Source organism: Streptomyces sp. SAS_270 (assembly GCF_052543295.1).
In genome coordinates this window covers 56,760-114,062 of the sequence record NZ_JBMNDS010000006.1, presented here as the reverse complement: position 1 = coordinate 114,062, position 57,303 = coordinate 56,760, and the positions used below count along the sequence as shown (strand labels likewise).

General features: G+C 68.6%; 48 protein-coding genes, 1 tRNA gene and 2 pseudogenes (2 of these 51 running past the window's edge). 26 read left to right on the top strand and 25 right to left on the bottom strand.

Translation table 11 applies throughout. The features are described from left to right. From ACN6LB_RS06450 to ACN6LB_RS06440, 3 genes are all read right to left on the bottom strand, one after another. A protein-coding gene (locus ACN6LB_RS06450; RefSeq protein ID WP_445024928.1) for a DUF4232 domain-containing protein crosses the window boundary here: on the bottom strand, positions 1-602 show its 5' portion. It extends 142 nt beyond the left edge of the window; the window shows 602 of its 744 coding nt (coding positions 1-602); its start codon is at positions 600-602; the stop codon falls past the left edge of the window. 186 nt (positions 603-788) lie between these two features. Beyond that, positions 789-1,799, bottom strand: a complete 1,011-nt coding sequence (locus ACN6LB_RS06445; protein WP_445024927.1) for a zinc-dependent alcohol dehydrogenase — start codon at positions 1,797-1,799, stop codon at positions 789-791. Next, entirely contained in the window at positions 1,792-2,223 is a 432-nt protein-coding gene (locus ACN6LB_RS06440; protein WP_445024926.1) for a tautomerase family protein, read from the bottom strand. The genes ACN6LB_RS06445 and ACN6LB_RS06440 overlap by 8 nt, the downstream gene beginning before the upstream one ends. Before the next feature lie 107 nt (positions 2,224-2,330). On the opposite strand from ACN6LB_RS06440, the gene ACN6LB_RS06435 reads away from it, so the two are divergent. Further along, entirely contained in the window at positions 2,331-2,915 is a 585-nt protein-coding gene (locus ACN6LB_RS06435; RefSeq protein WP_445024925.1) for a TetR/AcrR family transcriptional regulator, read from the top strand. Between the two features lie 36 nt (positions 2,916-2,951). Here the strand turns inward: ACN6LB_RS06435 and ACN6LB_RS06430 are convergent, their stop codons facing one another. The 3 genes from ACN6LB_RS06430 to ACN6LB_RS06420 all read right to left on the bottom strand — a co-directional run bounded on the left by ACN6LB_RS06430 (position 2,952) and on the right by ACN6LB_RS06420 (position 5,110). Beyond that, on the bottom strand, positions 2,952-3,428 hold the full coding sequence (locus tag ACN6LB_RS06430) for a tautomerase family protein (RefSeq protein ID WP_445024924.1): 477 nt from the start codon (positions 3,426-3,428) through the stop codon (positions 2,952-2,954). Between the two features lie 108 nt (positions 3,429-3,536). Further along, entirely contained in the window at positions 3,537-4,163 is a 627-nt protein-coding gene (locus ACN6LB_RS06425) for an NAD(P)-dependent oxidoreductase (RefSeq protein ID WP_445024923.1), read from the bottom strand. A gap of 98 nt (positions 4,164-4,261) precedes the next feature. After that, the gene (locus ACN6LB_RS06420) at positions 4,262-5,110 is read right to left on the bottom strand and encodes an aldo/keto reductase (protein WP_445024922.1); all 849 of its coding nucleotides are present in this window, start codon (positions 5,108-5,110) and stop codon (positions 4,262-4,264) included. A 72-nt stretch (positions 5,111-5,182) separates the two neighbouring features. Between ACN6LB_RS06420 and ACN6LB_RS06415 the strand changes: the two genes are divergently transcribed. The 3 genes from ACN6LB_RS06415 to ACN6LB_RS06405 all read left to right on the top strand — a co-directional run bounded on the left by ACN6LB_RS06415 (position 5,183) and on the right by ACN6LB_RS06405 (position 9,021). Beyond that, entirely contained in the window at positions 5,183-5,851 is a 669-nt protein-coding gene (locus ACN6LB_RS06415; protein ID WP_356133341.1) for a DNA-binding response regulator, read from the top strand. 244 nt (positions 5,852-6,095) lie between these two features. Further along, complete coding sequence (locus ACN6LB_RS06410) at positions 6,096-7,424, top strand: phosphatase PAP2 family protein (protein ID WP_356133377.1); 1,329 nt, start codon at positions 6,096-6,098, stop codon at positions 7,422-7,424. Between the two features lie 172 nt (positions 7,425-7,596). After that, positions 7,597-9,021: a helix-turn-helix domain-containing protein gene (locus ACN6LB_RS06405; RefSeq protein ID WP_445024921.1), complete on the top strand. Its 1,425-nt coding sequence runs from the start codon at positions 7,597-7,599 to the stop codon at positions 9,019-9,021. 33 nt (positions 9,022-9,054) lie between these two features. Here the strand turns inward: ACN6LB_RS06405 and ACN6LB_RS06400 are convergent, their stop codons facing one another. Continuing rightward, on the bottom strand, positions 9,055-9,666 hold the full coding sequence (locus ACN6LB_RS06400; protein WP_445024920.1) for a DUF4232 domain-containing protein: 612 nt from the start codon (positions 9,664-9,666) through the stop codon (positions 9,055-9,057). Positions 9,667-10,454: 788 nt separating this feature from the next. On the opposite strand from ACN6LB_RS06400, the gene ACN6LB_RS06395 reads away from it, so the two are divergent. After that, entirely contained in the window at positions 10,455-14,117 is a 3,663-nt protein-coding gene (locus ACN6LB_RS06395) for a LamG-like jellyroll fold domain-containing protein (protein WP_445024919.1), read from the top strand. A gap of 430 nt (positions 14,118-14,547) precedes the next feature. On the opposite strand, the gene ACN6LB_RS06390 is transcribed toward ACN6LB_RS06395, so the two are convergent. Beyond that, positions 14,548-14,748, bottom strand: coding sequence for a dehydrogenase (locus ACN6LB_RS06390; RefSeq protein ID WP_445024918.1), 201 nt, complete (start codon positions 14,746-14,748; stop codon positions 14,548-14,550). Between the two features lie 1,122 nt (positions 14,749-15,870). On the opposite strand from ACN6LB_RS06390, the gene ACN6LB_RS06385 reads away from it, so the two are divergent. Together ACN6LB_RS06385 and ACN6LB_RS06380 are read left to right on the top strand one after the other, a co-directional pair. Further along, positions 15,871-16,125 carry a hypothetical protein gene (locus ACN6LB_RS06385; RefSeq protein ID WP_445024917.1) on the top strand — a complete coding sequence of 85 codons (255 nt, stop codon included), beginning with the start codon at positions 15,871-15,873 and terminating at the stop codon, positions 16,123-16,125. Positions 16,126-16,211: 86 nt separating this feature from the next. Then, a complete protein-coding gene (locus tag ACN6LB_RS06380) occupies positions 16,212-16,433 on the top strand; it encodes a hypothetical protein (RefSeq protein ID WP_445024916.1) in 222 nt (73 codons plus the stop codon). Between the two features lie 152 nt (positions 16,434-16,585). On the opposite strand, the gene ACN6LB_RS06375 is transcribed toward ACN6LB_RS06380, so the two are convergent. Continuing rightward, positions 16,586-16,972, bottom strand: a complete 387-nt coding sequence (locus tag ACN6LB_RS06375) for a hypothetical protein (RefSeq protein ID WP_445024915.1) — start codon at positions 16,970-16,972, stop codon at positions 16,586-16,588. 174 nt (positions 16,973-17,146) lie between these two features. Here ACN6LB_RS06375 and ACN6LB_RS06370 point away from each other — a divergent pair. After that, positions 17,147-17,427: pseudogene (locus tag ACN6LB_RS06370) on the top strand (tyrosine-type recombinase/integrase); the annotation flags it as partial. 609 nt (positions 17,428-18,036) lie between these two features. Here the strand turns inward: ACN6LB_RS06370 and ACN6LB_RS06365 are convergent. Beyond that, positions 18,037-19,227 (bottom strand): TIR domain-containing protein, encoded by a 1,191-nt coding sequence (locus ACN6LB_RS06365; RefSeq protein WP_445024914.1) that lies wholly within the window; start codon positions 19,225-19,227, stop codon positions 18,037-18,039. A gap of 1,248 nt (positions 19,228-20,475) precedes the next feature. On the opposite strand from ACN6LB_RS06365, the gene ACN6LB_RS06360 reads away from it, so the two are divergent. Further along, entirely contained in the window at positions 20,476-22,740 is a 2,265-nt protein-coding gene (locus ACN6LB_RS06360; RefSeq protein WP_445024913.1) for an NACHT domain-containing protein, read from the top strand. Between the two features lie 335 nt (positions 22,741-23,075). On the opposite strand, the gene ACN6LB_RS06355 is transcribed toward ACN6LB_RS06360, so the two are convergent. From ACN6LB_RS06355 to ACN6LB_RS06340, 4 genes are read right to left on the bottom strand one after another with little or no spacing between them, the layout of a single operon-like run. Then, positions 23,076-23,453: a hypothetical protein gene (locus ACN6LB_RS06355; protein ID WP_445024912.1), complete on the bottom strand. Its 378-nt coding sequence runs from the start codon at positions 23,451-23,453 to the stop codon at positions 23,076-23,078. Next, positions 23,450-23,797 (bottom strand): hypothetical protein, encoded by a 348-nt coding sequence (locus ACN6LB_RS06350; protein ID WP_445024911.1) that lies wholly within the window; start codon positions 23,795-23,797, stop codon positions 23,450-23,452. The genes ACN6LB_RS06355 and ACN6LB_RS06350 overlap by 4 nt, the downstream gene beginning before the upstream one ends. Then, entirely contained in the window at positions 23,791-24,219 is a 429-nt protein-coding gene (locus ACN6LB_RS06345; protein WP_445024910.1) for an ATP-binding protein, read from the bottom strand. The genes ACN6LB_RS06350 and ACN6LB_RS06345 overlap by 7 nt, the downstream gene beginning before the upstream one ends. 46 nt (positions 24,220-24,265) lie before the next feature. Further along, a complete protein-coding gene (locus ACN6LB_RS06340) occupies positions 24,266-24,673 on the bottom strand; it encodes an NUDIX hydrolase (RefSeq protein ID WP_445024978.1) in 408 nt (135 codons plus the stop codon). Between the two features lie 107 nt (positions 24,674-24,780). Here ACN6LB_RS06340 and ACN6LB_RS06335 point away from each other — a divergent pair, with 107 nt between their 5' ends. From ACN6LB_RS06335 to ACN6LB_RS06285, 11 genes are all read left to right on the top strand, one after another. Further along, positions 24,781-25,566, top strand: coding sequence for a GntR family transcriptional regulator (locus ACN6LB_RS06335; RefSeq protein ID WP_445024909.1), 786 nt, complete (start codon positions 24,781-24,783; stop codon positions 25,564-25,566). A 169-nt stretch (positions 25,567-25,735) separates the two neighbouring features. Then, the gene (locus ACN6LB_RS06330) at positions 25,736-26,092 is read left to right on the top strand and encodes an SCO3933 family regulatory protein (protein WP_445024908.1); all 357 of its coding nucleotides are present in this window, start codon (positions 25,736-25,738) and stop codon (positions 26,090-26,092) included. Further along, positions 26,092-27,468, top strand: a complete 1,377-nt coding sequence (locus ACN6LB_RS06325) for an FtsK/SpoIIIE domain-containing protein (RefSeq protein WP_445024907.1) — start codon at positions 26,092-26,094, stop codon at positions 27,466-27,468. Before ACN6LB_RS06330 ends, ACN6LB_RS06325 begins: the two co-directional genes overlap by 1 nt. Before the next feature lie 91 nt (positions 27,469-27,559). Then, complete coding sequence (locus tag ACN6LB_RS06320; RefSeq protein WP_445024906.1) at positions 27,560-28,201, top strand: DUF2637 domain-containing protein; 642 nt, start codon at positions 27,560-27,562, stop codon at positions 28,199-28,201. Positions 28,202-28,215: 14 nt separating this feature from the next. After that, positions 28,216-28,401 (top strand): hypothetical protein, encoded by a 186-nt coding sequence (locus ACN6LB_RS06315; protein ID WP_445024905.1) that lies wholly within the window; start codon positions 28,216-28,218, stop codon positions 28,399-28,401. Between the two features lie 2 nt (positions 28,402-28,403). Beyond that, on the top strand, positions 28,404-28,595 hold the full coding sequence (locus ACN6LB_RS06310; RefSeq protein WP_445024904.1) for a mobile element transfer protein: 192 nt from the start codon (positions 28,404-28,406) through the stop codon (positions 28,593-28,595). 16 nt (positions 28,596-28,611) lie between these two features. Further along, on the top strand, positions 28,612-28,806 hold the full coding sequence (locus ACN6LB_RS06305; RefSeq protein ID WP_445024903.1) for a hypothetical protein: 195 nt from the start codon (positions 28,612-28,614) through the stop codon (positions 28,804-28,806). A gap of 25 nt (positions 28,807-28,831) precedes the next feature. After that, positions 28,832-29,077 carry a SpdD protein gene (locus ACN6LB_RS06300; protein ID WP_445024977.1) on the top strand — a complete coding sequence of 82 codons (246 nt, stop codon included), beginning with the start codon at positions 28,832-28,834 and terminating at the stop codon, positions 29,075-29,077. A gap of 160 nt (positions 29,078-29,237) precedes the next feature. After that, positions 29,238-30,530: a replication initiator gene (locus tag ACN6LB_RS06295; protein ID WP_445024976.1), complete on the top strand. Its 1,293-nt coding sequence runs from the start codon at positions 29,238-29,240 to the stop codon at positions 30,528-30,530. Beyond that, the gene (locus ACN6LB_RS06290) at positions 30,523-30,705 is read left to right on the top strand and encodes a helix-turn-helix domain-containing protein (protein WP_445024902.1); all 183 of its coding nucleotides are present in this window, start codon (positions 30,523-30,525) and stop codon (positions 30,703-30,705) included. The genes ACN6LB_RS06295 and ACN6LB_RS06290 overlap by 8 nt, the downstream gene beginning before the upstream one ends. Continuing rightward, positions 30,705-31,859 (top strand): tyrosine-type recombinase/integrase, encoded by a 1,155-nt coding sequence (locus tag ACN6LB_RS06285; RefSeq protein ID WP_445024901.1) that lies wholly within the window; start codon positions 30,705-30,707, stop codon positions 31,857-31,859. Before ACN6LB_RS06290 ends, ACN6LB_RS06285 begins: the two co-directional genes overlap by 1 nt. Before the next feature lie 68 nt (positions 31,860-31,927). Here ACN6LB_RS06285 and ACN6LB_RS06280 read toward each other — a convergent pair. The 6 genes and pseudogenes from ACN6LB_RS06280 to ACN6LB_RS06255 form a co-directional block, all read right to left on the bottom strand. Next, positions 31,928-32,003 (bottom strand) — tRNA-Arg (locus ACN6LB_RS06280). 1,450 nt (positions 32,004-33,453) lie between these two features. Continuing rightward, positions 33,454-34,386: pseudogene (locus ACN6LB_RS06275) on the bottom strand (cation:dicarboxylate symporter family transporter); the annotation flags it as partial. Between the two features lie 602 nt (positions 34,387-34,988). Beyond that, positions 34,989-38,381, bottom strand: a complete 3,393-nt coding sequence (locus ACN6LB_RS06270; protein WP_445024900.1) for a S8 family serine peptidase — start codon at positions 38,379-38,381, stop codon at positions 34,989-34,991. Positions 38,382-38,676: 295 nt separating this feature from the next. Further along, positions 38,677-40,101, bottom strand: a complete 1,425-nt coding sequence (locus ACN6LB_RS06265) for a polysaccharide deacetylase family protein (RefSeq protein WP_445024899.1) — start codon at positions 40,099-40,101, stop codon at positions 38,677-38,679. 142 nt (positions 40,102-40,243) lie between these two features. Next, positions 40,244-43,963 (bottom strand): nSTAND1 domain-containing NTPase, encoded by a 3,720-nt coding sequence (locus tag ACN6LB_RS06260; protein ID WP_445024898.1) that lies wholly within the window; start codon positions 43,961-43,963, stop codon positions 40,244-40,246. Between the two features lie 165 nt (positions 43,964-44,128). After that, positions 44,129-44,860, bottom strand: coding sequence for a TetR/AcrR family transcriptional regulator C-terminal domain-containing protein (locus tag ACN6LB_RS06255; RefSeq protein ID WP_445024897.1), 732 nt, complete (start codon positions 44,858-44,860; stop codon positions 44,129-44,131). Positions 44,861-44,993: 133 nt separating this feature from the next. Here ACN6LB_RS06255 and ACN6LB_RS06250 point away from each other — a divergent pair, with 133 nt between their 5' ends. After that, positions 44,994-46,541: an MFS transporter gene (locus ACN6LB_RS06250; RefSeq protein ID WP_445024896.1), complete on the top strand. Its 1,548-nt coding sequence runs from the start codon at positions 44,994-44,996 to the stop codon at positions 46,539-46,541. 112 nt (positions 46,542-46,653) lie between these two features. On the opposite strand, the gene ACN6LB_RS06245 is transcribed toward ACN6LB_RS06250, so the two are convergent. Then, on the bottom strand, positions 46,654-48,387 hold the full coding sequence (locus ACN6LB_RS06245; RefSeq protein WP_445024895.1) for an IclR family transcriptional regulator domain-containing protein: 1,734 nt from the start codon (positions 48,385-48,387) through the stop codon (positions 46,654-46,656). Positions 48,388-48,484: 97 nt separating this feature from the next. Then, positions 48,485-49,780, bottom strand: coding sequence for a M6 family metalloprotease domain-containing protein (locus ACN6LB_RS06240; protein ID WP_445024894.1), 1,296 nt, complete (start codon positions 49,778-49,780; stop codon positions 48,485-48,487). Between the two features lie 272 nt (positions 49,781-50,052). On the opposite strand from ACN6LB_RS06240, the gene ACN6LB_RS06235 reads away from it, so the two are divergent. Together ACN6LB_RS06235 and ACN6LB_RS06230 are read left to right on the top strand one after the other, a co-directional pair. Then, entirely contained in the window at positions 50,053-50,703 is a 651-nt protein-coding gene (locus tag ACN6LB_RS06235; RefSeq protein ID WP_356133290.1) for a TetR/AcrR family transcriptional regulator, read from the top strand. Between the two features lie 198 nt (positions 50,704-50,901). After that, positions 50,902-52,449, top strand: a complete 1,548-nt coding sequence (locus ACN6LB_RS06230; RefSeq protein WP_356133288.1) for an MFS transporter — start codon at positions 50,902-50,904, stop codon at positions 52,447-52,449. Positions 52,450-52,624: 175 nt separating this feature from the next. On the opposite strand, the gene ACN6LB_RS06225 is transcribed toward ACN6LB_RS06230, so the two are convergent. Then, the gene (locus tag ACN6LB_RS06225; protein WP_445024893.1) at positions 52,625-53,140 is read right to left on the bottom strand and encodes a MarR family winged helix-turn-helix transcriptional regulator; all 516 of its coding nucleotides are present in this window, start codon (positions 53,138-53,140) and stop codon (positions 52,625-52,627) included. Between the two features lie 143 nt (positions 53,141-53,283). Here ACN6LB_RS06225 and ACN6LB_RS06220 point away from each other — a divergent pair, with 143 nt between their 5' ends. Further along, positions 53,284-54,069, top strand: coding sequence for a dioxygenase family protein (locus tag ACN6LB_RS06220; protein WP_445024892.1), 786 nt, complete (start codon positions 53,284-53,286; stop codon positions 54,067-54,069). Positions 54,070-54,098: 29 nt separating this feature from the next. On the opposite strand, the gene ACN6LB_RS06215 is transcribed toward ACN6LB_RS06220, so the two are convergent. Beyond that, entirely contained in the window at positions 54,099-54,614 is a 516-nt protein-coding gene (locus ACN6LB_RS06215) for a GNAT family N-acetyltransferase (RefSeq protein WP_445024890.1), read from the bottom strand. A 173-nt stretch (positions 54,615-54,787) separates the two neighbouring features. On the opposite strand from ACN6LB_RS06215, the gene ACN6LB_RS06210 reads away from it, so the two are divergent. Beyond that, positions 54,788-55,789, top strand: coding sequence for a sigma-70 family RNA polymerase sigma factor (locus tag ACN6LB_RS06210; RefSeq protein WP_356133279.1), 1,002 nt, complete (start codon positions 54,788-54,790; stop codon positions 55,787-55,789). Positions 55,790-56,184: 395 nt separating this feature from the next. Continuing rightward, complete coding sequence (locus tag ACN6LB_RS06205) at positions 56,185-56,889, top strand: TetR family transcriptional regulator (RefSeq protein ID WP_445024889.1); 705 nt, start codon at positions 56,185-56,187, stop codon at positions 56,887-56,889. A 43-nt stretch (positions 56,890-56,932) separates the two neighbouring features. On the opposite strand, the gene ACN6LB_RS06200 is transcribed toward ACN6LB_RS06205, so the two are convergent. Continuing rightward, positions 56,933-57,303: the 3' end of a helix-turn-helix transcriptional regulator gene (locus tag ACN6LB_RS06200; protein ID WP_445024888.1), read on the bottom strand. The gene runs 604 nt beyond the window's last position; the window shows 371 of its 975 coding nt (coding positions 605-975); its start codon lies off the right edge, out of view; its stop codon occupies positions 56,933-56,935.

Genomic DNA, 57,303 nt, shown 5'->3' with positions numbered 1-57,303 from the left:
CCGGACTCGCAGTAGCCGTCCGCCTCGCCCTGGACCTGGACGAAGGTCAGCTTCACCCAGGCCTTGCCGCCCGGGGCGACCCGGACGGGCGTCGCCGATCCGGTGGGCGTCACCGTCAACGGGGTGTTGTGGTCCGGGGATCCGTTGCCGGCCCCCGCCACCGTCGGGTGCCCGTTGAGGACGCACTCCGCGCCGGAGGTGTTCGTGAACTCGATGATCGCCGCGCCGGTTCCCGTCCCGTCCGGGCGGTCGGCGGCCTGGTAGGCGGTGAGGTCCAGGCTGGAGTCCGCACACGTCGCTCCGGAGGAGGAACCCGTGGACGGCGCGGTCGTCGGCGTCGAGGACGGCCCGTGCGTCGCGGGATCCGTGCCACCGGAACTCGGCGAAGCCGAACTCGTCGATCCGGAACTCGGCGTACCGGAGCCCGTGGAGCCGGAACTCGGGGAACCCGAGGGCGACTTCGAGACGCTCGGCGCGCTCGAGGACGACTCGTCCGTCCCCGATCCGTCGTCATCGGGCTGGCATCCGGTCATCACCAGGGCGGCCGACGCCGCGACCATCGCCATCATCACGCTTCTGCGCATGCCGTTCCTGTACTGCATGATCTCCCCCGACTGTGGCTCGCACCGGACACCGACCCTCGCCGACACCCACTGCTGCAGACAGGATCGGCGGCCGACGGGTTCTCGCCAACGCTCACCTGTGACGCAGCGGTGACGAGATATGGGCCGGACGGTCATCGTCCGGGTCCGCGTTCCCGTTCCCCGGCCGTCGGACCGGCCGTCGACTCAGCTGCCCGCCCGCACGAAGACGGGCTTGAGGTACTTCTCCGGCAGCGCGGTCGGCAGGTCCTCCCAGTCGATGACGTGGGAGACCACCTTCTCGGGGGCGACCTCGCCGGTGGCGGCGAGTGCGAGGGCGTCGGGGATGTGGGCGCGTACGTTGTCGCGGGCGACGCGCAGGGTGACGCCGGTGAGGTACATGTCGAGCAGGGGCAGCTCGCCGGGCCGGAAGTGGTTGCCCGCGCTCTCGCAGATCCCTTCCGGCGCCAGGGCTTTGACGGTCAGGGCGAGCTGGTCGACGCGGCCGGTGGCCTCCACCGCGATGTCGAAGCCCGGCGGGACCCCTTCCAGGGATACGGCGGTGGCGGCGCCGTACCCCTGAGCGAGCTCGCGGTGCTCGGCTGCGGGGTCGACGTAGAGCACCTCACCGGCGCCGAGCGCGCGGGCGATGTCGCACACGTACAGGCCGATGCTGCCACGGGCGACGACCAGCACCCGCGCGCCGGGGCGGGCTTTGAGATGCGGGGCGATCAGCCGCCAGGCCAGGGACCAGTTGTCGCTGGCCGAGGCCATGGCGACGGGGTCGAGAGCGGGCGGCAGGGGTACGAGCATGGCGTCGGCGTAGGGCACGCGGACCAGGTCGGAGAAGAGTCCGCCCCAACTGCCGCCGATCGGGGCGCCGTACATCGCCATGTAGGGCACGGCGGTGCAGTGCGCGGTCAGCCCGGCCCGGCAGCGGTCACAGGTACCGCAGTTGATGGACCAGGGGACCACGACGAGGTCGCCGGGGCCGACGGCGGTGACGGTGTCGCCGGTCTCCACCACGCGGGCGACGCACTCGTGGCCGAGGGCGAACGGCGGCTCGACGAAGCCGTGCCCGGCGAGGATGGCGGAGTCGACGTCGCAGGGGGTGGCGGCCACCGGCGCGACGATCGCCTCCCGCCCGGACCGGAGCCTCGGGTCGGGTGCCTCGCGCCACTCGACGGTGCGCTTGGCGACGTAGGTCAGTTCACGCATCGGCGCGCTGCCCCTTCGCCAGTGCCACCAGGTCGGCGTGGCGCAGAACCGAGCCGCCCGCTCCCCAGGTGCCGTCGGGCTGCTCGTGCACCAGCACCCACACCCGCAGGGCCTCGTCCGCGGCGAGACCGGCCGCGGACAGCACGGTCTGCGTCACCTCCTCGACCAGGCCCGCCTTGCGACGCTCGGACAGGGCGCCCTGCGGGACCGTGACCTCCACCAGGAAGCGAGGGGCGTCGTCCTCGGTGGTGGTCTGCGCGCCTGCCGGCAGTTCGAGGAGGTAACTCCACGCCTGGGCGCGGAAGAACGGCGTGTCGGGTGCGCCCTCCCAGCGCAGCAGCACCGCGGCGAGGTCACGCTGAACGCTCCGGCGGCCTTGTTCGCTCAGGGCACCGGCGGGGACTGTGAGCCGGATCGACGGCATGGCACACCTCTCTCTTCGGTTCTATGACAGTCGTTATAGGCAGTGTCACGCTAGAGTATGACGGTCGTTATATCCAGTGGTGTGTGGTGTCAGAAGGGATCACGTACGTGACCAAGCCCAGCCCGACGGCGCGTGAGCGGATCGTGGCCGGGGCGGCCGACATGATCAGCCGGCGCGGCCTGAACGCCACGAGCATTCGCGAGACGGCCAAGCACGCCAGGGCGCCGCTCGGCTCGACGTACCACTACTTCCCCGAGGGCAAGCAGCAGTTGGCGACGGAGGCCGTCCGCTACACGGGCGAGTGGGTCGCCCGCAGCCTGCGCAGGGAGCTGGAGGCAGGGCCGGTCGCCGGACTGCAGGCCTTCCTCGGCCTGTGGCGCAAGATCGTCGTCGACAGTGACTTCCGGGCTGGCTGCCCGGTGCTCGCCGTCTCCATCGAGGAACCGCCCGACGACGAGCCGCCCGCTGCCCTGGTGGCCGCCGCCGAGGTCTTCACCACCTGGGAGGGCCTGCTCGCCGCCTCGCTGCGCGAGCGCGGCGCCGAGCGTGAGCAGGCGGCGCAGCTCGCGACGCTCATCGTCGCGGCCGTCGAGGGAACCGTGGCCATGTGCCGCGCCAGACGCAGCACGCAGCCCCTCGACCATGCGGCGGAGCAACTGCGGGGGCTCATCCTGGCCACGATCAGGGACTGAGGGCGCGCGTCGCGCGCTCGGCGTTCCTCCTGGGCGTCAGGCACCCAGCGCGGCGCGCACGGCCTCGACCCTCTCCTTGGTGAACACCCCGCTCTCCAGCAGCGGCAGAATCGACAGCACGCCCCCGGACGAGCCCCAGCTGCCCTCCTCGATCACGCGGAAGTTGACCCACCACGTCGGCGACGGCTCCTCCAGCCCGCAGGCCTCCGCCAGTGCGGCGAGCACGCGCTCGATGACCTCGGCCCGTACGTCCGACTGCCAGGCGGCGTCCATGACCGCGATGTCGATCACCATCACGTCGAGGTCCGGCCCGGCGTCCGCCAGCAGCCGTCCGCCGATGGCCATCATGTCCCGCTCGCGCTCGACGAAGTGCACCTGGAACCCGACCCGGGCGGCCGGAGCGGACTGCCCCACCTCGGGCAGCAGTACCGCGTCCGTCAGCGTCTCGGCCAGCTCGCGGCGCTGCTCCAGGCCCAGGCGGCCCTTCGGTGCATTCACGGTGATGATCGTCACGACATCCTCCTATGACAGTCGTTATAGAGGCAGTAGCCTACAGCCCTCTATAACGACTGTCATAGGCGAAGACTCCGAAGACTTCGGAGGCCAGAGGCCCCAGAGGGTTCAGTCGGAGATCACGGCGGTGCGGTGAAGCCACTCGCTGCCGTGCGCCGCCTGATGCATGAAGGCGGCGACATCCGCGCGGCTGATCGTCGGGTTGCCCTTCATCGGCAGCCGGTCGTCCGCCCGGTAGGTGCCGGCTTCCGGGCCGTGGGTCAGCCTGGTCGGGTAGACGAGGGTCCAGTCCAGTGCGCTGGAGCGGATGCGCTCGTCGGCGATCTCCTTGTTCGCGTAGACCGAGCGCAGCAGCGTGCGGTAGATCAGCTTCTGCGGGACGCTCGACCACTGGTAGGTGTGGCCGACGCCGAACGACGACAGCCACACCAGGCGCGAGACGCCCACCTCCTCGGCCGCGGCGATCACGGCCGTGGAGGAACGGGTGAAGAAGTCGTCGGCGGTCAACGAGTTCCCGCGGCCGAGTGCGGCGACGACGGCGTCCTGCCCGGTCATGGCGCCGGAGACGTCGTGCCGTGAGGTGGCGTCCCCGGTCACCACGGTGACCCGATCCGCCAGGTCGCCCAGCGCGGCCGGGTTGCGGACGAAGACGGTGACCGAGTCACCGGCCCGCAGGGCCAGGTCGACGACGTGACGGCCGGTCGGGCCGGTCGCACCGAGGATCAGCAGCTTCATGGCATGGGTGTCCTTCGTGTGTGGGGGCGACAGGGCGTGGTGCGGAGGAACGCACCAGGGGGAGGCCTCGGAGGCAGGCTCCTCGGAGCAGCCGGACGTCACGCGAGGTCGGCGAGGTCTTCCTCGGTGAGGGTGATCGCGGCGGCGGCCATGTTCTCCTCCAGGTGGGAGACGGACCCTGTTCCCGGGATGGCGAGGGTCACCGGGGAGGAGGCCAGCAGCCATGCCAGGCCGATCTGGGGGACGGTGACGCCGTGCCGGGCCGCCACCTTGGCCGGCCGCGCGTCCTCGAACTCCCCGCCGCCGCCCACCGGGAAGAAGGGCACGAAGGCGATGCCGGACTCCTCGCAGGCGGCCAGGATGTCCGCGTCGCCGCGCCGGGCGGCGTGGAACTGGTTCTGCACGGCCGTGACGGGGGCGATGGCGCGCGCCTCCGCGAGATGGGCGGCGTCGATGTTGCTGACGCCGAGGTGGCGGATCAGACCCTCCTCGCGCAGGGCGGCGAGCGCCTCGAAGCGTTCGGCGAGGGATTCGCCGTGCGGGGGCTCCATGAGCCCGATGCGCAGGTACACGAGGTCGAGCCGGTCCAGCCCCAGGCTTTCGAGGTTGGCCTCGACCTGGCCGCGCAGGTCGGCCGCGGTGCCGTGGGAGATGCCGTCCGGACCGAGGACCGGGCCCACCTTGGTGGCGATGGTCAGGCCTGCCGGGTACGGGTGCAGGGCCTCGCGAATCAGGGTATTGGCGCGCACCGTACCGCCCGCGCTGAAATAGAACTCGGCGGTGTCTATGTGGTCGACGCCCAGGGCCACGGCGCGGCGCAGCACGGCACGGCCGTTCTCGGGGTTGCGGGCGGGACCGCCCATGCCGTCCTTGGAAGGCAGGCGCATCGCGCCGAAGCCGAGCCGGTTGACGTCGAGGTCGCCGCCGAGGCGGAATCTGTTGCTCATGCGCCCAGGCTGCCCGGCCCGGAATCGGTTCACGAGCCCGTGGCATTTTGCTGCCAGAGGCACAATGGGCTCATGCCACAGGTCATGGTGCTCAACAGTGATCTTGAACTCTGGGCACGGATCAGGCCCCTGACGGAGCCGGACGACGCGGAATGGGTCAACATCGCCCGCGACCTCGACATCTGGCCCGGCGCCCGCGAGGCCGCGCGCCGGGAGATACGTCGTGGTGGCACCGTACGGCCGGCCCGCAAGCTGTACAGCCCCGCCGTGCTCGCCGACGAGCGCGACCGGGAGGCGCTGCGCGAGATGGCCGCCCACGGCATGCAGGTGCGGATCGCCGCGACCCCGCTGACCCAGGGCACCGTCTTCATCGACCGGCGGACCATGATCCTCACCAGCCCCGTGCCCGCCGCCATGGCCGCCCACGGCCGGCGCACGTACACCATGAGCGCCACGCCGGCCCTCGTCGACGGCGCCTACGCGCTGTTCGAGGCCGCCTGGCAGAGCGCCACCGACCTCGCTGACTTCCTGAGTTCGGAACGCCCCCGCATCGACGCCGAAACCGGCAGAGTCCTGCGCGCCCTGGGCTCCGGCGTCACCGACGAGGCGGCCGCACGAGACCTCGGCATGTCACTGCGCACCTACCGCCGCCGGGTCGCCGAGCTCCTCGTCGCCCTCAACGCGGGCTCCCGTTTCCAGGCCGGGGTGCGCGCGGGCGAACTGGGCCTGACCCGGAGCTGATCACCATTCCGGGTCCCGTAAGTCCCTGAAACCCACCCGCACGGCTCCGTTAGCATGTTCGAACTCACGACGAAGGCGTCCTTCGAACGTCCTTCGTCGAAAAACCATGCTTTCCAGCGCGATCAGTGACCAAACTCGACCAATATCTAGCAAACCGGCCAAATAATTGATACCTCGAATATTGCGGCTTTTTTCGCGAACCAATCGCAGACCTGCGTTCCCCGCGTGGCGCCGGCCGCGGGTGCTGCTGTGGGGCGCGGCGGGTGCCGTGACCCTCGCGTTCCTCATCGCGCTGGAGATCGCGGCGCATCACTACGGCATCCCGGGGCCGATGGCCAGCCAGGTGCGCGAAGTGATATTCCCGCCCAAATCAGGCTTTCTGCTGTACGCCAGCATGGCGTTGATGATGGTGACGTTCACCCGGCGGCAACGGCTCATCGCGACCGGCACCGCGATCGGCATCGACGTGGTCATCGTGCTGGTGCGATGGGCGGCCGGTATCAAGGTGACCGAAGGCCACCCCTTCGGCAACGGTGCTCTGTGGGTGATATTGGGCAGTGCGGTCTTCGCTGTCACGCGTCGCGCGGGCCAGGAACGTCTGCTGATGCTGAAGGGCGTCGGGCTGGCTCTGCTGCTGGTGGCCGGCCGCAAGACCGGTGACACCTGGCTGCTGATCACGGCGAAGAGCCGCCCGGCGGTGCTCGACCAGTACATGGCAGCCGCCGACCACGCGCTGGGCGATCCGTCCTGGCTGGTGGGCCGGATCGTCATGGCCTCCGGCACGGTCGGCGTCCATACCCTCAACCTCGTCTACGGTCAGCTCGCCGTCGCCGCGGTCGTCGTCGCGCTGTACCAGCTGCGCAATGTGGCGGTCGAGCGCCGCTTCCCGAGCCACCATCTGGTGCGCACCTTCCTGGTGATCGGCCTTCTCGGGCCCGCCATCTACATGATTTTCCCGGTGGTCGGACCGCTCTACGCCTTCGGCAACGGCAACGAATACTGGGCATGGGCCCGCCTGTTGCCGGAAACGCCGCCCACCGCGCACTGGGCCGTGGCCAACCTCTGGCCGGACATCATGCCGCCGATCAGCGCCCCCCACCCGATGCCGTTCGACCAGATCACCCCACGCAACTGCATGCCCAGCCTGCACACGGCGTGGGCCACCACGATCTTCATTCATTCCCGCAAGGGCCCACGAGTTCTGCGATTCGCGGGCACTTTCTGGCTGGTCGCCACCCTCACCGCAACACTGGGATTTGGCTACCACTACGGCGCGGACCTCGTCGCCGGCGTGGTGTTCGCGGTCACGATCGAGGCCGCCCTGCGCGCGCACGACCGCGGCTGGGACCGATCAGGAATCCAACTGGTCACCTACGGCACAACGGTCTTCGCCGCACTCCTGCTCTCGTACCGCTATCTGCCGACGGAGATGGCCGCACACCCGTGGCTGTCCGGGCCCCTCCTCATTCTGGCGGTGGGCTCCGTGGTCTACGGCTACGTACGGACCACCACTCAGTGGCAGCCGAAGCCGGCGCCGGCACTTCAACCGGAACCGCAACCCGAAGTGGTGTGAATCCGCGGCACGGCGTTCACCTGTGGAGCCACCGCTGTCCGCCGAGAGGGGCGTTGCAACCCTGGAACCATCCCAGCCGTATTGACGTGCAGGGGTACGGGGAGTGCCTGGGACGCCGTCCCGTATCGGGACACGGCTGCGAGGCCGATGGATGGATGCGAGTACGGACCGCATGGATGCAATCCACGATGACGTAGCGGAGTTCGCGTTGCTGCTGACGCGGCTGAAGGCGCGCACGGACCGCAGCTACGCCGCGCTGGCACACCGTCTGGGCATGAACGCCTCCACGCTGCACCGCTACTGCGCCGGAGAGTCGGTTCCCCTGGACTTCACCAGGATCGAGCGGTTCGCCGCCCTGTGCGGAGCATCGCCCGGGGAACGCGTGGAGTTGCACCGCCGGTGGATCCTGGCAGTCGCGGAACGGCAACGACCACGCCCGTCGGATGACCGGCGGGCACCCGCGCCTGACGACACCACGAGCAGCGCCGCATCGGCCGCGCCCACGAGCATCGCCACAGCGGCCGCATCCACGAGCACCGCGGCATCGGCCGTATCGGCCGCGTCCACGAGCCACGGCAGCCCGGCGGGCGAGGACCCGGAGCCGGTTTCGCCGGCCGGCCGGCGGCCCCGCGCCGGGCGCCTTCGACGAAGGTCCGTGCGATCGATGGCACTGGCGGCAGCGCTCGCCGTCGCGCTCGCCGGCCTCGCCACATCCGCTGCCGGACCCCGCTCCGGCGGCGGTGAGCCGTCGGCGTCCGCCCGCACCGCACCGAAACCCTCGGCGTCCGCCGCGCACAGCGGCGGCATCCCCTCTGCCGGACCCTCCCGTGGCGGTGAGCCGTCGGCCTCCACCCGCACCGCACCCGAACCCTCGGCATCGGCCACGCGCAGCAGCGGCAGCCCGCAGGAGAGCCGAGCCGGCGCCGACACCGTCCCACCGTCGGTCCCGCTCACCTGGACGGCCAACTCCCATCTCTGGCAACTCGAATGCGACCATGACTACGTCATCGACAAGCCACCGCGGGAGGTCCCGCCACCGCCGACCCCGGCGGACGCCGAGGCGTGGGCCACGTCCCAGCAGGCGGTGCACGGGCGCACCACCAACCTGCGGATCTCGGTACAGGGACGCGGCTCCGCCGCCGTCGTCCTGGAGGCGCTGCATGTGCGCGTGGTCAGCCGCATCACCCCCGCCGTCCGCCGGGGCATCGCCTACTCCATGTACGAAGGCTGCGGCGCCGTCCTCATCCCCCGCTACTTCTCCGTGAACCTCGACGCGCACCGGCCCCTGGCCCGGTCGATGCCCGGCAACGACCCCGGCAGACCGATCACCGCGGTCGACTTCCCCTACCAGGTGTCCCTGCGGGAGCCGGAGGTCCTGATGCTCTCCGCGCGCACCGACTCCTGCACCTGCGACTGGTACCTCGACCTCGACTGGTCCTCACAGGGCCGGAGCGGCACGGTGCGCATCGACGACCACGGCCGCCCGTTCCGCACCACCGGCATCAAGGGGCTACCGCACTACTGGTACCGCAACCCCCGTGGCTGGATCCCCATGACCACCACCTACGACAAGGCGGAGACGGAGAGCGGCGACTGACGAAGCGTCAGGCCGCCCGGACCGAGCGGTCCTTCACTTCGACATGATGAAGTCCAGGGCGAAACCGGGAGCGGTCGTCCAGTAGGTGACACGCTGGAAGTCGTTCGCGTACAACGTCTCGACGGGCATGGGGACATCGATCGGCTTGCCCGCGCTGCTGCCGGGCTTGCGACCCTGGAGGCTGAGGGTGATGCTCTTCGCCTCGTACTCGTCCATGGGGCCGTTGACGAGCAGAGCGGCATACGCCTCCTCGCCCGGAGCGAGGGTGACGGGCACCCCGGGGTTCGGGTCGCTCTCCTTGATCACGGGGGCCGTGGTCCGGCCGGCACCGAGCCGCACGAGCGGGTAGCGGTACAGGTTGCACTTCTTGTCGCCGGCGTTCTGGACGATGAGAAGGAGGTGCCTGGCGTCCTTGCTGTCCGCGGGCTCCTTCACGGAGGACACCCCGAGGACCTCCTGGGAGCAGGCGGCGACGGTGGCCTTGGCGCCACTGGCGCCCAAGCGGTGCGTCGCCGCGTGCTCGGCCTTCCCACTGACCGTCCGCGGCCCGGTGGCGGATGCCTGTGCCGACACACCGAACCCAAGAGCCAGGACGAGACCCGCGGACACGGCCACACGGCGGCTCACAAGGGACTTCATGTTCATCTGCGTGTTCCTTTTCTGATCGGTACGAGGTCGCACGCGCCCTCGGCCCCACCCTGCGGATCAAGGCGTGTGCCGGGCGGTCGGCCGCTTCAGCCGGTGCGACAGCGACAGCATCGGACGCCTCGTGAGCCTGGGACAACAGCCGCCGCTCCTCCTGCAACGATGGAACATCCCACCCCCGATGACCTGCACAAACGGGGAAGCCTGGGATGCCGAAGTGGGATGGGGAACCCCCTCGGGCCGGCGACCGGATCCGATGCGGTGTGCGGGCCCGGCCGGGTACCTCCGACCCGCGCGGCACGGGTGCGGGGCAGGCTGTCCGCGACCGGCCGACCCGGCGGGCACCTCCAAGGACTGTGCAAAGTCTTGACCATCACGCCCGCCTGCCCCTACGGTCTCGCCGACCACCCGAACTGCGTTCGAAATACCGAATTCCCAGGTCGAGTTGAGAGGAGTGCGTCGCCTCGCCTCCCGAAGCCGAAGGCCGAGCCGCCCATGCCCGCGCCACGCCGCATACGGCGTCGCAGACGCCAACGGATGCCCATGCCCGCACTCGTCGGCCGCTCCGGGCCGACCGGTTGACCTCGTCCGACTGTCGTCTGCTCTCACGGTCCCGCCGTGGGACGGTGCCGCCCGGCACCGCCGAAGCGTCGGCGCAGCCGCACGCCACGCTCCCCGAACCCGGGCCAACCCGTAACACCTGACCACCCGGTCGGCCTCCTCGCCCACCGGTAGGAGCCGGTGCGGGCATGGTCGAACCGATTCGACAATCCTGGAAGGACGCCACCATGCCATCCGCTGACAGAACCGGGCGACGCAGAGCCCCGGCCGCCGTGGCCCTGGCCGTCGGCGCGGGCCTGCTGGCCGCGCCGGTCACCCCCGCGCACGCGGCCGACGCCCCCCAGCCCACCGCCCGTTACACCTTCGACCAGGACGACCTCGCCTCCGGGAAGATCACGGACAGTTCCGGCAACGGCCTGACGGCGAGCCTGGTGAACGGTTCCACCGCCCAGTCGGTCGCCGGCGCGGACGGAGGCAAGGCGCTCGCCCTGCCCGGCGGGGCGCCCACCTCCGACGGCGCGTACGTCCGCCTGCCCCGCGAAGTGCTCGGCGACGCAAGCGACTTGACGGTCTCCGCCCGCGTGAAGTGGAGCGGCGACAAGTCCTCCTGGCAGCGGCTCTTCGATCTGGGCACCGACACCTCCAAGTACCTCTTCGCCACCCCGTACAGCGGCAACGGGCTGCTGCAGACCTCCGTGACCACCGGCGGAGGGGGCGCGGAGACACAGGTGCTCGGCTACGCGCCGCTCCCCGCCGACCAGTGGCGGACCGTCACCGTCACTCTCGACACCTCAGCCGGCCGGCTCACCACCTACCTCGACGGCGTCGCGGTCTCCTCCTCCGCCACCGGTATCAAGGCCAAGGACGTGCTGGACAGTTCGGCCACGGCCGCCGGTTACATCGGCAAGTCCTTCTGGCCGGATCCGCTGCTCAAGGGCGCGGTCGACGACTTCACCGTGTGGCACTCGGCGCTCAGCCCCGAGCAGGTGGCCGGCACGGTCGACGCCGCACCCACCCTCCAGGAGCTCTCGAAGACGTCCTTCGAGGCCCGCACGACGACCGGGACCGCCCCGTCCCTCCCCGCCGCCGTCCGCTCCACCTTCTCCGACGGCTACGACCGCGACACCCCGATCGTCTGGGACGCCGTACCGTCCGACAAGTACGCCCGGCCCGGCACGTTCACCGTCGCGGGAACGGCGGCCGGACGAGCGGTGAAGGCGACCGTCACCGTGGTCCGCGAGGGCCGGCTGGACGTCGACCTCGGCTCCGACACCGGCAGGTTCCACGGCGGCGCCTCCGGCACCCTCTACGGCGTGTACGGACCGGACGTCCCGACCAACAACCTCATCGAGGGCATGGGCCTGCGCACGGTCTCCACCAAGGCGCAGGACGGCCCGCAGCACCCCGGTGCCGATGCGCTGGACGTGGTCAAGCCGCTGGCCGACTCCACCAACGGTGACGTCTACATCTACATGACCGACATCCACCGCGGCTTCCCGTACGAGTGGCCGGGCGGCACCCCCGAGGAGAAGCTCAAGCTCTACCGGGAGAAGGTCGCCAAGCAGGTCGACCAGGTCCTGCAACTGCCGAAGGAGTACCAGGACAACATCGTCTTCGTGCCGTTCAACGAGCCCGAGGGCAACATGTTCGGCACCGGCGAGTGGAGCTACAACAAGGTCAGCTGGCTGGGCGACCCGGACGACTACTTCGCCGCCTGGGACGACTTCTACAAGCTCATCAAGAGCAAGATGCCGAACGCCCGCATAGCCGGCCCCAACACCAGCGTTCTCTACGACCAGGTGAAGGGCTTCCTCACACACGCCCTGGCCGCCGGCACCCTCCCGGACGTCATCACCTGGCACGAGCTGAGCCATCCGGAGGCGGTGCGCACGAGCGTCGCCAAGTACCGGGTGTGGGAGAAGGACCTGTTCAAGGGCACCAACCGCGAGGGCACCCAACTCCCCGTCAACATCAATGAGTACGCCTTCAACTACCACACCTCGGTCCCCGGCCAGATGGTCCAGTGGGTGTCCGCGATCGAGGAGTCCAAGGTGGACGCCGACATCGCGTACTGGAACATCGACGGCAACCTCTCCGACTCCGCGGTGCAGTCCAACCGCGGCAACGGCCAGTGGTGGCTGCTGCACTCGTACGCCTCGATGAGCGGGCACACGGTCGACGTGACCCCGCCGTTCCCGGGCGAGAACTACACCATGCAGGGCGTCGCCACGCTCGACGAGAAGAAGAAGCAGTCCCGGCTGATCTTCGGCGGCTCCACCGGCAAGGGCCACATCACCTTCGACAACGTCCCGAAGAAGCTCTTCGGGGACCGCGTGCACGCCTGGGTGCGGGAGATCGAGTGGAGCGGCCAGGTGGGCGACTCCGCCGGCCCGAAGCTGCTCTCGGAGCAGAACCTGAAGGTCGGTGACGACGGCAAGGTCGTCGTCGACTTCGGCGACGGCGCGCTGCCGAAGCTGAAGGAGTCCTCGGCGTACGAGATCGTCCTCAGCCCGGCCGGCAAGGCGAAGGCCACGCAGTCCTCGCCGGTGCGCTGGCAGGGTTCCTACGAGGCGGAGGACGCCGCCCACACGGGGTCCGGCTACTCGAAGAACGGCCCGGAGGGCTCGCCCCGCGACGTGTCGAAGTTCTACACCTCCGGCGGCTACGACGTGGGTGGCCTGCGCACCGGTTCGGACGTCACGCTCGACTTCGCCGTGGACGTGCCCGAGGACGGTACGTACGACCTGAGCACCTTCGCCAACTCCCTCAACACCTTCGACAAGGTGAAGGAACAGGGCCCGACCAACGTCTTCCTGCGCGTGGACGGCAAGGCGGACAGCGAGCAGGAGATGCACCTGCCGCTGGGCTACAAGTGGGTGGTGTGGGACCACACCGACACCAAGGTCGAGCTCACCAAGGGCAAGCACACCCTGACGCTGGCCGCGAAGAGCGCCGACGGCAGACGCGCCACCAAGGGCGACGCCATCGTCGACCGCCTGACCCTCTCCCTCCCCGAGGCTTCGGCCGACACCCAGATCTACGAGGGTGAACTGGCCTGGCTGGGCGGCGGGGCGCAGCCCGTCTACAAGCTTCCGAAGCAGGCGGGGGCCCCCGCCACGGGCTCGGGCGCGGTCCAGCTCAAGAAGGGCCAGAGCGCCACGTTCTGGGTCTACTCGCCCGCCGACCGCGAGGCCACCCTCAAGGTCGACACCCTCGGCGACGCGAACGCCCGGCTCTCCGTCAACGGGCACGACGTCCTGCACCTGGCCAAGGGCAGGAAGAGCGTGGCGGTCTCCCTCTCGGGCGGCGTCAACAAGGTGTCGCTGACCGGGAGTTCGTCCTCCACCCTCGTCGACCGCCTGACGGTCCGGCTCACCAAGAACGCGCTGCCGACGCGTACGTACGAGGCGGGTGACGCCAAGCTCGCGGGCTCGGCCACGCTGACCCCGCTCTCCCTGGCCACCGAGGGCACGGCGATCACCGGCATCGGCGGCGACCCCGGCAACGGCAACACCGCGACGTTCACCGTCCGCGCCGACCGGGCCGGCCTGTACGCGATGCGCATCCGCTACTCCAACCCGGAGCAGTCCGAGGCCACCCACTACAACCCGGACCCGCTCGCCCGCCACGCCGACATCAGCGTCAACGCCGGCAGGACACAGCGCGTGGGCTTCCCGCACAGCTTCCACCAGAACAACTTCTGGGAGCTGACCGTCCCGGTCCACCTGAAGAAGGGACAGAACACGATCGCCTTCCGCTCCGAGGAACTCCCGAACTTCGACGGCACCACCTACGCCTCGGACACCTTCCCCGGCGTCCTGCTCCGCTCCGCCTACGCGCCGCTGATCGACCGCATCACCGTCACGCGGTACTCGCAGGAGGTGCGCTGAGACGATGACCACCAACGGCGCCTGAAACGCGCCCGGAGGGCGAACAGCCGCTGCATCACGCCGCCTGCCTGCCCGCCGTCCACCCTCCGATGCCACAGACATGTGCCCGGGCCCGCCAAGTGCGGCGGACCCGGGCACCTGCCGTCCACCACCGCCCGGGCGACCCCGGCACTTCCCGCGCGGCGCAGCTCACGACTCTCCGCGCACACGGCACGCGCGCAGCAACGTCAAGGGGCCCTCCCGTCCACCGGACGAAAGGACCCCTGACCATGTGTTCCTCTGTGCCCCCGGCAGGATTCGAATCTGCGACACCCGCTTTGAATGAGTTCGATCCGTCCCGGGTCCGATAGAGCCTGTCTATGTGTACAGGGGCCACGGGAAGCAGCCGACAACTGCTGCTGTTCGGCGCCGTTGATGTCAGCATTGGATGTCAGCGGAACAGCTCTGGTACCGGGCAGACCTCCAGCGGCTCATCCGGCCGATCGGCCCAGTTCCACCAGACGTGCCGCCCGGTGCATCTCCACAACGCCCGGCAGACGCGCTGGTTGTCGTCCTCCCGGGAGGAGAGTACGAAGCCACCGGACTTCATGGGCTGACTGCACGTGGGGCAGGCCGGGGCGTCGCTGGTCATGTGGCGCACCTTATTGGAGAGCGACCGCGGCTCCGTGCTGAGATCGGTACGCCGTCGGAGGCCTGAACCTCAGCTCACGCAAGTCAGTAACGACGGTGGGTCAGTCGACCGACCAGGCGCGCGTGTGCCGCACGTTCCCAGCCTTGCCAGCGAAGCCAACGCGCAAGGTGCGGACGGACGTTGAGGTCTGGACTGTGTCCAAAGGCGGTCAGCTTGCGGCAAGATTGCACAGCACTGACAAGGTCGAAGTCGGGTTACCCGCGACCTTCCAGGGAAAGATCTCGAGTGCATCGCAGTGAGTCGGAGAGGGCTACTCATGAGCGGTACATCACGGTCGCGTCACGACAGGACAGAGCCGGGGCCGCCGTCCGAGCGCGGCTCCGATCGCTTCAGCGACGATCCCCCTGATCCCCTTGCCTCGCTGCTAGCCAAGGTCAACAACGGGGAACACATATCGACTCCTGGAGACAACGCAGGCGGCGAAGACCGCGACCCCCATGACGAGGAATGGCGGGAACACGATCGCCATGGCCCATACGCGCAGGGGCGTCGCCGGAGGAACTAAGCCAGAGGGCCGGACCGCTGATGAGGTCCGGCCCTCTGAACTGGCGGCGGATACGAGATTGGAACTCGTGAGGGGGTGCCCCCAACACGCATTCCACGTGGCGTTGTCGTACATCGGAGCGGGCTCGACGACGTCCGTATCCCCTGCTCACCTTGTGAGTGCCGAGCTGGACGGGAAGGAGCTCACGCTGAAGACGTCAGACGCAACGACCTACTGTCCAAGACTCACTACGTTCTCCGCTGCGAGAGATCTCCGGTTCGTAGAGTCCTTGGCTCGTGGTGCGCGGCTGACCCAGAACTGACGGCCAGTAACTACGTCTCGACTCACACCCGACACCGCTCTAGGACCGAGGTTGGGCCATCACGGGCGTGACCAGCGGATTACCTACCTCGGGCGGACGTCAGCGCACTGGCTTCGGCGAACCTCAAGTCCCCGTGAGTTCCCGTCCGTTCTGGCACGAGAGTGGCACGGCGGAGGGCTTCCGTGGTCGGCTGCTCAACTCAGTTGACCGGAGGAGCAGCGGTTGCCCTACTGCGATGTCGGACCGGGGAGGACCTGTGGCAGAACTGCCGGAGAGCGTAGATCGCGACATTCTGGAGGGGCGCACCATCCTCGCGGTGAAGAAGATTCGTGAGGCACAAGGATGCTCGCTCCACCAAGCGGTTGATCTTTACCATCAGCGCTACGGAGAGCTTCATCCTGAGCCGGTCTCAGTCCAGGAAGCTCCCCGGCCCCGCGTGCTGCGGTTCGAGCGGGACGGCACTTTGGTTGTGCTTGAGGGACTGAAAGACGGTCAAGAGCCGAAGAAATGAGGTGGCGCTTCCCTGCCCTCGCACGGCCCGGAGAGGGCCCGAGACTCCCGCTGGGGAATGATCTCCCTGGAGGGGTGCGAGTGGACATGCTTGAGCTGATGGAGTGGCTGGCCGAGCGGGGGGTCACGACCGTGTTCAAGGTGGACGGTGATCGCATGACCGAGCACGGGAAGGCGTGGATGGTCATCGTCAGTGGTGGGCCGCTCGGCGAGGACTCGTTCTTCCGTGCGGACCTGGGTACGGCCGACGCGTGCCTTTACTCGTTGCCCGCTCACCTCGAGAGCAAAGGCTTGTCGCCGTTCGCGTGACCGCGTCGTCCTAGTGGTCGACGCAGCCACTCGATGCGAACTACGGGCGGGGAGATCGCTGAGGTCTCCCGACCTGATCACGGGAGTGGCAACGTTTCGTGCCGATCGCCTGCGGTTGCCACGGTTGCTGTACTTCTCTGCTGTACCGCAGATCAAGTGCCGATGATCCGCACGATCGGCTCCCGAGACACGACCTCGATCGCTCCCCAGTCGCCTTCGAGTTGGTAGATGGCCCCGAGCTGTCGCAGCACATCGATCCCGCCCCAGTCCTGCTCGCCGCTGACATCCACTGCCGGCCTGATGCTGCTCTGGCGGGTCCAGGTAAGTTCCTGAACCGCGGGAAACTCGATCACGGCCTTACGGAAGCAGGCCACTTCACCTTCGAGTGGGTCCCGGTATGACGGATGGGCCCACCCGATCATGAGATCCAGCGTGATGTTCAGTCGGCCTGGTGTGGCCCGAATCTCCAGGACGAAGCTGTCCTCCAGGCTCGTGCCGTCGAAGCCAGGGAAGCTCGTGTAGTGGATTGGTTCTGCCATGAGTTCCTTCCGGACAGGGGCAACGAGGGCGGCGGAGTCTCCATGACTGACACAAGCCATCGGGGCGCCGTCCATAGGTCGAGGACGGCGCCCCCGGTTGGGCACGGGATTTGAACCTGTGACCTCATCCTCATCAGGTCGGTCACGGGGAGTGACACCTTCGGGTCCCGCCGTCCCCAGGGCAGTCTGCTGCGGCGGAGCAACTTCCGGGACGACTGGATCAACGCGCGGACCAAGGCGGGCATCACGGAAGACGTGCATTCCACGATCTTCGGCACACCGGGAACACCCTCGCCGCGTCCGGCGCGAGCCTGCGTGAGCTGATGACCAGGATGGGGCACAGCACGCCCCGCGCCGCGCTGATCTATCAGCACATGGTCAGCGGCCGTGACCGTGAGATCGCCGATCGGCTCGGCTCGATGATCCGGAAGGAGCGTGGGGATGTGGCACCGTAGTGGCATTTCTGGCACGTGTGTGGCACGGCCGTAATCACGGCAAAGGGCCAGTCCGAGGCGATCATGCCCCTGAACTGGCCCTTAGTCGTGTGCCCCCGGCAGGATTCGAACCTGCGACACCCGCTTTAGGAGTTCGATCAGCGCTCGGTCCGGCCGCGGCTTCCTGCGCCGGCGTAGTCCACGTCGGTGCATGCAAGTGCGTTGGTGTCCGGCGCCGTTGATGTCACCTGTGGATGTCAGCCTGGGCTAGCGCTTCTTGCGTATCTTGCGCTTCTTCGCTTTGGCTTCCTTCTCCTTGCGCTGGGCCACGCTGTATGCCGACAACGGACCCTGATGCACTGGGCAACGGGCGGTGCCCGACACCACCTGCCTCTGACACCGACCGCCTGTCTTGGTGCGCGCGCCACACTTCGCCATGCCGTCTCCCCCTAGCCTGATGCGCAGTCTCCAAGCCCTAGGCACGGTGGCGCGCTTCCTTCCACCTGTGAAGGCGCGAAGCTGTACAAGCTGGAGTGCGCGGGCGCATGCTGCCGACCATCAGCTTGGGAAGCTTGGGTTTCAGGGAATCGGTAACTGTCCTGACCTGCGGTCGCCGCGCAGGACAAGCTCTTAACCCTCGATGATTTTCTCTCGCTCCAACACTCTGCGCACTTCTTCAAAGACGGAGGAGATGCGCCCCTTCGGGAACCTTATCTGCGTCAAGCCCTTGACGTTACTGAATTCGTCACACCCATCCTCAAGCATGACGATGGCGCGCCGAAATCCGAGCCTCCCCTGAAATAGACCCACTTCATGGACGACGCTCTGCCGAGCCTGCACTTTCCCTTCCGTCGTTTCATCCTCTGCGGTCATTATCACGAACGCAAATGCCGAACCGTCGAGCATTTGAGAAAGCCTCTCTGAAGTCGATATGCCCGGCTGTGGAACTCTGTTGTACTCTTCGTGTTCAAGGAATAGCCGATCTCGAAGGAAGTCTTTGAGCTCCCTCCAATCGCCAGCATGCCCGTGCCCAATGAAAATCTTCGTCGGGATTTCACGGTCCGTGGAGGTCATTCTTTCGCTCCTCGCGTATTCCGATGCATCAAGAGTTGGCGGAGGTGAATTACCCGCTTTCTCTAGCATTCGATCCAGCTTTGGAGAAATGCTGATCTTTATGTCCTTGAGACGCGTTCGCAACTCGCGGCGCTGTTCAGGACTGAAAGGAGCGTCGGACGAGAGGAGCCTATGTAGCAATTCGTCCTGCTCAAAGCCGAATCGGCGTTTGCGGCCGAGATGGGAGATCTTAGATTCTACAAACTTTACGAAGGAGCCATCTTCCGCAATCGGCGACTTATCCTCGACGTGCCTGAGTAGGCTCAGCAATGACTCGTGCTCTACGTGCATTCGAACCGTATAGTCGCGCAGTCGCGCAAGAGCATCGTGGTCCTTACTTACTTCTCGCCGCAGAATAACGTATGCGTGAGGAGCGTAAGGATCCAGCGCGGGCCGATAATGATAGAGGGAAAGTCCAACCTCTGGGATTGCTACGACTTCCTCGATGGATTCCGACGTGTCATGGGGGAAGATAAAGGAGGCTACTTCGACTTCGCGCGCCTCTAGCTGGACCAAGACCCACTGAGTGCCAGCTTCAATTGCCCATGCATCAGGCACTACATCGCCAGCAGCAGTCGCCCCAAGAATGTGAGATGCAATCAAGTCGCCCACCTCGGCCATCGCCTTGGGCTCGTGGAATGCTGCTCTCCTTTTTCCTTGAGGAACCTGTCCTTCCTTGGGTATCAGTCGACGCTTCTGGATTCTCACCGGTAGCCGTAGGAGACGGTCCACACATAGCGCGATTTCGCTGTAAAAAAGTGGGGTGTTCTGAGCCGCGAATGATCGGGAAAGCCCTAGCTCAAATCTACAGACAGGGAATACTTTGTTCCCGTCGCAAGTGACACAGCGATAAAGGAGATCGAATCCGGAAATCGGATTGCTGGCATCCCCAAAGTTATAGCTTGAGATGGAACTCGGCAGTCGTATCGCATGTGACGCCTTACAGTATGGCCTGCCGTCCGTGAAGGGCCCACCCTTGCTTAATGGCGAAGCAGCAATGCGCCCCGTGTATTGCATGAATTGACCAGGCTTTGGCGAGGGCCATTTCGGCAGGATAAGACGCTTACTGTCAGGATGCGTAAGGCTTCTGGCGTCGGACACTGGAAAACCGGTCAGCAGTAGCATAACCAGATACCCCCATGACGGGTGGTGTCCTGGCTCGTCAACACGCACGCCAGGACACCTGGCTTGCCATAGTGAATCTCGACTGTCTCAAGGACGAGGTTCATCGGCGCGCATCCGGGTGCCAAAAGGACGCAGTGCGCGCTTCCGCGTCGAGTCAGCTAGCCCGAACCCTTATCCAAGTTACGCCGCAATGTATTGCATGTCCAAAGATACTTGGCGACATGGGTTAGGTGAGGTCCACTGCCCTGCCGGTAGGCGCACCGTCCGCCGCAGAGGCAGTGGGCTCGTACGCCGGTGGCCGTCGTTGGCCACTGGTGAGCGGTCTCGGACGGCCCAGGGACGGCCCAGACCTGATCGGCTTCGGTGCAGCGCTCGACTGACGGCAGCGCCGTTCGATGTGGGCCGCCTGATGCTCAGCCGACGAAAGTTAGCCACGGCGGCGGGTGTGCCGACCGACCAGGCGCGTGTGTGTCTCGCTGCACCCCCACCGGCCTCAGCCACGTTATCGGTGCCGTCGACCAGAGCGAGCCGCGACGGCCGGCCCGTGGACGGCCCGTGGACGGCCCTGGCGGGCCTCCCAAAGCTCTCGGCTTGGGAAGCTTAGGTTTTCCCGTCAGCCGTACGCCACTTACCTGCGGTGGAGTGCTACAGGGGACCTGACCGCACCGGGGGTCAGTCCCCGCTGTTCCCCGTGGGGCCCCGCACGGTCTGGCATGCGAATGGCACGGATCTCTTCGCCCCGAAGCACCCAGGTGACTAGGCTTGGGCATGCACTAGCTATCTGCCTCGCTCGCCAGCAACCCTGCTCGGACGGACCGACCGGAGCCGATAATGGACCATCTCGAGTTCGAAGAGGAAGTTCGAACCGTCGCGCGTGCACTCTGGTCGACTGCCAGAGACGACGGCGCCATCAATTTGGATGGCGTTGAGCACGACGGCGTCTACTTTACCCACGATGTAGTGCATTGCGTTGAGGTTACGGTCTCTGGTCGAAAAGATAAGGCCGAGCACGATGGAAAGAAGCTCAGCAAGGCTATCATCAGATGGACTGGAAGTGACGGGCGAACCGCCCGAGGTTGGTTTGTAACTCTCGGCGAACCCACCACCGAACAAACCAAAGCACTCCAAGCAATTGACCGCCGGATTACCCCCATCTCCTTTAGGCGGTTCAAATCGCGCCTGTTTGACGCCTACCTATACGCTCAGCGGCGTGAGCAGATGACCTTCGGTAGCGCCATTAATCCAGCCGGCAAAGAGCAGGAACTCGAACGCTATATTCCGGCGGAGTTCGAAGCGATCAGTCAGGAGGGCAGTTTCACCTCTTCTCCCTCATTTAGTGATCTGATCGAGAGAGTCAAAGCGGCTGAGCGCTTTTGCTTCGTCGGCGACTATGGCATTGGTAAGAGTATGACGCTGCGAGAGATTTATCTCAGACTTTCGCAGGTGCATAAATCCGGAGAGAGTCTCCGACATCCGGTGCATCTCAACCTACGTGATCACTGGGGGCAGCGCAGCCCGCGCGTGGCCCTAACCCAACATGCTGAGGACCTGGGTTACGATCGGCCAGACCAGATAATTGCCGCCTGGAGGGCTGGTTACGTTGACATCCTCCTGGACGGATTTGACGAAATCGCAGCACCCGGGTGGAGCAGCGACATCGTAGAATTGCGTCATTCTCGGCGCAGGGCGGTCGAATTGGTTCGGCAGTTTTTTGACAAGACTCCGCCGAAAGCGTCTGTAGTTGTCGTGGGTAGGCGAAGCTATTTTGACAGTCTAGATGAATTGAATAGTTCCCTATTTAATGGGGAATCGTGTACACTGCTGGAAATTTCAGAGTTCAACGACAGGCAGATCAAACAATATCTTCGCGGTAAGAATTGGCAGGGGTTGCCCGATTGGCTACCGAAGCGACCCCTGCTGATTGGCTACCTAGTCAATAAGAAAATTCTGGAAACCGATTTGGGACCTCTGCACGGGCTCAGTCCAGCAGAGGGCTGGGACTGGCTCCTTGATCAGATCAGCAAGCGCGAGGCAAGCATCGAGACGGGGCTTGATGGCCCCACAATTCGGTTGACAATTGAACGGCTTGCTTCGGTGGCTAGGAAGAGTGCTAGTTGTCTTGGACCGCTTACGTACGCAGAGATAACCGAAGGGTTCAAATTTATTCGCGGGCGGGAGCCAAGTGATGATCAACGAACAATTCTGCACCGCTTGCCGGGCCTGGGATCAGATCCGAACTTCGAGGAGGGAACCCGGGAATTTGTTGACATCGACTTTGCTGGCGCTGCGCAAGCAAGGGACGTTTCATCGTTCATCGTAAACCCCTTCGCGGTCGACGTGCAGACTGTGCGGGCATGGAGTCAATCTCTACTGCAGTCGGGAATTGAAGTGGCAGCCCTGCAATGCCGCGAGGTAGCCACCGATGGAACAATCGCAACGGCATTGTCCTTCGCTCAGCGAAATGACCTCGATACTGTGACTGCTGATGTCGCACGAGTGGCACTCTCCTTGGGGCTTTCCGTCCCTGGCTCATTCAATTCCGACGAGGTGTTGATTCCACACTTGGAATTCTATGAAGGGTTCGGAGATTTCTCGGGTGTCCAATTCTCCCGCTGTGGAATCGAGACACTTGTTCTCGATGGGGAAATTGATGCAAGTCGCATGCCCCGGTTTGAGGGTTGTTGGTTTGAGAGAATCATCGGTCGATTTAGCCAAGAAGATCTGCCTGGAGCCGCCTTCTTGGCGTGCACCTTCGGCGAGTTTCTTGACTCTTTCGAAAGGAACGCCGATGTGCTGCGAAGCTCACTTCCGGCTGGCGTGCGCGTAATGGTTACGCTGCTACGAAAACTGTATCTCCAGCGCGGGAGCGGCAGGGCGGAGGGGGCCCTGGTACGGGGAATGGAGCAGGCTAGCCGCGAGTTGGTTCCTGGATGTTTGGAGATCATCAGGAAAGAGAATCTCGCCACTTCTGTTAAGCTCAACGGGCGAATTGTTTGGCTTCCGTCTCGCTCGACACAGAAGAGGGTTAGCGCCTTTGTTTCAGCCCCTCGTGGAAGTGGAGATCCGATCTTTAGCATGGCTAATCGACTCACGTAGAGGTTTCAAGGGGCGCGCAATTCTCCGGCACTGCTTCTTAGTGGCGGAGCCAAGGCCCCGCTCTTAGGTGTAGCGAGACGCAGAGATTGGCGTAGCGGTTTTGGGGCCATTATTTTTGAGGCTCGCGTCCAAAATGGCTGCGTAAAGCTGCGGAGCCGACCGCCTCAGCCGCGATGTACCTATTCCCTGACAGCAGGCGGCTGATTGTTGTGCGCGCGGCACGGACGCCGGCCGGGCTGGAGCGGGGCGGAGACAGGAGCGCAGGCCCGGCCGGGGGCCGGGCCGCGCGCGGGGAGCGGAGCGAGCCGCCTTGAACCAGTAGAGAAAGTTGTAACTCAGTCTGTGGTGTAGGGCTTGAAGTCGTCTGTGCAGGCCGGGAGTTCAGCGCCTTGCCGGTGGGCGAAGGGGAGGAAAAGCACGGGTCGGACCGTCCAAGTGACGCGGGTATTGCCCTGGTTGATCGACATTGAGCAGGGTTCCGCGCGCAGGAGGGCTCTGCGGGTTTCGATGCGGCCCTCGTAGAGCCAGTCCCATACTTCGTCGGAGGCTGTGGCGTCGAGGGCTGAGGTGATGGTGCGCAGGGCGATGGCGATCCAGCGGTCTGCTTGTGCGGGTGAGTGGGCGTCGAAGGAGCCGAGGAGGGCCGGCCGTCGTGCCTCGGTGAGGTCTTCGGTCCAACATTCGCACCAGTAGCCGCGGGTGAGGTCGTTCATGAGGGCGCTCCCGGCGGGTAGGCCACGAGGACGTAGCGCGTGGTGTCGTCGTGCAGGGTGAGTTGGTAGGCCGTGCCGGTGGTCAGGTGGGCGAGGGCTCGTTCGTGCTCGGTCTCGTCCGTGAGCCAGTGGCGGCCTGGTTGGGTGTATGCCGGGTCGAGCTGGTCCGTGATGTTCCTCGTGCGCTCGCGCAGCCATCGCAGGGCCAGGCGGGGGCTCGCCGTGTCGTGTGATCCCAGGAGGATCGAGCTGGTCTCGTGCAGGGGGTAGGCGACAGCCCAGCAGCGGTACGCGCTGCTCTGCTGCTCCCTCGGTAAGTCCTCGGTGGCTGTCGGCGTCAGCATGCGTGGCCTCCCGGACGGGCGTCCGTGAAGAGTTCCGCGGTGACCGTGTGGCCGCCCTGGCTGTCGTGGACGACCACCCGGTGCGCGATCGCGCTGACCATGCCGAGACCCCTGCCGTGCTCGGCGTCCTCGTCCTGGTGCTCGACCTTCGGGGCCGCGCCGGTGCCCCCGTCGTCCGTGACCGACAGGGCAACTACCTGCGGCGACACCGCGAGCGCCAGATGGAAGCTCCCCGACTCCTTGCCGCTCGCGGTGTGCAGGATCGCGTTCGCGCTCAGCTCGCTCACGATCAGTTCCGCGTCCTCCGCAAGGGGCGACCCGCGCAGGATGTCGCGGGTCCAGCGGCGGGCCCGGCTGACCTCTTCGGGGAAACCTGGGCAAGTGAGGCCCCAGACCCGGGCGGTGCTCGTATACTCGTGCATACAAGTTCCTTCGTGCTGGTAGGCCGCCATGTGCAGCGGGTTCGGGCTAGACGAGTTTCACGCCGTCGTGGGCGCGGATGGCCGGCGGAGACGCCGCGTCGAGTGCGTCCAGGACGCGGATCGCGTATGCCTCGTCGGCGAGGTCGGTGACTTCGTCGCGGGTGGCCCAGCGCAGCGCGCGGGTCTCCTCGCCGGTGGTGGGTGTGCCGTCGGCGGCCTGGCAGCGGAAGACGAGCGAGACGATCAGGCCCGTCATGTTCTTGTAGACGCCGGTGAGGGTCGCGGGAAGCGCGATCTTGATGCCGGTTTCTTCGAGGACTTCGCGTTGCAGGGCCTCGGGGATGGTTTCCTCGCGTTCGAGGACGCCACCCGGGGGTTCCCACTTGCCGTTGTCCCGCCGCTTGATCAAAAGGGCCCGGCCCTGGTCGTCGACGATGACTCCGGCAACGCTCACGGAGTGCGGACGGTCAGTGCTCACGTTCCTCGGCCCTCTCGGATGGCTAGGCTCTCCACCGTAGCAACAACACTCGCCCACTCGTCTAGATACCTAAAGGAGTACACGTGACGTCACTCCCGAGCCTGCTCGGTGCTGTCGACCCCACGAGCGATCGTGCGGTCTTCCGGCAGATCGCCGACCAGCTGCGCGAGGCCATCGACCGTGGGCGGTTCAAGGAAGGCGAAAAGCTGCCCTCCGAGGCAGAACTCGTCGAGCACTACGGCGTTTCCCGGATGACCGTCCGCAACTCCTTCTCCATCCTCCAGGGCGAGGGCCTGGTCCACGCCGAGCACGGCAAGGGCGTCTTCGTACGGCCACGACCGCCCGTACGCCGCCTCGCCTCCGATCGCTTCGCCCGTCGTCATCGCGAGCAGGGGAAGTCGGCGTTCATCGTCGAGGCCGATGCGGCCGGCAGTCACCCCCAGGTCGACAGCCTGGAGGTCAAGGAGGAGAAGGCCAGCCAGGACATCTCCACCCGGCTCGGTTCCGTGCGGCGGGTGCTCGCCCGGCGTCGCCGGTACCTCCTCGACGGCAAGCCGGTGGAGTTCGCTACCTCGTATCTGCCGCTGGACATCGCACGGGGCACCCAGATCGCCGAGCCCAACCCCGGTCCCGGCGGCATCTACGCCCGCCTCGAAGAGCTGGGCCATCACCTCGACCACTTCGAGGAGGAGATTCGCGCCCGGATGCCCTCGCCCACCGAGGTCAAGACACTCCGGCTCGCCTCCGGCGTCCCCGTCATCCACCTCATCCGCACCGCGTACGACACTGAGGGACGAGCCGTCGAGGTCTGCGACACGGTCATGGCAGCGGACGCGTACGTCCTGTCGTACCAGCTCCCGGCGACGTGAGGGCCTGAACGGCGGTGGTGCGCGGGGCCGCTGCCCCCGAACTCGTACACCCCAACAGGCATACTCGTATAGACGAGTGGGCAAGTGGTGTGGCAGGGTAGTCAACGCGTTCCCGAACCCTCGGGCCCGCAGACTGCATCTTGTATAGACGAGTAGATGGGAAGAAATCTTGCGCACCATCCGTGTGGAGACCTCGGCCGCGACGATCCTGCTGACCGAGGCACCCGAGCCGAAGCTCCGCGACCGCCAGTCCGGTGAGCGGGCGACGGACGCCGTTAGCGGCGAGCCGCTGATGACGCTCGGCGTCGTCTACATCGAGGAGGGGGAGTCGTCCCTGATCAAGGTCACGGTTGCGGAGGGCGGTGTCTCCGAGGGTCTTACTCTCGGCGCGCCGGTCGCGCTGCCGGGGCTCATCGCCCGGCCGTGGGAGAGCGTCTTCAACGGGCAGCAGCGCCACGGCATCGCCTTCCGTGCCGCCGCCGTCACTCCGGCCGCTTTCCCGGCCGCCATGGGGGATGCCGCCTGATGACCGACCTGACGACGCTTCTGGAGGTGGGTGGTCCCGTCGCCGCACTCGGCGGTGGGGCCGCCTACGCCCGGGCCCAGCACCCGGGCATCTACTGGTCCACGGTCGGACTGCCGATATCCACGGCCAGACTGCTCAGCTCGTACGGCTCGGTCATGGAGGCCTGCGGCCTGACCGTCGCGCCGTCCAGGCTGCGGATGCTCGCCATCCAGGCCACCACTCGCCGCGAGGTACGGCCCGTGCCGCCGCGTCGCGGGATCATCCGGCCCACCTCGACCGGCCTGCGGCTTCGGCTGCGGCTCGCCCCGGGGCAGGAGCCCGCCGACGTCGCCGCCTCGGCCGAACGGCTGCGGCATGCCTGGGGAGTTCACGCCGTGTACGTCACGACCGTCAAGCCGGGTGTGGTCGAACTGCGGCTCGTCGGCTTCGACGTCCTTCGACGGGTGCGGATGCCCCGCAAGACCGAGGCAGGGTTTCTCAAGGTGCCCGTGGCCCTGCGTGAGGACGCCACCCCCTTCGTACGTGACTACCGGACCGTTCCGCACCAACTCACCCTCGGCGCAACCCTGTCGGGCAAGTCCATGTACCTGCGTCACCTCGTCGCCGGACTCGCGCCGCAATCTGTCGCCATGGTCGGCATCGACTGCAAGCGCGGGGTGGAGCTGGCGCCGTTCGCCCCGCGGCTCTCGGCCCTGGCCACCGACCCCGAGCAGGCGGCGGAACTGCTGCCCATGCTCATCAAGGAAATGGAGGACCGCTACGACCTGATCAAGACCCGGCAGGGCATCGCCCCGGGTACGCCCGACGAGGAGATCACCTCCGACATCTGGGGCCTGCCCGAGCATCAACGCCCGGTGCCCGTCGTGCTGTTCGTCGACGAGGTGGCCGAACTCTTCCTCGTCGCCACCCGCAAGGACGAGGAACGGCGCGACGAGATGGTCACCCAACTCATCCGCCTCGCCCAGCTCGGCCGCGCCGCCGGGATCTACCTGGAGGTCTGCGGCCAGCGCTTCGGCGCCGAACTGGGCAAGGGCGCGACCATGCTGCGGGCCCAACTCACCGGCCGTGTCTGCCACCGCGTCAACGACGAAGCCTCCGCAAAGATGGCACTCGGCGACATCGCCCCCGAGGCCGTATCCGCCGCCTGCGCCATCGCTCCCAAACGGCCCGGCCTCGCTGTCGCGGGCGACACCTCCGGCGGCTGGTCCCGCATCCGCACGCCGTACCTGTCCCTCGGCGACGCCGCCGAGATCTGCCACCAGTCGGCAGGCCTGGTCCCCGACCTGCCCGCGCTCAAGCCGTTCCAGCCCTACGTGGCCGTACGACCGGTCGAGTCACCGGCCCCGGTCGTCCAGCCGCACCCGCTGACCGACTGACCCGCGCCCCTTCCCTTCCTTCGCGGTCGGCGTGACCGCCTCGCGCCAACTCCCTACCCCACCCATGCCCGAAACCGGAAGGAGTCGCAGCATGCGCGCCCAACTGGCCCGCGTCGACGCGGTACTCGTCCAAGCGGTCATCGCGGCAGCGCTGTCCTTCGCCCACCTGCACGACGTCGCCTCGGCGGCCGGACAGGACGGATGGAAAGCCTGGGCCTACCCAGTCTCGGTCGACCTGCTGCTCGTCGCCGCCTGGCGTCGACTGCGCTCCGGCGACGCGAAAGCCGCTGGCTGGTGCTGGTTCGTCATCGCGCTCACGGCGTCCCTTGGCGCGAACGTCGCCACTGCCGGACTGCTCGACATGGACGCCGTGCCGGCCTGGCTTCGCATCCTCGTCGCGGGCTGGCCCGCGGTCGCCTTCCTCGGCGGAACACTCCTCGCGCACTCGACGCCGCCGGTAGTCGACGAGGACACCGAGGACCAGGAGGACGCCGCCGAACCCGCCCCCGAGGCACCCGCACGGCTCTCCGACGAGCCGACACCCGCTCCCGCCCTGGCTCCAACTCCGGCTCCGGCTGCCGTATCCGTCCCGGCCGCCCTGGTCGACCACGCCCGCAAGGTCGCCGCCGAGCACCACACCCGCACCGGTACGCCGATCGACACCCCAACACTCCGCGCACGTCTCGGTGTCCCTGGGCCCATGGCGGAGGCCATCGCCGCCCAACTCGCCTGAAAGGAGGGCCCACCATGCCTCTCTTCACCTTCAACACGATCGCCGACTACCTCGACGCAGCCCGTCAGATGGCCGACTCCGGCCGCCCGGCGCTGGCCCGGCTCCTGGCTGAAGAAGCCGCGGACCGCGCCGCCGACCCTGACCAGGCCGCCCGCATCCTGCGCGACTTCCCCGGCCTCAACCTGCGACAGGAGGACTGACCATGCCCAGCCCGAACCGCTTCCGCAACGTGATCCGCATCGGCCCCGTGCAGGTCGGCACGTCCTACGACGGCCGAGGCCGCGAGAAGCACACCGCCGCCTGCACCGCCCCGCGCTGCGGCTTCTCCGCCGACTACGACAGCCGCGCCGCCGCCGAGCTGGCCGCCCGCACCCACCGCTGCCCCGTCCGCTGAAAGGACCCCGAACAACGTGACCGTCAGCCTGCCGCTTGTCGTCGTCCTCGGCTTCTTCGCCTGGGGAGCGGTCAAGTTCCTCGGCGTCCGCACCTGGATCGTCGTCGTGATCGCCCTGTTCGGCTTCTGGCTCTCGCACACCTTCATGGCCCCGGCCATCGAGTCCGGCACGCGCTCCGGCGTGGACGTCGTCAACGGCTCACATGACTAGACGAGTAGGCAAGGAGAGCTTCGCCGTGTTCCTGCCCAAGTACCCCGACAACCCGACCCCGCCGCCCGCGCACACTCACACCCCGGCCGACCCGGCACCCGTGCAGCGCGCGATACCGCCACTCTCCATCAGCACTGGAACGGTCGCGGCCGTGCTCGTCGGCGGAGTCGTTCTGACCGCGCTCCTGGCCGCCGTCGCCGTCACGGCCATCTCGGTCGCCATCGCCGCCGTGGTCCTGCGCTCCATGCTCCGCGACCACCACCGCCGCTGACCAGCGGCTGACTCCCGGGGCGGCCTCGATACCGCCAAGCATCCGCCGCCCCGGGAGCCCGTCACCTCCTGACCGAGCCAGCCAGAAGGAGAACGCCATCTTCACCCGCACCACCCCGCCCCCACTGCCCGAACTCGCCAAGCTGGCCTCGCACGGCGCCCTGCCCGGTATCCTCCGGCAGCTCTCCGGCCTCGGCGGCTGCACCCACCCGATCCGACTCGACGGCCACCGCACCGAGTACGACGTTGACACGCGGACCGGGGAAATCGGCAACGTCCTCCACCACCTCGACTCGTCCACCCTCCCGGCCGGCCAACTCCTCGTCCGCTGCAACAACCGCCGTACAACCCGCTGCGAGGCCTGCGCCGAGGTCTACCGCCGCGACACCTTCCACCTGATCAGCTCGGGCCTGCGCGGCGGCAAGGGCATCCCGGAACACGTCGCCGCCCACCCCCGCGTGTTCGCCACCTTCACCGCCCCGAGCTTCGGCCCGGTCCACAACCGCCCCTCCAGCGGACGCGCCTGCCGGTGCGGCGCCCGCCACGACCAGGACGACGCCGCACTCGGCACCCCGCTCAACCCGGAGACGTACGACTACGAAGCGGCCGTGCTCTGGAACGCGCACGCCGGTCCGCTCTGGCGACGCTTCTCGACCTACCTGCGCCGCGAGGTCGCCAAGCGGGCCGGACTCTCACAGCGCGCGTTCCGCGAGCACGCGCGCGTGTCCTTCGCCAAGGTCGCTGAGTACCAGAAACGCGGAGCCGTCCACTTCCACGCGGTCATCCGGATCGACGGCTCCGGCGGCGGAGACACCCCGCCCCCGCCCTGGGCAACGGCCGAGCTGCTCACCGACGCCATCCGCACCGCCGCCGCCAAAGTCCGCGTGGACGGCCCCGTCATCGACGACCGCGCGCACGCCTTCGCCTTCGGCCGCCAGCTCGACGTCCGCACCATCCGTAGCGCCGACTTCACCGACGGCCAGGAACTCACCGAACGCGCGGTCGCCGCGTACATCGCCAAGTACGCCACCAAGGGTGCCGAGACCGCGACGGGAGCTCTCGACCGCCCGCTCAAGTTCCTCGCCGAACTCGCCCAGCTCGACATCAGCGACCACGCCCGCCGCCTGATCCGCACCGCCTGGACCCTCGGCGCCCGCAAGGACCTGGAAGACCTCCGCCTCCGTGCCTGGGCCCACATGCTCGGCTTCCGCGGCCACTTCTCCACCAAGTCCCGCCGCTACTCCACCACCCTCGGCGCCCTCCGCACCGCCCGCGCCGAATGGCGCCGCGCCCAAGCCACCACCACAGCCGAACCCGCCGAGCGCGAGCCCGACACGACGTACGTCCTCGCCCACTGGGCCTTTGCCGGAACAGGCCTGTCCTCCGCCGAAGCGTGGCTTTCCGCATCCCTCGAACCCGCCCCCGGCACAGAAGGAGAGCCAACTCGTGCGTGACGAAGAGCTGTTGACCGTGCCGGACGTCATGGCGCGACTCAAGCTCGGGCGGTCCACGGTCTACGACCTGATCCGCTCCCGTCGCCTGCCCTCGATCACCATCGGCCGGTGCCGCCGTATCCCGGTGCGGGCTGTCCACGACTACATCACCAACGAACTGGAGGCTGCTGCCTGATGGCCCAGCAACGCAAGCGCAACCCGAACGGGGCGGGCACCATCACCAAGCGCAAGGACGGCCGCTTCCAATGCGCCGTCTATGTGCTCCAGCCGGACGGCACCCGCGCCCGCAAGTTCGCGTACGGCAAGACCTGGGCCGAGTGTGACGCCAAGCGCCGCGAACTGCTCGCCAAGGTCGACCAGGGCGTACCCGTGCCCACCCGCTCGGCCAAGCTGTCCGAGTGGCTGCCGTACTGGCTGGACAACGTGATTCAGCCCCGGCGGAAGCTCAGCACGTACGACAAGTACGAGGCGCACGTTCGGCTCTACCTGGTGCCCCGGCTCGGTTCGAAGCGGCTCGAAGCCCTCGGTGTCGCCGACGTGCGCCGCTTCCTCGTCCGTCTGGAGAAGGAGGCCACCGCAGCAACCGCCAAGGAATCGCACCGAGTTCTGCGCTCGGCGCTGTCATCCGCCTGCCGCGAGGAACTGATCACGCGCAACGTCGCGAAGCTCGTCGAGCCGCCCCGCACCGACAACCCGGAGTTGAACCCCTGGACTCTCGACGAGACGCTCGACTTCCTCGCCGCCTCCCGTAAGGACCCGCTCTACGCGGCCTTCGTGCTCGCCATTGCCATGGGCCTCCGCCGGGGAGAGATCATCGGCCTTCGCTGGTCAGACCTCGACCTCGACGGCCGCGTCCTCCACGTCCGCCAGCAGGTGCAGCGTCGTCGTGGCGTTCTCTACGACGACGACCCGAAGAGCCGCCGTCGCCGAGTCGTCCCGCTGCCTGCCCTCTGCATCGCACCCCTCCGCTGGCACCGCATGCGCCAGACGGCCGCCCGCATCAAAGCGGGGGAGAAGTGGCAGGAGTCGGACTACGTCTTCACCACCCGCACCGGCCGTCCGGTCGAGCCGCGCAACGTGTACCGCTCCTTCACCCGTGTCGCCGAGTCCGCAGGGATCCGAGTGATCCGGCTGCACGACGCCCGGCACGGCACCGCCACCCTCCTCACGGCGGCCGGAGTCGCACCCCGCGTCGTGATGGAGATCCTCGGACACAGCCAGATCAGCATCACCATGGACGTGTACACGCACGTCGTCCAGGACACGCAGCGCGAGGCCATGAGCCACATGGACCGGCTACTGCGAAAGCGGCGCCCCGGTCGCCAGTGACCGCACCCGTTGATGTCAGAAGTAGATGTCAAAGGCCCCGGACCATGATCGGTCCGGGGCCTTTGCGCTGGTGCCCCCGGCAGGATTCGAACCTGCGACACCCGCTTTAGGAGAGCGGTGCTCTATCCCCTGAGCTACGAAGGCGGGCCTTGCGTAAAACGTGGCTGAATGCTCTGAGCGAGCATTCGTCCCCGCCGCGGCAAGGATGGGATGCCCCTGAGGGCGGCCCCTGACAGGGTAGCGGATCAGGCTGGTGTGGTGGGGCCGAGACGGGTGCCTCGGCCCCATTCATGATCGGCGGGCTCCCCGTTGCCGTCGCTGAGGTTTGCTGGCTTCGGCGTCTGCGTCGGAGTGGGTGGGGGTCTTCTCTGTAGCGGGCCGGGGCCTGAGGGGATGGACGATGAACGAGGTTGCGGACGCGGCGGTGGCAGGGAGACGCTGGCCCGCCGGATGCTGCGCTGCCCCGGACTGCGGCGCGGTGCTCAAGACCTGAGGTCAGGCCCGGCCCCGGACGGTCCGTGACCTCGGCGGCGGACTGACCGCGGCCGGGCCGGACCGGGCTCGCTGCACCGGCTGCTGCCGCCACTTCGGCTCCGACTACCTGTTTCTTCCCGGCAAGACCCACCACGTGCTCCTCGAACCCGGCTGGCGCGAGACGGCCGACCACATCACACCTGGCTCGAGCGCCAGACCTGGTAGGGGGGCCCGCGCGCAGGCGCGGGCCCAACCCATCGTCCGAGAAGCACTGCAGTACGGAGTCCCTCGGGTAGCGGTGTTCTGTGGACATACGCTGTGTTGCCTCATGTCGTGTTGCGGCTGAGGGAGTCAAATGGCGTACGAGTGGCGGCTGTTTTGGGTGGGCGACGGGGGCGATTCCGCAGGAGGCCGACCTGTCCCCGGCTGGGAGGACTTGGAGGATCGCGAGCGGGTGCTCGGGCTGCGCGAGCGGCAGCCGATCCTCGTCTCGCCGGACGGCCGGGTCGATCCTCGGCTGAGTGAGTGCCTCCGACGCTCGGCGTTCTCTGCCAAGGCGCAGGGCACCCAGGTCACGTACGCCCCGCTCTACCGGCTGTTCTTCACGTTCCTGTGGGAGCGCGGGCTGGACTGGGACGAGGCGTCGGAGGACGACGTCGAGGACTGGGAGGACTTGCGTCGACGAGGGGGTGACGAATCCGGTGCCGGTCGACGGCGGAACGTGGGCGAAGGAGCAGGCCGCGCTGAAGCTGCTGTACGGCATCGCGGCCCAGCGTGGCTTTGTGCTGGCGAACCCGGTGACGCTCGCCTCGCCGTCGGACGTGAAGACCTCGGACGTGAAGTGGCCGTCGCCCCGGATCGTGGCCGGCCGGCTGCGCACTCCGGTCGCGTCGTGCGCGAACTTTCCTCAACTCCGACTACGGCACGGCCGGGATGCCGTGCGCGGAGTCGTTCCTGCTGTGCTTCGCCTGCCGAAAGCACTGACCGCACACGCCTTTCGTGGTGACGGGCGGACGAAGGTGCCCGGCCTGATGCAGGCCGGGCACCGAGTCGGCGTACGCGTCGGGCGTGCGCCTGCCCGTGCCTGGCGCGACATGAGGCCCGGGACACCTGGTGCAGGTCAGACCTTCGATGGCAACTGTGCCGGGAGGTCGGCCGACGGCTCCGTCGCCGGCCGTGGTTCCGGCTCGAGCAGCGGGTCGGGTTTCCCGGTGTGCAGGACCGAGACCACGTGGGCGGTGTCTAGGGCCTTCTCCCAACGGGCGACGACGAGGGTGGCGACCGCGTTGCCGGCGAGGTTGGTCAGGGCGCGGCATTCGGACATGAACTTGTCGATGCCGAAGATGAGCATGATGCCGGCGGCGGGGACGGTGCCGACGGTGGAGAGGGTTGCGGCGAGGGCGATGAAGCCGGCGCCAGTGATGCCGCCGGACCCCTTGGAGGTGAGGATCATGACGGCGAGCAGGCCGAGCTGCTGGCCGATGGTCAGTGGGGTGTCGGTGGCCTGGGCGATGTAGACGGCGGCGAGGGAGAGGTAGATGGAGCTGCCGTCGAGGTTGAAGGAGTAGCCGGTGGGGACGGTGAGTCCGACGATGTCGCGGCGGATGCCGAGCCCTTCGAGCTTGACCATCAGGCGTGGCAGGGCGCTCTCGGAGGAGGAGGTGCCCAGCACGAGGACGAACTCCTCGCGCAGGTAGCGCAGCAGCCGGAAGATGTTGATTCGAAGCGCGGCGGTGACCGCGCCGAGGATGACGATCACGAAGAACGCGGATGTGCCGTAGAAGAGGCCGATGAGCTGTCCGAGGCTGGTCAGGGTGGAGATGCCGTACTTGCCGATGGTGTAGGCCATGGCGCCGAAGGCGCCTACGGGGGCGGCCAGCATGACGTAGTGCAGGATCTTGAAGACGACCGTGCTCAGGCGCTGGATGCCGTCGACGAGGGGGTCGCCGACGGGGCCGACAGCTTTGAGGGCGATGCCGAAGAGGACCGAGAAGAAGATGACCTGGAGGATGTTGCCCTCGGCGAAGGGGCCGACCGCGCTGCTGGGCACGAGCTTCGCGAACCTGAAGAGCTGGCGCATTCTGACCAAGGTCCGCATGAACGTCCATCACGCCACCACGCTGCTACGGGCCCTGCTCGTTCTGGCGAACTGCGAAGTCCAGCGGTGACAGACGATCACCCGACGGCGATCACTCCGCCTGCCGGCACGAGGACAGCATCACGGGCTCACACCAGTACCGCGACCTGTGAGTTCAAGATGAAACGATCTCAATAGTGCCAGCCACTCGACGGCACTGGGGCGGTCCCACCCAGCGCAAGGCCCGCCGCGAGTACGAGAACCGCGTCGACTCACTCCCGGTTGCCAGCCGGCGCTGAGCGGACCGAGCACCAACCCGTCAAGATCAAGTACTGGCACACGAAGGAGGAAGAACCCGCTGGCCATGGGGCCAGGAGCTCAGCCGGGCTCAGAGGAACTCACGGGATGTCGCACACATGACCGCACCCCAGCCCACCGGACACCTGTCCCAAGGACGGGCCAAATTCGGCCTACACAGTCCTGACCGAACCCGTCACGCAGTGCGCCGTGCCGGCATGCAAGAGATCCCGGCCCCGGGCAACCGGGACCGGGAGCCTCAAGGGCGCCGTCGGACAGGATCAGTGAACTGTGGCAAGTCGGTAGGCCCGTATGACGGTCTGGGTGACGGTGTTGCCCGCCTTGTCCGCTGCGCTGATCCGCAGGGAGACGTATCCGGCGCGACTCGGGTGGTGGAGCAGAACACTGCCGGTAGTGCCGTGGCGGGTGACATGGACGGTCTTCCAGGTGTGGCCGTCATCGTAGGAGACCTGGAGGGCCAGCCGCGTCACCGCCGACCGTTCGGCGCCCGTGGGGCGCTGCACAGTGAGCGGGACGCGGAAGGTACGGCCGGCAGGGGCAGCGCTGTTGAGGTCGACGGCTCCGCCGGTGCGTACGGTCAGCAGCGGCAGCGCCGAGGTCCTTGAGCCGCTGGGTCGTGCCGAGGCGAAGCCCCAGGCCAGCGTGGAGCGAGTGCCGAGCGCCGTCCAGTCGGCCGTGCGCGTGGCGCGGGTGGTCAGGGTGTAGCGGCGGTTGGCGGCGCTGGGGACGGTGAAGCCGATGTTCGAGAGGTCTCCCGTTCGGTCGATGACCCGTCCACCGGAGGACAGCACGGCCTCGCCGTCGGCCCCGAAGTTGGAGGAGCCGTCGAGGCGCTGCCCGGTGCCTGTGGCCGCATACGGCGCCAGGTCCAGGGCCACGTAGTTGCCCTTGCGGGTGGAGCTGTAGACGGCCGGGCCGACGGGGGCCCGGTTCCAGTCGACGGTGTACGTGCGTCCGGCCTGGTAGCGACGGACCGCGGTCGTCTCGTCATGGTCCGGGAGAGTGCCGTCGGGCCTGTTGTCCGTCGTCCCGAAGAGGTCGAGGTAGTGCGTCCAGGTGAGTCCGGGGGCGGCTGAGTAGTACTCGGTGACTCGGCTCGGCAGTGCGGTGTGCAGCGTCGGGATGAACGGCATCAACTCCGTCACGTTCGTCGGCTGATCGGAGCGCATGGCTGCTACCCGCCTGCCGCCCTGGGAGGCGTAACTGGCGTGCACGGTGGCCAGTTGCCGGTCGTGGACGACGGGGTTGGTGTCGGCAGGTATGCCGCCGTTGTGTGTCTGCCGCAAGGAGTAGCGGTAGGCGCCGCCCGAGTCCTTGCCCGTGAGGGTGGCGGAGGCGGCGTAGCGGACGCCCGGGGCCTGTGCGGTGGGCGTGGCGTACAGGGTGGCCTTGCTGCCGACGACGGCGGTGAGTGAGTAGCCGTCGATTCCCTGCCCCCCGGCCAGCGCGAGGGTGGCCGAGGTGGAGATCGCTGTGGCGTCGCGGTGGTCGACGCGGGCCGAGACCTTGCCGGCCTTGCGGCCGTCGAGTGTCACGGTGCGGTCCTGGTCGGTGCGGATGCCGGTGGCGGCGAGCAGGGTCCGGGTGCCGGTCCGGGTGCCGGAACTGTCGAACTCGGCCAGGCTGTCGTCGATGCCGAGGATGGTGTAGTCGTCCTTCGGCAGGCGCAGCCGGAACGTGCCGTCCGAGCCCAGCCGGATGTCCTGCTGGATGCCGGTGTGCGGGCCGAAGACTGTCAGCAGTGCGCCGGCGGCTGGCTTGCCCTCGTGGTTGAGGCCGGTGACGGTCAGCGTGTGGCGTGCGGGTTCGGCGAAGAGGCCGACCGCGGTACGCACCGTGGTGTCTGCGGCGGTGGCGAGGACGGCGCCGCCGTAGCGGCCGACCTGGGCCTTGGTGGTACGGCCGGTGACGTTCGCGGTGGCGGTGCCGTGCGCGGGGACGGTCACGCTGGTGGCGCCCAGGGAGAACATGCCGGCCGGGGCCCGCTTGCCGCCCGGGCCGTAGACGTCCGAGGCGAGTTTGAGGGTGACCGCCTGGTCGCCGTCGTTGCGGTAGGTGATCTGCCGAGTGGCGGTGGTGTCGGCGTGCGGCCAGGCGAACAGGCCCAGGTTGGCGGCGCCGGAGGTGGCGTGAACCGTCTGTTTCAGGGCGCGCACGATGTCGAGGCGGCCGGAGCCCTGTTGGAAGGCGGTCAGGTTCTTCAGGCCGTGCGCCGAGGAGGTCAGGGCCCGCTTGAAGTCGGCGGCCTTCCAGGTGGGGTGGGCCTGGGCGAGCAGGGCCACGGCACCGGTGACGTGTGGGGTGGCCATGGATGTGCCGGACGCCTGCTCGTAGCGCAGGTTGGGCATGGGCGTGTCCATGTTGGTGCCGTCGGCGCGGGCGCCGATGATGTCCTCGCCGGGTGCCACCAGGTCAGGCTTGACGGCGTCGTCGCCGAGTCGGGGGCCCTGGCTGGAGAAGTCGCTGAGGGTGTCGCGCTTGGTGGTGCTGCCGACGGTGAGCGCGGCGTCCGCGCTGCCGGGGCTGCCGATCGTGCCGTCCACGCCGTTGCCCGTCGGCCCGCCCTCGTTGCCGGCGGCCACCACGAACAGGGTGCCGGTCTGTGCGGTGAGCCGGTTCAGGGCGGTGGATACGGGGTCGGTTCCGTCGGTGACGGTGTCGCCGAGGCTCATGTTGACGGCGACCGCGTGCTGGGCTGCGGCCCACTCCATTCCGGCGATGATCGCGCTGTCGGGGCAGGTGCCGTTGTCGTCGCAGACCTTGCCGATGAGCAGTTTGGCGCCCGGCGCGACGCCCGCGTACTTGCCATGGGACGCCGCGCCGGTGCCGGCGATGGTCGAGGCGGTGTGGGTGCCGTGCCCGAACCCGTCCTTGAGGCCGGCGCCGGTGAAGACCTTCGATTCGGCGATGCGACCCTTGAAGTCGGGGTGGTTGGCGTCGATGCCGGTGTCCAGATCGGCGATCAGCACGTTCTTGCCGGTGATGCCGGACTTCCAGGCGGTGGGGGCGCCGATGATCTTGTTGCTCTCATCGTCCAGGACCTTCGCCCTGCCATCCAGCCAGAGCTTGCTGACACGACTGGACAACGGTCCCTTGAGCAGTGACTGCCACAGGTCACCGGTGCTCTTCTTGGGCTGGGTGAGAGTGCCGCCGTTCAGAGCGCGCAGGGTGCGGCCGAGGTCCGCTCCGTGTGCGGTGAGGGCGGACCGGGCGGCCGCCTTGCCGGCCCGTTCCATGACGATCAACGGCAGTGAGCGCGAGCGCGCGTCGTCCTGACCTATGCGGATCAGCTCCGTGACGTCGAACAGCCGCGCGTCCAACGTGCCGGTCGACAGGGGCCGCTCGGCGTCAGCTGGAATCACGCTGATGCGCTGTATCCCGGAACGGAGGGTGCGTACGAGACGGAAGCCCATGTCCTCCCGGCCCTTGCTGGGCAGCACGGACACGGCGGGGGCCCTGCCGCCGGGCTGGGGGCGCAGGGTGACCCGGTCCCCGGTGATGAGGGTGACGGTTCTGGCTGTCCCCGTGTGCTGCTCCACCGACGCTGCTTCGGGGGCGGCGGCCTGCGCGACCGGTCCCGGCACGGCGACCGAGACGGCCACCACACCTGCGAGGGCGGGGAGCACCCCCCACCTGACTGACTTGGGCAGCAATGCATACTCCTTCGGTGTCCGGCTCCACGCCGGAATCTGATGGTTCGACAACTGGGTGGCCAACAAGCAGACTCGGGCCGCCGTTGGCCGCTCGAGGCAGGAGCTCGATCACGTCGTACGTGACGCCGGAGCTGAGATAGGCGGTGCCACCGGATCCGCTGACGATGTCGAGGCCAACTCCTGCCAGGAGTCAGGGAACGCCCGGCGGGTGCGGTGTCGGCGGGCGTGCTGGGGCAGGGGAGTTCCGTTCGCGTGTACGGGCATTTCGGCGTACGAGGATGAACAGGGCGGGTGCTCAGAGGCTGGCGCGCAGGTGGCTGACCGTGACGAAGTGGTAGCCGCGGGCGGTGAGGGTGCGCAGGATCTGCGGGACCGCGGCGACGGACGTGGGGTGGATGTCATGCATCAGGACGACGCCGTTGCGCTGCGCCTTGTCGATGACGCTCTGGGCGACCTTGGCGGCGTCGCGATACTTCCAGTCCTCGGTGTCCACATCCCAGAGCACGGGGGAGAGGCTGGTGACCGACCGGACTGTCGCGTTGATGGCGCCGTAGGGCGGGCGGAAGAGGGTGGGCTCCTTGCCGGTGGCGGCCTTGATGGCGGCGCTGGTGCGGTTGAGTTGGGAGGCGATCTGCTCGGGGGTGAGCTTGGTGAGGTCGGGGTGGTTCCAGGAGTGATTGCCGACTTCGTGTCCGGCGCGGGCCTCGGCGCGCACCAGGTCGGGGTGGGCGGCGACGTTCTGGCCGACGGTGAAGAAGGTGGCGCGCGCCTTGTACTGGGCCAGGTAGTCCAGCAGGGTCGCGGTCTCGGGAGCCGCAGGTCCGTCGTCGAAGGTCAGCGCGATGCAGGTGACCTTCTTGCAGTCGGTGTCGTCGTCGCCGGAGGCGGTGTGGGTGGGGACGGCCGGGCCGGGGGTGTTCGTCGCGCCCAGGTCGAGCGAACGGCTGGGGGTCATGGTCTGCCGCTGGGCGCGCTTGCCGAACGCGGACAGCCAGGGGGTGACCGTCTTCTTGGAGAGGGTCACCAGGAAGGTTCCGGCGGGCGGCGCGCCCACCTCGCCGCTGTCGAAGGTCACCTCCAGCCCGCCGTCAGCGGTGAAGGCCATGTTGTCCAGAGCGGTGGCGCGGGAGGCCGGGTCGGAGAGCGTGCCGTCGAAGGTGGTCGCGTCGAAGCCTTCGCGTCCCTTGAGCTCGTCCTTCAAGGTGGAGATGAAGGCGTCCCGGGAGTCGTCGGCGATGAGTCCGAGAGCAGTGCCGTAGTCGCCCGCGTCGCCGTCGTACCAGTACGACTTGGCCGACAGCCCGGACCCGGCGCCACTGCCGTCCTGTGTGGTGAGCCGGACGCCGAGTACATCGCCGGAAGCCACCAGGAACCTGTGGCTGACGTTGAGCTCGCCGCGTGAGCCGTTACTGCACGCCCCCTCGCGGAATGTGGCCAGGCGCTGCCCCACGTCCTTCTTCATCGCGGCCGTCATCGCCTCCGCGCCGGGCACGTCCGGGTAGCTCGTGGCGAAGGGGCAGGAGCGCTGCTCGCTGCTGTTGCTGACGATCTGCAGGCCCTTGATCTTCGACGGGTCGACGCTGCGGACGGGTGAGGGGGATTCGGCAGCGGCTCGTGGCGGGCCGGCGGATGCCGGCTCCGAGGAACCGGGGGAACAGGCCGTTGTGATCGAGAGTGTGCCGAGCAGCAGAAGCGAGGGCAGCAGGGTGTGAGTGCGCATGTGTGACCAGAACCTGGGGAGGGGAGGGCGGACGCCGTCGGCGGGCGCCGCGGTCGTTCTGGTCACGAGCGTCCAGGTCAGAGGCGTTTTTCAGCGACCCTCGACGCCACTCTGAAAAATCCGGTACTTGTAACCGGCCGCGTCAGCTGCTTGTGGAGCAGACGCTCTCGTACGGCGCATCGGGGACGTAGGTCCGCCATTGCGCTGCGGTCAGTCCGCCACCGGCGCGCGCGCAGACGGTATCCACGACCTGGTCCGGGCCGACAGGGAAACGCAGGAGCGGCACGTGGGGGCTGCTGGCGTAGACCGTGCTGCCGTCCTCGGCGAAGGCAAGGGAGTGGATCTCGTCGCCGGGTGTGGGCAGGTCCGTCCCGAGAAGCTGATGTCCCTGGGTGTCCCACAGCCTCAGCGTCCCGTTCGCGCCGCCCACGGCGAGTGTGCCGCCGTCGGAGGAGAAGGCGAGCGCCCCCACTGCCTCCGGTTCGCCCCGGGTGACCGTGTCGGAGGTGCCGGTCAGTGCGCCGGTGCGGTCTCGGATCGCGCCGTCCCAAAGGGTGACGTGCCCGGTGGAATCGCCGACGGCGAGCTGGGTGCCGTCGGGGCTGAAAGCGAGCGAGGTGACCTGGCGGCCGTCGGCAAGCGCGCGTCCACTGACCCTTTCAGCCCGTGGATCGACGTACTGATCGTCGGAGCTCACGAGCAGACCTCCGTCCGGTCGCCCGGCCAGTGCCTTCCCGGAGAAGCCACGCACGGTCCCTGATCGCCGGTGGTCGCGGGTGTTCCAGACCTCCGTCGTGGAGGTGCCGGCGGTGGAGCGCACGGCCAGCAGGGTGCGACCGCCGGGTCCCAGGGCGAGGGCCGTGGCAGGGCGGTCGGCCGCACCGGAGGTGTCGAAGACCGTACGAATGCGGTGTGTCCGTACGTCCCACACGGTGAAGCGCAGCCGCAATGAGCCGTGAGAGGACGCGGTGTCGGCGAGGGCCAGGGCACTGCCGTCCGGGCTGAAGGCCGACAGGGGAACGTCCTCGTCGGAGGTGCTCGGCAGCGGGCCGAGCTTCGCGTGCGCGAGGACCGTGCCCGTGCGCGTGGCTCGCAGCTCGAAGCGGTAGTCGGCGCCGGAACGGGTGACGGTGGCCAGGGTGGTGCCGTCCGGGCTGAGCACACCCGCGTCGGTCGGTGTGTTGTGCCACTGCGGGGTGAGACGGGCGGTCAGGTCAAGGGTGTGAACCGTGGCGCCGTCGAGGTAGTGCAGGAGGTCAGGCTTTCCCCGGTCCCACGTCAGCCCGGTCGCCTCGTCCTTGGACATCGGCCGGCCGAAGACCTGGGTCCCGCCGTTGGCCAGTCGCCAGACGGCGAGTTCGTGGTCGTCCGCCGTGGCCACGAACTCGCCGTCGGCGGAGAGCGCTGCCTGCGTGAAGCCGGTGCTCCCGTCACTGGCGAAGTCGGCGAGCGTGCGTCCGCTGCGGACGTCCCAGACAAGGGCCCGCGTGCCGTAGACGGCGGCCAGCCGCCCGCCGTCCGCGCTGAACCGCAGCAGGCGGGAGCCGCCGTCCGCACCGGAACCAGTTCCGCAGACGGTCCTGTCCGCCTTCTCCCAGGCTCCCGGCAGCCGCTTGCGGCCGATGGTGTCCCACAGCTGGAGTGGCCCATCGGCGGGACAGAGGGCGAGCAGACGTCCGCCGGGGCCGACCGCCGCCGAGGAGAGCGTGCGCGCGAGGTCGGTGGTGAACAGGACCTGGCCGTCGTCCGTCCGGTGCAAGGCGGCTGCGCCCGGGCCGTCCGGCGGTCCAGTGAGGTACGTTTTCCCGTCCGGCGAGCTGTCCCACCGTGACGCATTGCCCAGCTCGGCCTCGGATCTGCCCTGCGGAAGGTTCCACAGCTTGCCTCCCCCGTCCGACCCGATGACGTCGAGGAACCGGGAGTCGGGCCCGACATCGCCCACCTCCGTACCGCTCGGCAGGCGGTAGGTGTCGGTGACCTTGTGGTCGGTCACATTCCGGGTGGTTACCGTGGTGCCCTCCACGCTGAGCAGCGTCCGGCCGCTGTCGGAAAGGAAGCGCCGGACGTCCTTTCCGGCCAGAGGGTCGGTGAAAGCGTCGCGTTCCGGCTGTGCCAGGGACCCCAGGAGCGCCGAGCGGGACTCGGTGAGCGGGGCCATCTTCCATGCCGCCACCCCGAGCAGGGCGGCGGTGCGCGGATCGGTGGAGCGCAGACTGGCGGCCACGGTGGCCAGGCGGCGAGCAGTGGCCTTGGCGGATTCCTCCCGGCTCACCTCATTGCGCTGCCAGGCGACCAGGCCGGCGGTCAGCGCCAGGACGAGGAACACGGACAAGGTGATGGTCAGAGAACGCGTCCGACGTGCAGTGCGTGTCTCGGCCTCCCGCTCGGCGTTCTGAGCGCCGAGGGAGGCCGTGAGGAAGTCCCTTTCAAGATGGGTGAGGTCGTCGTTCGGCTGACGGACGAACAGTTCCGCGGCCCCGGCCAGCCTCGTGCCCCGGTACAGAGCTCCGGGATCACGCGCCAACTCCTCCCAGCCGCGAGCCGCCTCACCGAGTCGGCGCTGTGCGCGCAGCCTTTCCCGGCTCTCCTCGATCCAACCGGCCAGACGCGGCCAGCCGGCGATCAGCGCCTCGTGAGACAGCTCCACCGTGTCGCCGTCCAAGGTGACCAAACGGGCCGCGACAAGACGCTCCAGCACGTCCTGCGCACCGCTGCCGAGCTCGGCGCGCGACGCAGGACGACGTGTGTCGGCCGTGCCGTCGCCAGGAGCGATCAGCCTCAGCAGGATCCGCCGAGCGATACGGCTCTGCTCCGCCGACACCTGGCCGTATGCCTCCTCGGCGGTGGCGGCGATCGCGCCTCGCACTCCGCCCGCCTCCTCGTACGCCACCAGAGTCAGCAGGCGGCCACGCCGACGGTGCCAGGTCTCCAGCAAGGCATGAGAGAGCATGGGCAGCGCGCCCGGCCGGTCGACGACCTCGTCGATGATCCGGGCGGTGAGGGTGCGCTCCACGTTCAGTCCGGCGGCGGAAGCCGGGCCGGTGATCGCTTCGCGCAGCTCGTCCCGGCTCATCGGCCCGACCAGCAGGCCGGCCCGGCTGACGGCTGTGGCCAGCTCACGGTGTTCGGCGCAGTGGCCGTAGAAGTCGCCGCGGACCGCGACCACTACCCGCAGTCCGCTGTCCGGCCGCCGGGCCGCGAGCAGCAGGCCGAGGAACCGGTCGCGTTCGGCACGGTCGTGGCACAGGGTGAACAGTTCCTCGAACTGGTCGACGATCACCCAGGTCTCCCCGTCGCCGTCGCGCGGCACCAGTGCCTCCGCGTGCGTGCGCGCGGGCAGTTCCCCCGGGGCCAGCACGCGAATGACCGCAGGCCGCTCCGCCCCCGCCGCCTGCCGCAGGCTCGGAATCAGTCCCGCTCGCAGCAGTGACGACTTGCCGCTGCCGGACGGCCCGAACACCGCGGCGAACCGGTGCTCGCGCACCAGCTCCACCAACTCGGCGAGGAGCGTCTCCCGGCCGAAAAACAGCTCACTGTCGTCCGGCTCGAACCGCGCCAGCCCCCGGTACGGCGGCTTCTCGTTCGGCATGGGCGCCCGGACCTCGGCGTCCGCCTCCCGCCAGCGGCGCTCCCACTCGTCCGGGTCTGCGCCCAGCGCTTCGGTGTACGCCCGCACTACCGCCAGGGACGGCAGCTGATCACCGGCTGCGGCCTGGGACATCGCGGTGATGGAGTAGCGCGCCCGCGCGGCCATCTCCCGGTACGGCGGCTTTCCGGCCTTCTCACGGAGAAGCCGCAGTTCGTGCGCGAGCCGCTGCACGGGACCGGCGTCAGGATCGACCGGCTTCTCACGTCGTCCCACCGGGAGCACCTTTCACACGCTTCAGGCGGTCAAGCTACTTTTTTCACTTGGTCCCACAAAGGCGTGTGGATCTCGGTGAGACCCGGCGACTAGCGTAGCCGATGTGGGGTTGTGGCTGGCAAGGTTCTGGTTTTTGCAGGTCAGGGGAGGGGGAGGCGGGGAGGGTCAGTGGGGGAGGCGGAGTTGTAGGCCGTCGAGGATTACGTCCAGGCCGTAGGTGAACTTCGTGTCGCGGAGGGTGGCCGGGTCGCGGGGGGCGGCCGTGGAGTAGGCGTCGGACAGGTGGTCGTGGCCGGCGGCGGCCTGTTGGGCGGCGGGCATCAGGCGGGCGATGAAGTCGGCCTCCGTCTCGCCGGAGCGGGCGACCGTGGTGAGCCAGGCGGCCTCCGTGGTGCTCATGCCGATGACGTAGGTGAGGACCGTGTCGATGGCTCGGCCCGGCTCGGGGAAGCCCGCGGCCGTGAACAGGGCGGCCAGGCGCTCGGAGTACGACATGAGGTTGGGGCCCAGATAGGCGAGGCCCGCCTGGCCCAGGACCGAGGACAGCCAGCGGTGGCGCAGGGCCGTCGCGCGGAAGGACTGGGCCGCCTCGGTGGCGGCGGCGCGCCAGTCGGCGCTGTCGGCGGATGGCACGGTGATCTCGGCGAAGACCTCGTCCACGGCGAGCTCCATCAGCTCGTCCTTGGTGGCGACGTGCCGGTAGAGGGAGGTCGCGCCGGCGTTCAGGCGGGCGCCGAGCTTGCGCATGCTGAGCGCCTCGATGCCGTCCGCGTCCAGCATGACGATCGCCTCGCGGACGATCGCGGACCGGCTCAACGCCGGCTGGTCGGGTTCGCGTTGCTGCCGGGTCCACACCGACGGGATCGGGTTCGGGGTCGATTTCTTGGTGGCGGCCATGATGCTTGCCTGCTCCCCTCGTGCGTACAGCGTTCGCATCCAGCGTACATCGATGGAGGGTTGCGCACACTGTTCCGCTCTGCGTACAGTGTTCGCATCGAAGGAACAGCGTGCGCAGCCGAAAGGGAAGCTCATGGAAACCCGTAATCCCCGTCGCTGGTGGATCCTGATCGTGCTCTGCCTCAGCACGCTGGTCCTGGTGGTCGACAGCATGGCGCTGACCGTCGCGGTGCCCTCGATGACGGAGGACATCGGCGCGAGCGCCCAGGACACCCAGTGGATCCTGGACTCCTACATCCTGGTCTTCGCCGGGCTCCTGCTCACCTCGGGAAGCCTCGGTGACCGGTTCGGCCGGCGGAAGATAATGATCATCGGCCTGCTGCTCTTCGGGGCGGCCTCACTGGCCGCGACCTTCTGCACCAACCCGGGCGAGGTCATCGCCGTAAGGACCGCGATGGGCGTCGGCGGGGCGCTGATCATGCCCTCGACGCTGTCGATCCTCATCACCGTCTTCGACGAGGAGGAGCGCGGCAAGGCGATGGCGGCCTGGGGCTCGGTGTCGATGCTCGGCCTGGTCGGCAGCCCGGTGCTCGGCGGCGTACTGATCGACCACTTCTCCTGGCACTCGATCTTCTTCATCAACGTCCCGGTCGTCGCCCTGGCCGTCCTCGCCGGTCTCACCCTCATGCCCGAGTCGAAGGCGCCCTGGCAGAAGGCCGACCCGCTCGGCGCCGTGCTCTCCGCGGTCGGCATGACCGCCCTGGTCTGGTGGATCATCGAGCTCCCGCAGCACGGCGCCTTCGGCGGCCACGCCGGCATCACCCTGGCCGTCGCGGTCCTCTCCCTCGTCGGGTTCGTGGTCTGGGAGAACGTCACCGCCGTGCCGATGGTCCCGCTCGTGCTCTTCAAGAGCCGCAACTTCAGCGGCGGTTCGCTCTCGCTCGCCCTCGTCCAGATCGGCAACGGCGGCCTGCTCCTGGTGCTCACCCAGTACCTGCAGTTCGTGCTCGGCTACTCGCCCGTCAAGGCGGGCCTCGCCTTCGTACCGCTGGCCGTCGCCGCACTCGTCGGCAACACCGCCGGGGCGCAGCTCACCACGAAGATCGGCCACCGCTACGTCATCCTCGCCGGAATGCTCCTCATGGTCGCCTCCTTCGCCCTGCTGACCACCGTCTCGGCCGACTCCGGCTTCGCGGTCCCGGCCGTCGCGCTGGGTCTGCTCGGCCTCGGTGCCGGTCTGGCGATGCCGGCTGCGGTCGGCGCGCTGATGGGCACGATCCCGGCGGACAAGGCGGGCGTCGGCTCCGCCCTGAACGACACCATCCAGCAGGCCGGCACCGCGCTCGGCATCGCGATCCTCGGCTCGCTGCTCACCAGCGGCTACGCCGACGAGATGCCCGCCGACGCCCCCGAGCAGGCCAAGCAGTCGATCGCCGGCGCCCTGGCCGTCGCCCACGGCGACACCGCTCTCGTCCACGCCGCCCGGGAGGCCTTCACCGACTCGATGTCGACCACCTTCACCGTCAGCGCGACAGGCGTCCTCGCCGCCGCCGTCCTCGCCACCCTGGTGATGCGGAACGGCAAGCAGCCGGAGACGGCGGAGGCGGCCCCTGCCGAAACCGAAGCCGAAACCGAGGCCGAAACCGAGGCCGAGAAGCCCGCGTCGGCGCCCGTCGCCTGACCCGATCCACCCCGATCCGCCAGCCAGTGACCGATCCACCAGCCACTGACCGATCCACCTCGATCCACCAGTGACCGACCAAGGCCGGTGCCCCCAAGGGCACCGGCCTCACTCACGCGTTCGACACCCGCCGAAACCGCCCCGCCACCCGCAGATCCGCCTCGATCCGCGTGGCCGCCGAGTGCAGCTCGGGCAGCACCTTGGTGACGCATTCCTCGGGCGTACGGCGGCTGCTGTGCATGGCGACGTTGACGGCGGCCACGACCCGGCCGCCACGCTCGCGCACGGGTACGGCGATGGAACGCAGCCCCTCCTCCAACTCTCCGTCGACCAGGGCGAATCCGTTCTCCCGTACGCCGTCCAGCAGAGCCGTCAGTTGCTCCGGGTCGGTGACCGTGTACGGGGTCAGCGGCCGCAGTTGGCCCAACTTCCGTTCCGTGGGCGGGAGATCGGCGAGGATCGCACGGCCCAGCGAGGTGGCGTACGCGGGCAGTCGCGAGCCGGTCGTGACGTTGACGCTCATGACACGGCTGACGGAGACGCGCGCCGTGTACTGGATCTCCTCGCCCGTCAGGATCGCGAGCGACGTCGAGTCCTGCAGCCGCTGCGAGAGTCGGGCGAGGTGCGGCGCCGCGATCTGGGGGAGCGACGCACGGGACAGCGGCGGGAAGCCGAGGCCCAGGACGCGCGGGGTGAGCCGGAAGACCCGGCCGTGCGCGGTGACGTATCCGAGGTGCTCCAGGGTGATCAGGGCGCGCCGGGCGGTCGCGCGGGCGAGGCCCGTGGCCTGGGCGACCTCCGTGAGCGTCAGCTCGGCGCGGCCCTCGCCGAACGAGGTGATCACGGTCAGCCCGCGGGCCAGCGACTCGATGAACTCCCGGCCCAGTTCCTGCTTGGAGGCGCCGGTCCAGGCGGCGAGGCCGGACGCGGGGGCGGGCTGGGCGGGCGGCGCCTCGCGCAGCTCCCGTTCCATCGTGGCGACGGCCGCGCGCAGCCGCGGCAGCAGCGTGTCGCGCAGATCGGCCGCGCTGTGCCGGCTGGTGTGGCTCACCACGCTCACCACACAGGCGATACGGCCGCCGTCGGCCTCCCGCACGGGTACGGAGAGGGCGACCAGCCCCGGCTCGATCAACTGGTCGTCGAGCGCCCAACCGGCCTCCCGCGCCTCGGCCGTACGCTGCTCGAAGTCCTCGCCGGGGATGGGCTGTCGGCGCCGTACGCCGTCGCCGTCGCCGGTGACGTCGATCGGCCGGCTGCGCGCCGGTACCGCCGGGAACCCGCGGTCCTCCGGGTCGGACGCGCGGCGCTCGTGCCAGTGCGCCCACTGCGCGTCGTCCCACTCGGTGGCGAACAGCGGTCCGGGCGCGGTGCGTTCGGCGGGCAGCAGATCGCCGATGCGGAAGCTCAGTGACATGGCGCGGCGCCGGGTCGCCTGGTGGATGAAGCGGATCCCGTCGCGGTCGCCGACCGCGAGGGACACCGACTCGTCCAACTCGTCGGCGAGGGCGTCCGCGTGGGCGTCCAGGAGGCGAGGCAGGCGCAGAGCGGACAGGTAGGCGTTGCCGAGCTCCATCAGGCGCGGGGCGAGGACGGCGTCGCGGCCGTCGAGGCGTACGTATCCCATGCGCGCGAGGGTCGCGGTGATCCGGTCGACCGTGGAACGGGCGAGGCCGGTGGCGCGCTCCAGTCCGCTCAGGCTGGACATCCCGTCGGCCTCGGTCAGCCGTCGCAGGACGGCGATACCGCGCATAAGGGGGGCGACCGCCTCGGCAGGCACCGCTGCGGCGAAATCCTCGGCGGGCACCGCACTCTCCGGAGTGGCGGCCGAGGCGGCGTTCGATGGCATGGGCTCTCCGTTGCGGATCTCGGAAGAGACACCGTAGACGGTAGTGCGTGCCCGGGAGATGCGCCTGATGGCTCGGCGAGGGGGAGGCCCGCCTCGCTCAGCGCCGCGTCACCCGCACCCGGTAGTCCCCGGAGGGGTCCGCCCCCGCGACCGTGATCGTGATGCCGCTGCGGGGGTCCTTGAAGGACTCGCCGGGCTCGAAGGTCGCGTCGGAGAGTTCCGCGTGGACGTTGGGGCTGCGGGTGCAGCCGCCGCTGTCGCGCCGGGAGTCGTAGACGCTGATGGGGCCGTTGCCGGTGTCGACGTTCGCGTCGACCTTGTAGATGAGGATTCCGGGGCGGCAGACGGTGGAGTCGTTGCCCTCGCGGGTGCGCAGTTCGAGGGCGTAGCCGGTCTTCCTGCTGATCGGTACGAAGACGAGCTTGGCGCCGCCGGTCCGGGCCAGCGGAGTGAGCGTGTACTCGGTGGGCCCGCGTGCCGCGGCGCAGCTGACCTGGGAGTCGTCGAGCCAGCCCAGTTTCCACTTGTGCCAGCCGAGCAGGTCGTTGTCGGCGCCCCAGTCCTCGCTCATGATGTCCCAGTGCCCGACGGCGCCGCCGCCGTCCGCCGTGTAGAGGTCGGGCAGGCCGAAGGTGTGGCCGTTCTCGTGCGGCAGCACCCGGTATCCGGTGTCCGGGTAGGAGCCGGAGCCGTCGTCCTGGCGGCTGTAGATGAAGGACGCGTTGGCGACGGGGACGCCGTCCGCGACCGGCGCCTCCGCGTTCCCGGCGAACGTCACCGACAGGACGGTGTCCAGGGCGGAGGGTCCCGCGTTCGGGGTGACCAGGATGTTCAGGAGGTCGTAGGAGCGGAAGTCGACCGTGGGGTCGGCCGCGGCCACGATGTCCTGGACCAGGTCGCGGTAGCCGGGGTCGAAAGGGGCGCCGCGCTCTATGCCGTAGGCCCTGAAGGACTTGGGCATGCGCAGCCAGTGCGGGATCGGGGCCTTGGGGCGGTAGTCGAGGCGGCCGTACGAACTGGTGGCGAACCACTTCTGGGTCTGCGGGAAGAACTCGTGGAACCGGTCGAGGGCGCTGCCCTGCCCGGGCGCGTCGGAGAAGTCGACCATGAGGTTGAGGGCCCGGACGGTACCGGTGGAGCGGGAGTAGCCGGTCTGGGTCGGCAGGCCCTCGGACATCTGGACGTCCGTGGGGCCGTTGATCATGCAGGGACCGAGCGCCGTGGTGCGGGCCAGCGCGATGGAGCCCGCCGCGGAGGGGCCCGCCGTCAGGTGCCCGGTGCCGGCGGAGGTGCTGACCGCCAGCGTCAGGACGGTCACCGAGGCGAGCGCGGCCGCGCGGCGCGGGCGTATCCGACGGCTGACGGGCTGCACGCGACGGCTGGTCGGCTGCATACGCGGCCCTTCGCTCCACGGCAGCCACCGGTCGCCGGCTGCACCCTTTCGATCACCCTGTGTCGAGGGATGCGGGGGCGCGCGCTGGAGTCGACCGATCGAGGGGTTCCTGTCCGAAGGCCCCTGTTGCGCATGTGACTCAGGTCACATCAAAACAATCCGGGAGCGGGAAATAACCGGGGATCGTTTCCCCGTTTAGCCATGTGTCCGAGTGAAACGGGGATCCACTCCCCGGATCGCACCAGAGTCATCCGTCAGTCGAGGAGTACGCCGTGGAGACCGCCACCCCCGTGCAGCGCCGAGTGCCCCGGCCGCGGGCCGATGCCCTGCGCAACCGGGAGCGGATCGTCGCCGCCGCCCGCGAGATGTTCGTCGAGTTCGGCCACGAGGTGCCGTTCGACGAGATCGCCCGCCGGGCCGGTGTCGGCAACGCCACGGTGTACCGCAACTTCCCGGACCGGGACGCACTGGCCCGCGAGGTCGTCTGCTCGGTCATGGACCGTATGTCGGAGCGGATCGAGACGGCGCTGGCCGAGGACGGCGATGCCTTCGAGGCGCTGAGCCGCTTCGTGCACGCCTCCGTCGAGGACCGGATCGGCGCGCTCTGCCCGATGCTCAGCGGGAGCTTCGACCAGAGCCATCCGGACCTGCTCGCCGCACGCGAGCGGGCGACGGAACGGGTGGAGGAGCTGATGCGGCGCGCCCGTACGGCAGGGCAGCTGCGCCCCGACGTCGAGTTCGGCGACCTGATGATCGCCCTCAGTCAGCTCAGCAGGCCGCTGCCCGGCACCGCGTGCCAGGGCATCGACAGCTTCGTCCACCGTCATCTGCAGCTGTTCCTGGACGGGCTGCGGGCGCCCGCCCGCTCCGTGCTGCCGGGCGCGGCCGCGACCGTGGAGGACCTGCGACGAGCCACCCCGTAACCGTCCGATCGACCGATTGGTTCGGCGCCCGGCGCCGGTCACCACTCGCAACAGGCTTCCGGCCGTCAGCGCCGACGGACCGCCTCCTTCCTCAACTTTTTCGCCATCGACGTTCCTCGCGGGTCTAGAAATTCACCGCGAAATTCACCGCGAAGTTCACTGCGAAATTCGCTACGAAGTCCCGGAGTGGGTATCCCCATGTCTGAAACAGCAAAGGCCACCGCCTCCTTGGAGGAGCGGGCCGCTCACAGCAACCGCTGGAAGGCGCTCGCGTTCATCGCGCTCGCCCAGCTGATGGTCGTCCTCGACGCGACGATCGTGAACATCGCACTGCCCTCCGCCCAGCAGGATCTGGGGATATCGGACGGCAACCGGCAGTGGGTCATCACGGCCTACGCCCTCGCCTTCGGCGGACTGCTGCTCTTCGGCGGCCGTATCGCCGACATCTGGGGCCGCAAGCGCACCTTCGTCACCGGCCTGATCGGCTTCGCCCTCGCCTCCGCCCTCGGCGGCGCCGCCCAGAGCGAGGCCATGCTGCTCGGCTCCCGCGCCCTGCAGGGTGCCTTCGGCGCGCTGCTCGCGCCCGCCGCGCTCTCCCTGCTCGCGGTGATGTTCACCGACGCCAAGGAGCGCGCGAAGGCGTTCGGCATCTACGGTGCGATCGCCGGTGGCGGTGGCGCCGTCGGCCTGATCCTCGGCGGATTCCTCACCGAGTACCTGAACTGGCGCTGGACCTTCTTCGTCAACATCCCGTTCGCGATCGTCGCGGCCGCGGGCGCGTACTTCGTCATCCGTGAGCCGGCCGGCGGCCGCAACCGCTCGCCGCTCGACATCCCGGGCGTCATCCTCTCGACCCTCGGTCTGGTCTCCCTGGTCTACGGCTTCACGCGCGCCGAGTCCGAGGGCTGGAGCGACTCCGTGACCATCGGCATGTTCGTCGCCTCCGCCGTGCTGCTCGCGTCCTTCGTGTTCGTCGAGTCCCGCGTCAAGGCGCCGCTGCTGCCGCTGCGCGTCATCACCGACCGCAACCGCGGTGGTGTGTACCTCTCGCTCGGCCTCGCGATCATCGCGATGTTCGGCCTGTTCCTCTTCCTGACCTACTACCTGCAGATCGTGAAGGGCTACTCGCCGGTCAAGACCGGCTTCGCCTTCCTGCCGATGATCGTGGGCATGATCACGGGCTCCACCCAGATCGGCGCCCGCCTGATGACCCGCGTCCCGGCGCGGCTGCTGATGGGCCCCGGCTTCCTGACCGCCGCGGTCGGCATGCTGCTGCTGACCCAGATGGAGATCGGCTCCTCCTACGCCGCTCTGCTGCTGCCGGCCATGCTGCTGCTCGGCCTCGGCATGGGTACGGCGTTCATGCCGGCGATGTCGCTGGCCACCATCGGTGTGCAGCCGCGTGACGCCGGTGTCGCCTCGGCCATGGTCAACACCTCGCAGCAGGTGGGCGGCGCGATCGGTACGGCGCTGCTGAACACGATCGCCGCCTCGGCCACCACGTCGTACATCAAGGACCACATCGCCGGTGCCGCCTCCAAGCCGCAGCAGCAGCTCGTGCAGCTGGAGGCCATGGTGAAGGGCTACACCAGCGCGATCTGGTTCGCCGTCGGCATCCTCGTCGTCGCCTCGGCGATCGCCTTCACCTTCGTCAACGCCGGCCGCCCGGACCTCACCCCGGCCTCCGGCTCGACCGAGGGCGACGGCGTCGAGGACGAGCTCAAGGTGCCGGTGATCGCCCACTGACCGGCTGACCTCACCGGCAGCCCCTCATCGGCCGAGCCGCTTTCCTCCGGGTACTTCGCGTACGTACGAGGGGTGGGGACGCCTCGCATGTACGAATCCCAGGGTCCGCCCCGGTTCCGCGCTCAGCGGAGCCGGGGCGGACCCGCGTCCGCCACCCGCTGCCTCTGCCGGTCGGCTATCGCAGCCAGGGCAGGTCGGCGCCCGCGTCCTTCGGCTGGAGTCCCTCGGCGACGATCTCCATGATCTCGCCGAGGGCCTTCTGCTGTTCGGGGGAGAGCCGCTCGAACATCGCCTGCCGTACGGCGCTCACATGGCCCGGCGCGGTCCGGCCGAGGACCTCGTAGCCCTGGTCGGTCAGCACCGCGAACTGGCCCCGCTTGTCGGAGGGACAGTCCTCGCGGCGCACCCAGCCGTTCTTCTCCAGGCGGGCGATCGCGTGGGAGAGCCGGGAACGGGTGATCTTCGCCATCATGGCCAGCTCGGTCATCCGCAGCCGGCGCTGCGGTGCCTCGGCGAGCGCGACGAGGAGGCCGTAGTAGATGTGCGGCATACCCGCGTCACGCTGCAACTGGCGGTCGAGGTGGTCCTCGAGGAGGGTGGTGGCGTGCATGTAGGAGCGCCAGATGCGCTGCTCCTCGTCGGTGAGCCAGCGGGGCTCTTCTGCGGGTACGGATGCCGGTGCCGTGTTCATGTACTCCACTGTACGAGCCTTCTCCTTGAACATTAAACAACCAAGGGGTAGGCTGTGCCCAGAGAAGCTTGAGGATTCAAGTAGATTCAGAAAGCCGGGGCGCAGGGCCTCGGATCGCTGATCCACCGGAGGGAGTCGCCGTCATGTCCGCCGCCACTCAGGAGCGCATGCCCGCCCTCTATCTCAGCCACGGCGCCCCGCCGCTCGCGGACGACCCGGTCTGGCCCGGTGAACTCGCCGCCTGGTCGGCCGACCTCCCGCACCCCAAGGCGATCCTCGTCGTCTCCGCCCACTGGGAGGAGGCCCCGCTCGCCCTCGGCGCGGTGCACACCGTCCCCCTCGTGTACGACTTCTGGGGCTTCCCCGAGCACTACTACCAGGTGACGTACGCGGCTCCCGGCGCCCCCGAACTCGCCGAGTCCGTACGGAAGTTGCTGCGCGCGCCCGGCACCCCGGTGCAGGACATCCCGGACCGCGGACTCGACCACGGGGCGTACGTCCCGCTCGTCGAGATGTTCCCGGGCGCCGACATCCCGGTCCTGCAGATCTCCATGCCGACCCTCGACCCGGTCCGGCTGTTCGAGATCGGCCGCAAGCTGGCCCCGCTGCGCGACGAAGGCGTCCTGATCATGGGCTCCGGGTTCTTCACGCACAACCTGGCGGCGCTGCGGCAGGGCGGCATCCCGTCCTGGTCGGTCGAGTTCGACGACTGGGGCCACCGGGCGCTGGACACTCGTGACTGGGACGCGCTGCTCGACTTCACCCGCAAGTCCCCGGCCGGGCGGCTGGCCCACCCCCGCACCGAGCACTTCGCCCCGCTGTTCGTGGCGATGGGCGCGGCGGACGCGACGGGGGAGCTGGACGGGCAGCGGTCGGTGATCGACGGCTTCTGGATGGGGCTGGCGAAGCGGTCGGTGCAGTTCGGCTGACCTCGCGGCGGTGGGGCGGCCCTGCAGCCCTACAGCTCCTTCTCGTACCAGGCGACGTCCCAGTAGCGGCCGAACTTGCGGCCCACCTCGCGGTAGGTGCCGACGTGCCGGAACCCGAAGCGTTCGTGCAGCCGCGCGGACGCCTCGTTCGGCTGGGCGATGCCCGCGTAGGCCCGGTGCAGGTCCTCCCCGGCCAGGGCCTCGAAGAGGGACTTGTAGAGAAGTATGCCGATACCGTGCCCACCCGCATCGGGGGCGAGGTAGACGGTCACCTCTACGGAGGTGCCGTACGCGGGCTTGGGGCGAAACGCGCTGGATGTGGCGTACCCAAGAATCGCCTGTGAGTTCACATCGCTGGCAACCATGAGCCGATGCGGGCCGTCTTCAGGGTGGGAGAGCAGCCAGGGGCGCCGTTCTTCCGGCGTGAAGACGGCGGTGTCGAATGTGATCGGCGTCTCACGTACGTAGTGGTTGTAGATGTCCGTGAGGGCGTCGAGGTCAGCTTCGACTCCTGGCCTGACCTGCACCTCTGTACGTTTCGACAACGTTTGGCCTCCCGGTGTGGCGGCACAGGGTACTGCATGATCAGAAAAATAAGGGGGTGGGTGGGAATTCTGTCCGGTTTCCAGTCGTTGTTTCCATCGGATGCCGGGCACCCGACGAGGGTGAACCCAGTGTTCTGGACCACCCGCTAGCCCACCATCGCAAGGGAGCACGCATGGCAACCCGTGCCGTCGCCGCGCGTCGTACGTCCGCCACTCGCGGATCCGACACGGCAAACAGCGTTCGCACCTCAGGCGGCGAGATCGCCGACCGCGACCTGGTCGGCATGTATCTCGACGAAATCGCGCGTACACCGCTGCTCGACGCCGCGAAGGAAGTCGAGCTGTCGCAGACCATCGAGGCGGGTGTGTTCGCCCAGCAGATCCTTGCCGGAGAGGTCGGCGATGCCAAGGCCGAGGCGACCCGCGAAGAGCTGGAAGCGCTCGTCGCCGAGAGCGAGCGGGCCAAGGACGTCTTCATCCGCTCGAACCTCCGGCTGGTCGTCGCCGTGGCGCGCCGCTACCCCCGCAGCGGCCTCCCGCTCCTCGACCTGATCCAGGAGGGCAACGCCGGCCTGGTGCGCGCGGTCGAGAAGTTCGACTACCGCAAGGGCTTCAAGTTCTCCACGTACGCCACGTGGTGGATCCGCCAGGCCATCACCCGCTCCATCGCCGACCAGTCGCGCACGATCCGCCTCCCCGTCCACCTGGTCGAGGAACTGGGCCGGATACGCCGGGTGCAGCGCGAGTTCAACCGCGAGCACGGGCGCGACCCCGAGCACACGGAGATCGCCGCCGAGCTCGGCTCGACCCCGGAGCGCGTGGGTGACGTCCTGGACTGGGCCCGCGACCCGGTCTCGCTGAACATGGGGGTGGACGACGACGGTGACACCCAGTTCGGTGACCTCCTGGAGGACACGTCCGCGGTCTCGCCGGAGCAGTCGGTCCTGACCCTGCTGCGCAGCGAGGAACTGGACGACCTGATCGGCCGCCTCGACCAGCGCACGGCCTCGATCATCAAGATGCGGTACGGCATCGAGGACGGCCGGGAGCGCACGCTCACCGAGGTCGGCAAGCAGCACGGCCTCACACGCGAGCGCATCCGCCAGATCGAGAAGCACGCCCTGCTGGAACTGAAGAAGCTCGCCCGCGACACCGGCTTCGACGCGGCGGCGTAAGGAAGCGTCATCGATGACGCACGATGACACAAAGGGTCGTGTCGCGGTCGAAACGGGGGCGAAAATCGACCGGACATGGCCATGTAAGGCCGCTTCAACCTGCTGAGCACTGGGCACAAGACTTCAGGGCCCAGCCTTCAGGACCCACTGAACGGTCCCGGGCACCGCGCCCAGGACCCACAGAGCCGAGTTCCGACGCACTCCCCCCTCGCGTCGGGACTCTTCCAGAGCCGAGCTCCGGCGCCTCACCCCCCCCTGGCGCCGGGGCTCGGCTCCATTTCCGGCACCACACACGCGGAGCGGCGGGTTTCGGGCAGGCCGACGGGCCACCCCGAACCTGAACCCCGGGGTGACCCGGATGGCAGATTGTGCCACAGAGGCATAACCTGCCGTTTGTGACCGGTACCACCCCTGGCGGAAGGGCGCCGCGGTCGGGCCCTTCGCTGATCGAACGACGCAAGGCCGCCACGCGCATGGAGATCGCCCGGTCCGCGGCCGCGCTCTTCATGCGGAACGGTCTGCGGGCCACCCGCGCCGAGGACATCGCCCGCGCCGCCGGCATCGCGCCACGCACGTTCTACCGCTACTTCGCGAGCAAGGAGGAGGCGCTCGGCCCCCTCTTCGCCGCGGGCGCCCAGAAGTGGGCGGAGGCAGTACGCGACGCCCCCGCCGACCTGTCCGTCCCCGAGGCGCTCCGCCACGCGGTCAAGCAGACCCTGACGCCCGGCATAGGCGTACGGCGGGAATCCCTGGAGTGGGTCCGCTCCCTGATCCGGCTGGCGGAGACCAGCCCGGCCCTGCTGCGGGTCTGGGGCGAGGCCTGCCAGACGGGGGAGCGGACGCTCGCGAGGGTGCTGGCGGTGCGGGTCTCGGGGGGCGAGGGGCGCGCCGTGCCCGACGTCCCGGCCGCTTCTGCCCCCGCCCCCATCGCCGTCTCGCCCGAGCTCCGTTTCGGTGCCGCCGTGGCGAGCGCGGCGGTCCGCGTGGCTGTGGAGGCCTGGGCCGCCGGGGACGCAGCGGCGGACGGCCCGGAGGGCCCGGCCGAGCTGGCGCTGCGCCACCTCGGGGCGCTGCGGGACTTCCCCTGGAACGCCGCATGAAGGGCCGCACGAAGCGCTGTACGGCGTGCTCAGTGGCGGGTGCTCACGCCGCCCGGCCGCCCGCCGCCCGAGTCAGCCGAGCCCCCAAGTCCCGTAGATATCCGACCAGTTCCGGCGGCTCGTGGACCGTGAACTCGCAGTCCACCATCGCGATGCGCACCGCCAGCCACTCCACGGAGTCGCCGGAGGAGCCGCGCAGCCGGCAGCTGTGGTCGTCGATCGGCTCCGGTGGGCCGACCCACTTGGGCAGGCGCGCGATGATGAAGTCGGCGGGCGCGGCGAACGTGACGTCGAACTCGTAGGTCTCCTGGCGCCGGAACATCGACTGCCGCAGAAACTCCGCAGCGTCCCCGGTGGGCAGCTCGCGCGGGGTGAAGCGGGCCCCTGTCGCGAAGGGCTCGGTGACCCGGTCGA

Excerpts from the sequence above, each read along its gene's own strand:
- ACN6LB_RS06445 (WP_445024927.1), bottom strand. The coding sequence starts at position 1,799 with ATGCGTGAACTGACCTACGTCGCCAAGCGCACCGTCGAGTGGCGCGAG.
- ACN6LB_RS06440 (WP_445024926.1), bottom strand. The coding sequence starts at position 2,223 with ATGCCGTCGATCCGGCTCACAGTCCCCGCCGGTGCCCTGAGCGAACAA.
- ACN6LB_RS06425 (WP_445024923.1), bottom strand. The coding sequence starts at position 4,163 with ATGAAGCTGCTGATCCTCGGTGCGACCGGCCCGACCGGCCGTCACGTC.
- ACN6LB_RS06420 (WP_445024922.1), bottom strand. The coding sequence starts at position 5,110 with ATGAGCAACAGATTCCGCCTCGGCGGCGACCTCGACGTCAACCGGCTC.
- ACN6LB_RS06415 (WP_356133341.1), top strand. The coding sequence starts at position 5,183 with ATGCCACAGGTCATGGTGCTCAACAGTGATCTTGAACTCTGGGCACGG.
- ACN6LB_RS06405 (WP_445024921.1), top strand. The coding sequence starts at position 7,597 with ATGGATGCAATCCACGATGACGTAGCGGAGTTCGCGTTGCTGCTGACG.
- ACN6LB_RS06400 (WP_445024920.1), bottom strand. The coding sequence starts at position 9,666 with ATGAACATGAAGTCCCTTGTGAGCCGCCGTGTGGCCGTGTCCGCGGGT.
- ACN6LB_RS06395 (WP_445024919.1), top strand. The coding sequence starts at position 10,455 with ATGCCATCCGCTGACAGAACCGGGCGACGCAGAGCCCCGGCCGCCGTG.
- ACN6LB_RS06390 (WP_445024918.1), bottom strand. The coding sequence starts at position 14,748 with ATGACCAGCGACGCCCCGGCCTGCCCCACGTGCAGTCAGCCCATGAAG.
- ACN6LB_RS06380 (WP_445024916.1), top strand. The coding sequence starts at position 16,212 with ATGCTTGAGCTGATGGAGTGGCTGGCCGAGCGGGGGGTCACGACCGTG.
- ACN6LB_RS06375 (WP_445024915.1), bottom strand. The coding sequence starts at position 16,972 with ATGGCAGAACCAATCCACTACACGAGCTTCCCTGGCTTCGACGGCACG.
- ACN6LB_RS06360 (WP_445024913.1), top strand. The coding sequence starts at position 20,476 with ATGGACCATCTCGAGTTCGAAGAGGAAGTTCGAACCGTCGCGCGTGCA.
- ACN6LB_RS06355 (WP_445024912.1), bottom strand. The coding sequence starts at position 23,453 with ATGAACGACCTCACCCGCGGCTACTGGTGCGAATGTTGGACCGAAGAC.
- ACN6LB_RS06350 (WP_445024911.1), bottom strand. The coding sequence starts at position 23,797 with ATGCTGACGCCGACAGCCACCGAGGACTTACCGAGGGAGCAGCAGAGC.
- ACN6LB_RS06345 (WP_445024910.1), bottom strand. The coding sequence starts at position 24,219 with ATGCACGAGTATACGAGCACCGCCCGGGTCTGGGGCCTCACTTGCCCA.
- ACN6LB_RS06325 (WP_445024907.1), top strand. The coding sequence starts at position 26,092 with ATGACCGACCTGACGACGCTTCTGGAGGTGGGTGGTCCCGTCGCCGCA.
- ACN6LB_RS06320 (WP_445024906.1), top strand. The coding sequence starts at position 27,560 with ATGCGCGCCCAACTGGCCCGCGTCGACGCGGTACTCGTCCAAGCGGTC.
- ACN6LB_RS06315 (WP_445024905.1), top strand. The coding sequence starts at position 28,216 with ATGCCTCTCTTCACCTTCAACACGATCGCCGACTACCTCGACGCAGCC.
- ACN6LB_RS06310 (WP_445024904.1), top strand. The coding sequence starts at position 28,404 with ATGCCCAGCCCGAACCGCTTCCGCAACGTGATCCGCATCGGCCCCGTG.
- ACN6LB_RS06285 (WP_445024901.1), top strand. The coding sequence starts at position 30,705 with ATGGCCCAGCAACGCAAGCGCAACCCGAACGGGGCGGGCACCATCACC.
- ACN6LB_RS06265 (WP_445024899.1), bottom strand. The coding sequence starts at position 40,101 with ATGCGCACTCACACCCTGCTGCCCTCGCTTCTGCTGCTCGGCACACTC.
- ACN6LB_RS06255 (WP_445024897.1), bottom strand. The coding sequence starts at position 44,860 with ATGGCCGCCACCAAGAAATCGACCCCGAACCCGATCCCGTCGGTGTGG.
- ACN6LB_RS06250 (WP_445024896.1), top strand. The coding sequence starts at position 44,994 with ATGGAAACCCGTAATCCCCGTCGCTGGTGGATCCTGATCGTGCTCTGC.
- ACN6LB_RS06245 (WP_445024895.1), bottom strand. The coding sequence starts at position 48,387 with ATGCCATCGAACGCCGCCTCGGCCGCCACTCCGGAGAGTGCGGTGCCC.
- ACN6LB_RS06240 (WP_445024894.1), bottom strand. The coding sequence starts at position 49,780 with ATGCAGCCGACCAGCCGTCGCGTGCAGCCCGTCAGCCGTCGGATACGC.
- ACN6LB_RS06230 (WP_356133288.1), top strand. The coding sequence starts at position 50,902 with ATGTCTGAAACAGCAAAGGCCACCGCCTCCTTGGAGGAGCGGGCCGCT.
- ACN6LB_RS06225 (WP_445024893.1), bottom strand. The coding sequence starts at position 53,140 with ATGAACACGGCACCGGCATCCGTACCCGCAGAAGAGCCCCGCTGGCTC.
- ACN6LB_RS06220 (WP_445024892.1), top strand. The coding sequence starts at position 53,284 with ATGTCCGCCGCCACTCAGGAGCGCATGCCCGCCCTCTATCTCAGCCAC.
- ACN6LB_RS06210 (WP_356133279.1), top strand. The coding sequence starts at position 54,788 with ATGGCAACCCGTGCCGTCGCCGCGCGTCGTACGTCCGCCACTCGCGGA.